Raw genomic sequence first — 49,108 nt, 5'->3', positions numbered from 1 at the left:
GACCTGGGCGAGCATCACAAGCTGCACAACGACATCACCTTGTTCAACCCGGCGCCGATTACCTGAGACCGGAGTCGCCTGCAATCGGGGGCAAGCCCCCTCCCACACTCGAGGCGCAGTTTTGATGCTGGAACATCGGTCAAAGGGTTGGAGGGGGCTTCCCCGATTGCGTTTGACCAGACGACGCGGGCTGTATGGCTTATCATTAGCCACCTAACGACGCCCACCAAGGTTCTCCCCGGCATGCTGGCTATCTTCCTCACCACCCTCACCATCACCGCGCCGGTGTTTGCCATGCTGTTTCTCGGTGTGCTGCTCAAGCGCATCAACTGGATCAACGACAACTTCATCCACACGGCTTCGTCCCTGGTGTTCAACGTCACCATGCCGGCGCTGCTGTTCCTGGGCATCCTGCATGCCGACCTGCATTCGGCGCTCAAGCCGGGGTTGCTGATTTATTTTTCAATCGCCACGCTGGTGAGCTTTGCCCTGGCCTGGGGCTGGGCGATCTTTCGTTGCAAGCGTGAAGACCGCGGCATTTACACCCAGGGCGCGTTTCGCGGCAATAACGGGGTGATCGGCCTGGCGCTGGCGGCCAGCATGTACGGCGACTATGGGATCTCGCTGGGCGCGGTCCTCGCGGCGCTGGTGATTTTGTTCTACAACACCCTGTCGACCATTGTGCTGGCGGTGTACAGCCCGGTGATCAAGTCCGACCCCTGGAGCATTTTCAAGAGCGTGGTGGCCAACCCGTTGATCATCAGCGTGATCGTGGCGGCGCCGTTCGCCTATTTTCAGATTGGCCTGCCCGGCTGGCTGGAAAAGTCCTTAGCGTACTTGGCCGATACCACCTTACCACTGGCCTTGATCTGCATCGGCGGTACCTTGTCCCTGGCGGCGCTGCGCAAAAGCGGCAACATGGCCTTGAGCGCGAGCTTGATGAAGATGGTCTGGTTGCCGGTTGCCGCCACCCTGGGCGCCTGGCTGCTGGGCTTTCGCGGGCCGGAACTGGGGATCCTGTTTTTGTACTTTGGCGCGCGACGGCTGCGGCGAGCTTCGTGATGGCCAGGGCTGCCGAGGGTAATCATGAGCTGGCGGCGGCGATAATCGTGATCACCACGCTGATGGCGGCGGTGACCACGAATATCGGTATTTTTGTGTTGCAGGCGGGTGGGTGGATCTGAATGCTGCCTGACAGTTACTGCTGATCGGCCTGATACGCCCCGATCACTTCCTGCGCCGCGCGAAACGCATCAATCGCCGCCGGCACGCCCGCATACACCGCGCAATGCAGCAGCGCTTCGCGAATCTCTTCCACGGTGCAGCCATTGTTCAGTGCGCCGCGCACGTGGCCTTTAAGCTCTTGCGGGCATTTGAGCGCGGTGAGGGCGGCGAGGGTGATCAGGCTGCGGGTCTTGAGCGGCAAACCTTCGCGACTCCACACGCTGCCCCAGGCATGTTCGTTGACGAAATCCTGCAGCGGCTGGGTGAATTCAGTGGCGTTGCCCAGGGCGCGGTCGACGAATACGTCACCCATGACCTGGCGGCGTATTTCAACTCCGGACTTTTTCTGATCGGTCATTGCGATTCCCTCTTGTGTTGGCGGCGCCAGGCGCGCAGTGAGGTGAACACCAGGAACACCACCAGCGCCGGCAGAACGTAATGCAGCATCAATTGTTCCAGCTTGTTGGCCAGGGGCATGCCGGTGGTGAATGACATCACATGCAGCCCATACGCCAGGTACAGCCCCAGCAGCACCAGGCCTTCGGCGCGGGTCACGCGGTAGCCGGTGTAGAACACCGGCAGGCACAACACCACCACGCCGAGCATCACCGGCAGGTCGAAGTCCAGGGCGTTGGGTGATACCGACAACGGCGACGGCGCCAACAGCGCGGTGAGCCCCAGCACGCCGAGCAGATTGAACAAATTGCTGCCGATCACATTGCCCACGGCAATTTCCCGCTGGCCGCGCAACGCGGCAATCAGCGAGGTGGCCAGGCAGGGCAGCGAAGTGCCGACGCCGATCAGCGTCAGGCCGACAATGCGTTCCGACAAGCCCAGGTCGCTCGCCACATCCACCGCCGCGCCCAGCAGCAGGTGCCCGGCCAGCGCCAGGATCAGAAAGCCGCCGAGCATCAGCAGCGCGCTGCTCAGCCAGGGCGCCTGGGCTACGGTGTCTAATGTGCGCGGGCGGCGCGAGTGGCGGGTCTGGTAGTGCAGCACCGCGAGGTAGGCCAGCAAGGCGATCAGCAGGAAAAGCCCGTCGACCGGGGTCAGCTCTTCGTTGGCCGCGAGGGTAAACACCAGCAGGCCGGCAAGGATCATCACCGGGATATCCAGGCGCACCAGTTGCCGTGAGACGCGCAGGGGAATGATCAGCGCCGACAGGCCCAGGGTCACCAGGACATTGAAGATACTGCTACCGATCACACTGCCCACGGCGATATCGGTGTTGCCGGCCAGGGTCGCCTGCAGGCTGACCGTCATCTGTGGCGCGCTGCTGCCGAAGGCCACGATGGTCAGGCCGATGATCAATGGCCGCACCTTGAGGCTCGCCGCCAGGCGCACGGCGGCGCGCACCAGGATCTCGGCACCGATGATCAGCAGCAGCAGGCCACTGACCAGCTCGAGCAGGCTCCAGGGCGAAAGGGCGGTTAATCCGAAAATGGCCAGGCTCCCTCGTTCAGTTGCTCATGGCTTGCACGCGAACCCTGGCGGTGCCGCTGCGCAGCATGCCCAGTTGTTCGGCGGCGCGCCGTGAAAGATCAATCAAGCGCCCACGGGTATGCGGGCCGCGATCATTGATGCGGACCACGACGGATTTGTCGTTGTCGAGATTGGTGACCTTGACCTGGGTGCCGAAGGGCAGCCGCCGGTGGGCAGCGGTCAGGGCGTTTTGGTTGAAAGGTTCACCGCTGGCGGTTTTTTTGCCATGGTGCCGGGAGCCGTAGTAGGAGGCAGTGCCGGTTTCGTCGTAGCCGTTGGGGTCGATGAGGCCGCTGGCGCAACCGGTCAGCAGGGAAAACAGGGCCAGGAGGCCGAGTAGACGCTTCATTATCAAGGTGCACCCATCACAAATGTGGGAGGGGGCAAGTCGAATCGTCGCACCGCCCCTCCCACAGGAGGTCCGAGCCGAGCATGAGAACCCACCCGGCCCCTTCATCGCAATCAGCCTTCGAGCTTGCTTTTGAGCAGTTCGTTCACCTGTTGCGGGTTGGCCTTGCCCTTGGAGGCTTTCATGGCCTGGCCGACAAAGAAGCCGAACATTTTGCCGCGCTTGGCTTCGTCTGCCGCACGGTATTGCTCGACCTGCTCGGCGTTGGCCGCCAGCATTTCATCGAGTACGGCCGAGATGGCGCCGCTGTCGGTGACTTGCTTGAGGCCGCGCTTCTCGATGATTTCGTCGGCAGTGCCTTCGCCAGCAGCCATCGCTTCAAACACGGTCTTGGCGATTTTGCCGGAGATCGTGTTGTCCTTGATGCGCAGCAGCATGCCGCCCAGTTGCTCGGCGGTCACCGGGGCGTCGTCGATTTCCAGGCCCTGTTTGTTCAACAGGCTGCCCAGTTCGACCATTACCCAGTTGGCCGCCAGTTTGGCGTCACCGGCAATGCTCACGACTTGTTCGAAGTAGTTGGCTTGTTCGCGGCTGGAAGCCAAAACGCTGGCATCGTAGACCGACAGGCCGAACTGCGCCTGGAAGCGTTCGCGTTTCTGCTGCGGCAGTTCCGGCAGGGTGGCGCGCACGTCATTGAGGAACGAGTCCTCCAACACCACCGGCAATAGGTCCGGGTCGGGGAAGTAACGGTAGTCGTTGGCTTCCTCTTTGCTGCGCATGGCGCGGGTTTCGTCTTTGTTCGGGTCGTACAGGCGCGTTTGCTGGATCACCTTGCCGCCGTCCTCGATCAGTTCGATCTGGCGACGCACTTCGGTGTTAATCGCCTTCTCGATGAAACGGAACGAGTTGACGTTCTTGATCTCGCAGCGCGTGCCGTACTCGGCCTGGCCTTTGGGTCGCACCGACACGTTGCAGTCACAACGCAGCGAGCCCTCGGCCATGTTGCCGTCGCAGATACCCAGGTAGCGCACCAGCGCGTGGATGGTCTTGACGTAGGCCACGGCTTCCTTGGCGCTGCGCATGTCCGGTTCGGACACGATCTCCAGCAGCGGCGTGCCGGCACGGTTCAGGTCGATACCGGTGGCCCCGGGGAATTCTTCGTGCAGGCTTTTGCCGGCGTCTTCTTCCAGGTGCGCGCGGGTCACGCCGACACGCTTGATGGTGCCGTCTTCCAGCGGAATATCCAGGTGGCCCTTGCCGACGATCGGCAGCTCCATCTGGCTGATCTGGTAGCCCTTGGGCAGGTCCGGGTAGAAGTAGTTCTTGCGCGCAAACACGTTGTGCTGGCCGATCTCGGCGTCAATCGCCAGGCCGAACATCACCGCCATGCGCACCGCTTCCTGGTTCAGCACCGGCAAGACGCCGGGCATGCCCAGGTCTACCAGGCTGGCCTGGGTGTTGGGCTCGGAGCCGAACGTGGTGGCGCTACCGGAGAAAATCTTCGATTGGGTGGCGAGCTGGGTATGAATCTCCAGCCCGATCACAACTTCCCATTGCATAGTGTTCTCCTCAGAAGCCGGTAGGGGTGCGAGTGTGCCAGTCGGTGTTCAACTGGTACTGGTGCGCCACATTGAGCAGGCGGCCTTCCTGGAAATACGGGGCGAGCAATTGCACGCCCACCGGCAGGCCATCGACGAAACCGGCGGGCATGGACAAGCCCGGCAGGCCCGCGAGGTTGGCGGTGATGGTGTAGAGATCTTCCAGGTACTCGGCGATCGGGTCGCCGGTCTTGGCGCCGATCTTCCAGGCCGGGTTCGGCGTGGTCGGGCCGAGGATTACGTCGACTTCTTCAAAGGCGGCCATGAAGTCGTTCTTGATCAGGCGACGGATTTTTTGCGCCTTGAGGTAGTACGCATCGTAGTAGCCGGCCGACAGGGCGTAGGCCCCGACCATGATGCGGCGCTGTACTTCGGCGCCGAAGCCTTCGCCACGGGAGCGTTTGTACAGGTCAGTGAGGTCCTTCGGGTTTTCGCAGCGGTAGCCGAAGCGCACGCCGTCGAAACGCGACAGGTTGGAAGAGGCTTCCGCCGGCGCGATCACGTAGTACGCAGGAATCGCGTGCTGGTTGTTCGGCAGACTGATTTGCTTGATCACGGCGCCGAGCTTTTCCAGCTCTTTGATGCTGTTGTGCACCAACTCGGCGATACGCGGGTCGAGGCCGGCGCTGAAGTATTCCTTCGGCACGCCGATGCGCAGGCCCTTGATCGAGGTATTGAGGCTGGCGCTGTAGTCCGGCACCGGCTCATCGATACTGGTGGAGTCCTGCGTGTCGAAGCCTGCCATGCCTTGTAACAAAATCGCGCAGTCTTCAGCGGTACGGGCCAGCGGGCCGCCCTGATCGAGGCTGGAGGCGTAGGCGATCATGCCCCAACGGGAAACGCGACCGTACGTCGGCTTCAAACCGGTGAGGTTGGTGAACGCAGCGGGTTGGCGAATGGAGCCGCCGGTGTCGGTGGCCGTGGCGGCCGGCAGGAAGCGCGCGGCAACGGCGGCGGCCGAACCGCCGGACGAACCACCAGGCACGTGCTCCAGGTTCCACGGGTTTTTTACCGCGCCGTAGTAGCTCGATTCGTTGGCCGACCCCATGGCGAATTCGTCCATGTTGGTCTTGCCCAGGGTCACTGCGCCGGCGGCGGCCAGCTTGGCGACCACGGTGGCGTCGTAGGGTGCCTTGAAGTTGTCGAGCATCTTCGAGCCGCAACTGGTGCGAATGCCCTGGGTGCAGAACAGGTCTTTGTGGGCGATCGGGGCGCCCAGCAGTGCGCCATTTTCACCGTTGGCGCGACGTGCGTCGGCGGCCTTGGCCTGGCTCAGGGCCAGTTCTTCGGTGAGGCTGATGAAGCAGTTGACCTTGGGGCCCAGCTCGGCGATACGCGCCAGCAGGGTCGTGGTCAGCTCTTCGGAAGAAAACTTTTTGTCGGCGAGACCGCGGGCGATCTCGGCCAGAGTCATGTGATGCATGAAAGGCTCTTTCCCTTTAGTCGATGACTTTCGGAACCAGGTACAGGCCGTTTTCGACCGCTGGCGCGATGGATTGGTAGGCCTCGCGATTATTGCGTTCGGTCACGACGTCCGCGCGCAGGCGCTGGCTGGCTTCCAGCGGATGAGCCAGGGGCTCGATACCGTCGGTATTCACCGCCTGCATTTGGTCAACCAGCCCGAGAATGCTGTTCAGGGCTGCGGTGGTCTGTGGAAGATCGGCTTCATTCAGGCCAAGCGAGGCCAGATGAGCGATTTTTTCCACGTCGGAGCGTTCAAGCGCCATGGGAATCTCCAGTGGAAAACAGAACGGAAGCTGTCCGTGTGTTAGATTGTCGGAACACTACCGCATTTCTACGGTCTTACGGCCGCGATTGTGGGGTTAGGTGCACAGAAAGTCGGCCAATTTAGCACATTGGCGCCTTGCCCAAAATCCCTGTCGTTGTTAGAGTTTGCCGCACTTTTTTACCCACGCGTTGCCTAGGGTCCCTTTCCCATGTTCAAGAAACTGCGTGGCATGTTTTCCAGCGATCTTTCCATTGACCTGGGCACTGCCAACACCCTTATTTACGTGCGCGAGCGCGGTATCGTTCTGAATGAGCCATCGGTTGTGGCCATTCGGACCCATGGTAATCAGAAAAGTGTCGTTGCCGTCGGCACCGAGGCCAAGCGCATGCTCGGCCGAACACCCGGCAATATCGCCGCCATTCGTCCGATGAAGGATGGCGTGATCGCCGACTTCAGTGTCTGCGAGAAGATGCTGCAGTACTTCATCAACAAGGTTCACGAAAACAGTTTCCTGCAGCCCAGCCCTCGTGTGCTGATCTGCGTTCCGTGCAAGTCCACCCAGGTGGAGCGACGTGCGATCCGTGAATCGGCCCTCGGTGCCGGTGCCCGCGAAGTGTTCCTGATCGAAGAGCCAATGGCCGCTGCGATCGGTGCCGGCCTGCCGGTTGAAGAAGCGCGCGGTTCGATGGTGGTGGATATCGGTGGTGGTACCACTGAAATCGCCCTGATTTCCCTGAATGGTGTGGTGTATGCCGAATCCGTGCGCGTTGGCGGTGACCGCTTCGACGAAGCGATCATCACGTATGTGCGTCGTAACTACGGCAGCCTGATCGGCGAATCCACTGCCGAGCGCATCAAGCAGGAAATCGGCACCGCTTACCCGGGCGGCGAAGTTCGCGAAGTTGATGTTCGCGGTCGCAACCTGGCCGAAGGCGTTCCGCGTGCCTTCACCCTGAACTCCAATGAAGTGCTGGAAGCTCTGCAAGAGTCCCTGGCCACCATCGTTCAGGCTGTGAAGAGCGCCCTGGAGCAATCGCCGCCGGAACTGGCTTCCGATATCGCCGAGCGCGGCCTGGTGTTGACCGGTGGTGGTGCCTTGCTGCGCGACCTCGACAAGTTGCTGGCCCAGGAAACCGGTCTGCCGGTGATCGTCGCCGAAGACCCGCTGACCTGCGTTGCCCGTGGCGGTGGTCGTGCACTGGAAATGATGGATAAGCACACCATGGACCTGCTCTCCAGCGAATAAGATCGTTGGTGGCGCCATGTTTCGCCCGCAGGCAGCACTTTGCAGTGCTGCTGCGGGCGTTTATCGTCTTCAATCTGCATCCAGGCCGGTTAGATGCCGTATGAATAAAGAGAATATTTGCCTGGGAGGAGCGGCTTATTAAACCGCTTTTCGCCAAAGGCCCCTCATTGGGCGTGCGCTTATTGGTGCTGGTCGTGCTTTCGGTCGCGCTGATGGTGGTCGATGCCCGCTTCGCACTGCTCAAGCCCGTGCGCAGCCAGATGTCGCTGGTGTTGATGCAGACCTACTGGATCACCGACCTGCCGCAACGTCTCTACCAGGGCGTGGCCAGCCAATTCGGCAGCCGCACCGAGCTCGTCGCCGAAAATGAAAAACTCAAGACCGAAAACCTGCTGCTGCAGGGGCGCATGCAAAAGCTTGCGGCCCTGACAGAGCAGAACGTTCGGCTGCGCGAGTTGCTCAATTCTTCCGCGCTGGTCAACGAGAAGGTCGAAGTGGCCGAGTTGATCGGCATGGACCCCAACCCCTTTACCCATCGCATCATCATCAACAAGGGTGAACGCGACGGGGTGGTCCTCGGCCAGCCGGTACTCGATGCTCGTGGCTTGATGGGCCAGGTGGTGGAGCTGATGCCCTACACCTCGCGGGTCCTTCTGCTGACGGACACGACCCACAGCATCCCGGTGCAGGTCAACCGTAACGGTTTGCGCGCAATCGCCAGCGGTACCGGCAACCCGGAGCGCCTGGAGTTGCGGCACGTGGCCGACACCGCCGACATCAAGGAAGGCGACCTGTTGGTCAGTTCCGGCCTGGGCCAGCGCTTTCCGGCGGGATACCCGGTGGCGACCGTCAAGGAAGTGATCCACGATTCCGGCCAGCCATTTGCCATTGTGCGCGCCGTGCCGACCGCAGCGCTGAACCGCAGCCGTTACCTGCTGCTGGTATTCAGTGACAACCGTACCCCGGAAGAGCGCGCCAACGATGCCGCCCAGGCCCAGGAAGCGGAAGACCGGAAGAACGGCACCGCACCGATCATTCCGGCAACGGTGCCCAAGCCTGCCTCGGCGACGCCTGCAGGGCCTGCGGCAACGGCGCCCGCAACGGCGCCGGTGGCCACGCCCGTCAAGCCTGTCAAACCTGCTGCCCACAGTACACCCGTGGTGAAACCGGCAGCGGCCAAACCGCCGACCACCACGACGCCAGCCGTCAAGCCAGCGACCGCCGCCCCGACGACCACACGGCAGAGGGAGGAATAATGGCCGGTACACATTCACGCAATGGTTGGATCGTCTGGCTGACATTCGCCATCGGCTTGCTGCTCAGCGTTTCGCCGCTGCCGCAGTTCATGGAAATCCTGCGCCCGCTCTGGTTGGCATTGCTGCTGGCTTTTTGGTCACTGAACCTGCCGCACAAAGTTGGCATGGTCACGGCCATGTTCCTGGGCTTGGCGGAAGATGTGCTGTATGGCACTTTGCTTGGCCAGAACGCGTTGATCCTCACGCTGATCACTTTTCTTGTGCTGTCGTTGCAGCAGCGTCTGCGGATGTTCCCGATGTGGCAGCAATGCCTGGTGATCCTGGTGATCTTCGGCCTGGCGCAGCTTGTTCAATTATGGCTCAGCGCCTTGACCGGCAACCGCCAGCCAACCCTGGCGCTGGTGTTGCCGGCACTGGTCAGCGCGCTGCTGTGGCCGTGGATCAGTTTTGGTCTGCGTGGGCTGCGTCGTCGCTATAAAATCAATTGAATGGATTGCGAGGCTCTGCCTGGTTATCGAACTCTACAGGGAGAGTCTGCAATGAATTCGCTTTATCTGGCCTCGGGTTCTCCGAGGCGTCGTGAGCTGCTGACCCAGATCGGTGTGCCCTTCACCGTGGTCGGCGCCGCTATCGATGAAACACCTCTTACTGATGAACCGGCTGTGGCCTACGTCGAGCGTCTTGCACGCGGCAAGGCGACGGCCGGTTTTGCTGCGCTTAGGCACACGCCTGGCGCATGCGTGATGGGTGCGGACACCGCCGTGATCGTCGACGACCAGATCCTCGGCAAACCGGTCGACCAGGCCGATGCGCTGGCGATGTTGATGGCCTTGGCGGGGCGCGAGCATGAAGTCCTCACCGCTATCGCCGTCACTGACGGTCAACGTTGCGAAACCGTATGTGTAAGCAGTCGTGTACTTTTTCGTGGGATTTCTATCGAAGAGGCAACCACCTACTGGCACAGTGGCGAACCCCGGGACAAGGCGGGGGGCTATGCTATCCAGGGGCTTGGGTCGGTGTTTGTCGCCGGGCTCAATGGCAGTTATTCCGCCGTGGTAGGCCTGCCGGTGTGCGAAACCGCACAACTGCTCGACCGATTCGGCATACCCTGTTGGCAACACCTTACCGCGCGCTGAACGCGTTACTCCAGCGCCCAGCCTAAGCGACCGGTCACTATTGTGAAAACGCCTGAACGAGACCCAGCCATGAGTGAAGAGATTCTGATCAATATCACGCCGATGGAATCGCGCGTGGCGGTGGTAGAGAACGGTGTTCTGCAAGAAGTGCATGTCGAGCGCACCCAGAAGCGCGGGATCGTTGGCAATATCTACAAAGGCAAGGTGGTGCGCGTGTTACCGGGGATGCAGGCGGCCTTCGTCGACATCGGCCTGGACCGCGCCGCCTTCATCCATGCTTCGGAAATTTCCCTGCGTGAGGGCCCTGCGGTGGAAAGCATCAGTGCCCTGGTGCACGAGGGGCAGAGCCTGGTGGTGCAAGTCACCAAGGACCCCATCGGTTCCAAGGGCGCACGCCTGACCACGCAACTGTCGATCCCTTCGCGCTACCTGGTGTACATGCCGCGTACGGCACATGTCGGCATTTCCCTGAAAATCGAAGATGAAGGCGAGCGTGAGCGCCTGAAAAAGGTGGTCAGCGATTGCGTGGCCGCCGAAGGTATCAAGGAGGCGGGCGGTTTTATCCTGCGCACCGCCGCTGAAGGTGCCGGTGCCGATGAGATCCTGATGGACATCCGCTATCTGCGGCGTCTGTGGGACCAGATCGGCGCCCAGATCAAGACCATTGGTGCGCCAAGTGTCATCTATGAAGACCTGGGCCTGGCCCTGCGCACATTGCGTGATCTGGTCAGCCCCAAAATCGAGAAAATTCGCATCGACTCGCGGGAAACCTTCCAGCGCACCACGCAATTTGTTGCCGAGCTGATGCCGGAAATTGCCGACCGCCTGGAACACTACCCTGGCGAGCGGCCGATCTTCGACCTGTACGGCGTCGAAGACGAAATCCAGAAGGCCCTGGAGCGCAAGGTGCCGCTCAAGTCCGGTGGCTATCTGGTGGTGGACCCGGCGGAAGCCATGACCACCATCGATGTCAACACCGGCGCGTTTGTAGGCCATCGCAACCTCGAAGAGACCATCTTCAAGACCAACCTCGAAGCGGCTACCGCGATTGCGCGCCAACTGCGCCTGCGTAACCTGGGCGGGATCATCATCATCGACTTCATCGACATGGAAGACGAAGAGCACCAGCGCCAGGTGCTGCGCACGCTCGAGAAGCAACTGGAACGCGATCACGCCAAGACCAACATCATCGGCATTACCGAGCTGGGATTGGTGCAGATGACCCGCAAACGCACACGCGAGAGCCTTGAACAGGTGTTGTGCGAGCCGTGCAGCAGTTGCCAGGGGCGCGGTAAGTTGAAGACGCCGGAAACGGTTTGCTACGAGATTTTCCGGGAAATCCTACGAGAGGCACGTGCCTACCAGGCCGAAGGTTATAGAGTGCTTGCCAACCAGAAAGTGGTCGACCGCCTGCTGGATGAAGAGTCCGGTAATGTTGCCGAGCTGGAGGGATTTATCGGGCGCACCATTCGCTTTCAGGTAGAAACCATGTATTCCCAGGAACAATACGACGTGGTGCTGCTCTGATCCGCATTCGCTTGCCTTTTTTGATGCCGGCAGACCTTGTTCTGTCGCCTGCCTACTGCCTTGAGGGTCGCCTGACATGGAGCGTCTGACACGCTTTTTTGCCGCTTTGACCCGTTGGGGCCTGGGCTTGTGCGCGTTGCTGCTGGTATTGGCGGCGGTGTACGTGAGCCTGGGACGTGAGTTGACACCGCTCGTTGCCGAATACCGTGCTCAAGTCGAAGCCAGGGCCCAGGGCGCGGTCGGCATGCCGATGCACATTGGCAGTCTTGAGGGGCGCTGGAGCGGTTTCGCGCCGGTGCTGCTGGCCCGTGATGTGATGGTGGGCGAGGGCAACAATGCCTTGCGCCTGGATCAGGTGGAAGTGGTGCCGGATATCTGGGCCAGCCTGATGGCGCGCGAAGTGCGCCTGGCTCACCTGCAACTCAGTGGGCTGCAACTGAGCGCCAAGGAAGACAACGACGGCCATTGGGCACTGCAAGGCCTGCCGATGCAGGACGACCAGCCGCTGGACCCGGAGCAACTGCTCACGCGCATGCAGATGGTCAAGCGTGTGTCGCTGCTCGACAGCCAGGTCACCCTGCAACCGCTTGACCAGGCTCCGCTGACCCTGACCTATGTAGGCCTCAGTCTGCATACCGGCGTCTCCCGCCAACGCCTCGACGCGCGCCTGACCCTTCCCGACGGCCAGCCCCTGGCGGTGAGCCTGCGCAGCCGCATCCGTGCCAGCCAATGGAAAGACGCGCAAGTCCAGGCCTACCTCAGCCTGCCGCAGAGCGACTGGGCCAAGTGGATTCCAGCCAAACTGACCCAGCAGTGGAAACTCACGCAGTTCAAGGCCGGTGGGGAGTTCTGGCTGAATTGGGGCAATGGCACGGTGCAAAGTGCGGTGGTGCGCCTCAACTCGCCGCAGGTCAAGGGCAGTTACGCCGAGCGTAAACCGGTGCACATCGAAAACCTCGCCCTTACCGCCTACCTGCAACGCAGTGATAATGGCCTGAAGGTGCTGTTTGATTCGTTGGCGATGAACCTGGGCGACACCCGCTGGGAATCGCGCCTGCAATTGCAGCAAAGCCTGGCGACCGACAAGGACCAGGAGGTATGGAAACTGCAGGCCGACCGCCTCGACCTGACGCCGATCACGCCGCTGCTCAACGCCCTGGCGCCGTTGCCTGAAGGCGTCGCCAAAACCGTTGAACACCTCAAGGCCACGGGCGTGCTGCGTAATGTGCTGGTGGACTTCCGGCCCCAGGACACTACCGATCAAAAAGTCAGTTTTGCCGCCAACCTGGAGCGGGTGGGCTTTGATGCCTACTTTGGCGCGCCTGCCGCGCGCAACGTGTCCGGGAGCATCAGCGGTGATCTGGGCCATGGCGAATTGCGCATGGACAGCAAGGACTTCTCCCTGCACCTCGACCCGATCTTCGCCAAGCCCTGGCAATACCTCCAGGCCAACGCACGGCTGACCTGGAAGCTCGATGCACAAGGCTTCACCCTGATCGCGCCGTATATCAAGGTGCTGGGGGAAGAGGGCAAGATCGCCGCCGACTTCCTCATTCGCCTGAATTTCGACAGCAACCAGGAAGACTACATGGACCTGCGGGTCGGCATGGTCGATGGCGATGGGCGCTTTACCCCCAAATACCTGCCCGCCGTGCTGAGCCCGGCGCTGGATGAGTGGCTGCGCACGGCGGTTCTCAAGGGCGCGGTGGATCAGGGTTTCTTCCAGTACCAAGGTTCGCTGAGCCACGGTGCGTTGCCAGCCTCGCGCAATATCAGCCTGTTCTTCAAGGTGCATGACGCCGAGCTGGCGTTCCAGCCGGGCTGGCCTCATGTGAGCAAGGTCGATGGCGAAGTGTTTGTCGAGGAGAGCGGTGTGCGCATCCTGGCGAGCAAAGGCCAACTGCTCGACACACAAGTCAACGACATCTACGTCAATATTCCCCATGCGCTGCCCGGCAAGGACAGTCATTTGCTGCTGACCGGCGCCTTTGCCGGTGGCCTGGGCGATGGCCTGAAAATCCTGCAGGAGGCGCCGATCGGCACCGCTTCGACCTTCGCCGGCTGGAAGGGCGAAGGCGATCTGCAAGGCAAGCTGGACCTGGATATTCCCCTGGTCAAAGGCACCGAGCCCAAGATCGTGGTGGACTTCCAGACCGACAAGGCGCGCTTGCAACTGGCCGACCCGACCCTGGACGTGACGCAGCTCAAGGGCGATTTTCGCTTCGACAGCACCAAGGGCTTGAGTGGCGAGAAAATCACGGCCCAAGCGTTCGACCGGCCGATCACTGCGCAGATCTTCGCCAATGGCAAGCCGGGCGATCTCAGCACGCGGGTTGCGGTGAAGGGGCAGGTGACGGTCAAGCGGCTCACCGACTGGCTGAAGATCACTCAGCCCCTGCCGGTGTCCGGCGATATTCCCTATCAGTTACAGCTCGACCTGGACGGTGCCGACAGCCAACTGATGGTCAGCTCCAACCTCAAGGGCGTTGCGGTGGATTTGCCGGCACCGTTCGGCATGCCGGCCAGCCAGGGGCGTGACAGTGCGTTCCGTATGACCTTGCAGGGCGCCGAGCGCCGGTATTGGTTCGATTACGGTGAGCTGGCGAACTTCACCTTTGCTGCGCCCGCGAACTCATTCAATGAGGGCCGTGGCGAGTTGTTCCTCGGTGACGGCGACGCGGTGCTACCGGGCGCAAAGGGCTTGCGTATCCGCGGTGTGCTTTCGGAGCTGGATATCGATCCGTGGCGCAAGCTGGTCAACCAATACGCCGGTAATGACCCCGGTGGCAGCGCCAAGCAATTGCTCAGTGGTGCCGACTTCAAGATCGGCAAACTCACTGGTCTGGGTACTCAGTTCGATCAGGTCAACCTGCAGTTGAACCGCAAATCCGTCGCCTGGGGCTTGCAGCTCGACAGCCGGCAGGCCAAGGGCAGCGTCAGCCTGCCGGACGCCAAGGGCGCGCCGATTGCGGTCAACCTGCAGTACGTGAAACTGCCGGCCGTGGACCCGACGATACAGGCTGATGAAAATGCACCGGACCCGCTGGCCAGCATAGACCCCAAGGATATTCCGGCGCTGGATATCGCCATCGATCAGCTGTTCCAGGGGCCGGACCTGGTGGGGGCGTGGTCATTGAAGATTCGTCCAACCGCCAAGGGACTGGCCTTCAATGATCTGGACCTGGGCCTCAAGGGCATGTTGCTCAAAGGAGCAGGGGGGTGGGAAGGTTCGCCGGGCGACAGCAGCAGTTGGTACAAGGGGCGTCTGGACGGCAAGAATATTGGCGATGTACTCAAGGGCTGGGGCTTTGCGCCCACGGTGACCAGTGAGGATTTCCACCTGGATGTGGATGGGCGTTGGCCAGGTTCGCCGGCCTGGGTTGGGCCAAAGCGCTTCTCCGGCAGCCTGGATGCAACCTTTCGCAAGGGCCAGTTCGTTGAAGTGGAAGGCGGCGCGCAGGCGTTGCGGGTATTCGGCCTGCTCAACTTCAACTCCATCGGGCGCAGACTGCGCCTGGACTTTTCGGACTTGCTTGGCAAAGGCTTGAGCTATGACCGGGTCAAAGGCTTGTTGGCCGCGAGCAATGGCGTGTTCGTGACCCGTGAGCCGATCACGCTGACCGGTCCGTCGAGCAATCTGGAACTCAACGGCACCCTGGATCTGGTGGCTGACCGCGTCGATGCCAAGCTGCTGGTGACGTTGCCGGTGACCAACAACCTGCCAATCGCGGCGTTGATCGTCGGCGCGCCGGCCATTGGCGGCGCGTTGTTCCTGATCGACAAGCTGATCGGTGATCGGGTGTCGCGCTTTGCCAGCGTGCAATACAAAGTGGAGGGGCCGTGGAAGGACCCGAAAATCACCTTCGACAAGCCATTTGAAAAACCAAACTGAGAGCCTGTGGAGTAGCATGGCCGCATGCCCATTACGGAGTGTCGGCCCATGTCCTTTGCGGTAATTCAAATGGTCAGCCAGAGCGATGTGCTGGCCAACCTGGCCCAGGCCCGGCGCTTGCTGGAACAAGCGGCGGCGGGCGGTGCGAAGCTTGCGGTGCTGCCGGAAAACTTCGCCGCCATGGGCCGCCGCGACATCGCGGATATCGGCCGTGCCGAAGCGCTGGGCGAAGGTCCGATTCTGCCGTGGTTGAAACAGACCGCCCGCGACCTCACCTTATGGATAGTGGCTGGCACTTTGCCGTTGCCGCCCAGGGATCAACCGAACGCCAAGGCCAATGCCTGCTCGCTGCTGATTGATGATCGCGGTGAAATCGTCGCCCGTTACGACAAACTGCATTTGTTCGATGTGGATGTGGCGGACGCTCGAGGTCGCTATCGCGAGTCTGATGACTATGCTTTCGGAAGCAATGTGGTGGTGGCCGATACGCCGGTCGGCCGTTTGGGCCTGACGGTGTGTTATGACCTGCGCTTCCCCGAGTTGTACAGCGAGTTGCGTGCGGCAGGCGCTGAACTGATTAGCGCACCTTCAGCGTTTACCGCCGTGACCGGGGCCGCACATTGGGATGTACTGATTCGCGCGCGGGCCATCGAAACCCAGTGCTATCTGCTGGCGGCGGCCCAAGGCGGTGTGCATCCGGGGCCACGGGAAACCCATGGGCACGCGGCAATTATCGACCCGTGGGGACGTGTGCTGGCCCAACGGGATCAAGGCGAGGCGGTGTTGCTGGCCGACCGCGATAGTACTGAACAGGCGTCGATACGGGCGCGCATGCCGGTGGTCAACCATCGGCGCTTTTTCTCGCAGGGCGCACAGCGGCCTGCTTCGGAACGATGAATTTAAGGCCAAACCTATGAGCGAGTTGTTGTCCTCAGTCAGTGAACATCTCCTGGCACCCGGTGGCGTGACCATCGAAAGCTTGCAAACCGTGCTGGGCGATATCGCCGGGCCAGGCATCGACGCCGCCGACCTGTATTTCCAAGGGCAGATATCCGAGTCCTGGGCGCTGGAAGATGGCATCGTCAAGGAAGGCAGTTTCAATCTTGACCAGGGCGTCGGCGTGCGTGCGCAATCCGGGGAAAAAACCGGTTTTGCCTACAGCAACGCTATCACCCTGGAAGCCTTGGGATTGGCCGCCCGCGCGGCGCGGTCGATCTCCCGTGCCGGCCAAAATGGCACGGTGCAGGCGTTCAGTACCCAGGACGTGGCCCAGTTGTACGCACCGGATAACCCCCTGGAAGTGATCAGTCGTGCGGAAAAGGTTGAGCTGCTCAAGCGCGTCGATGCGGCCACCCGCGCCCTCGACCCGCGTATCCAGCAGGTCACCGTGAGCATGGCGGGGGTGTGGGAGCGCATCCTGGTGGCGTCCACTGATGGTGGGTTGGCTGCGGATGTGCGGCCGTTGGTGCGCTTCAATGTCAGTGTGATCGTCGAGCAGAACGGCCGCCGCGAGCGTGGCGGCCATGGCGGCGGCGGGCGTACCGACTACCGTTATTTCCTCGCCGAGGACCGTGCCATGGGCTATGCCCGTGAGGCGCTGCGCCAGGCGCTGGTGAACCTGGAGGCCATTCCGGCGCCGGCGGGTACCTTGCCGGTGGTGTTGGGGTCGGGCTGGTCCGGTGTGTTGCTGCACGAAGCGGTGGGCCATGGCTTGGAAGGCGACTTCAACCGCAAGGGCAGCTCCGCCTACAGCGGGCGTATGGGTGAGATGGTTGCTTCCAAGCTGTGCACCATCGTCGATGATGGCACGCTGGCCGGGCGTCGCGGCTCGTTAAGCGTCGATGACGAAGGCACGCCGACCGAGTGCACCACGTTGATCGAAAACGGTGTGCTCAAGGGCTACATGCAAGACAAGCTCAACGCCCGCTTGATGGGCGTGGCGCGCACCGGCAATGGCCGTCGCGAGTCCTATGCGCACTTGCCGATGCCGCGCATGACCAATACCTACATGCTCGGCGGCGAAAGCGACCCGGCGGAAATCATCGCCTCGGTGAAGCGCGGGATCTACTGCGCCAACCTCGGCGGTGGCCAGGTGGATATCACCAGCGGCAAGTTCGTGTTCTCCACCAGCGAGGCGTACCTGATCGAAGACGGCAAGATTACCGCGCCGGTCAAAGGGGCGACGTTGATTGGCAACGGCCCGGAAGCCATGAGCAAGGTGTCGATGGTCGGTAATGACCTGTCGCTGGACAGTGGTGTGGGCACTTGCGGGAAGGATGGGCAGTCGGTGCCGGTGGGTGTCGGCCAGCCAACGCTGAAGATTGATGCGATCACCGTGGGTGGCACGGGGTCGTAAGGGGTGGAGCTTCGGGTGGCAAGGATCGCCACCCGGGGAAGGGCATCAACGCAGGCCGCGTTGAGTCTCGTCCAGCTCACGGATGTACTTGAAGATTTTACGGCTGGTGGCCGGCGCCTTGTTATGCGCCTGCTCGTGCTGGGCTTGACGGATCAGGGAGCGCAATTGCTGGCGGTCCGCGTCCGGGTAGTCCAAGACGAATTTCTCCAGCACCGCGTCATCGCCCTCGATCAGGCGGTCACGCCAACGCTCCAGGTTGTGGAAGCGTTCGTTGTACTGGCGAGTGGAGGCATCGGTTTGGTCGAGCAGGGTCAGAATGGCGTCAATGTCCTGATCGCGCATCAGCTTGCCGATAAACATGATGTGCCGTTTGCGCGCGATATTCGCGGTGTGCTTCGGTGCATCCGCAAGCGCCCGGCGCATTTCGTCGGTCAGTGGCAATTTTGCAATCAAGTCTTTCTTGAGCGTTGTAAGACGCTCGCCGAGGTCAACCAGAGCATGCAGCTCGCGTTTGACCTGGGTTTTGCTTTTCTCCCCATCGAGGGAGTCGTCGTAAGAATCAACCATGGTGGCAGTCCGCAAAGAAACGCCGCCATGATAACCAGTCGGGGGCCGCTTGTCCGGCCCGGTCGCTCGATGGCCTTAACCGAAAGCAGAATTTGAGTGGAGAAAACCATGAGTGCAGCCCAAAGCGTCGGTCCGCAAGCGTTACCGGCCCTGCAGGAACAAGTCGAGCAGATCCTGGCCGAGGCCAAGCGCCAGGGGGCCAGTGCCTGTGAAGTTGCGGTGTCGCTGGAGCAGGGCCTGTCGACATCGGTGCGCCAGCGCGAAGTGGAAACCGTTGAGTTCAACCGTGACCAGGGATTTGGCATCACCTTGTACGTGGGTCAGCGCAAAGGCTCGGCCAGTACCTCGGCCAGCGGTCCGGAAGCGATTCGTGAAACTGTGGCCGCTGCATTGGCAATCGCCAAGCACACCTCCGAGGATGAAAGCTCGGGCCTGGCTGACAAGGCATTGATGGCCAAGGACTTGAAGGATTTTGATCTGTTTCATGCCTGGGACATCACGCCGGAGCAAGCTATCGAACAGGCCCTGACCTGTGAGGCGGCGGCATTCGATGCCGACAGCCGCATCAAGAATGCCGATGGCACCACACTGAGTACGCATCAGGGCTGTCGCGTGTACGGAAACAGCCATGGTTTTATTGGCGGTTATGCGTCCACTCGCCATAGTTTGAGCTGCGTGATGATTGCTGAGGCCAATGGCCAGATGCAGCGCGATTACTGGTACGACGTGAATCGTCAGGGTGAGTTGCTGGCAGACCCGGTGAGCATTGGCCAACGCGCCGCACAACGCGCCGCGAGCCGTCTGGGTGCGCGCCCGGTGCCGACCTGTGAAGTACCTGTGCTGTTTTCGGCTGAACTGGCCGGAGGCTTGTTCGGCAGTTTCCTGGGCGCGATTTCCGGCGGCAACCTGTATCGCAAGTCATCGTTCCTTGAGGGGGCTATCGGCCAGAAGCTGTTTCCTGAATGGCTGACCATCGATGAGCGTCCACACTTGATGCGTGCCATGGGCAGTTCGGCGTTCGACGGTGACGGCTTGGCAACCTATGCCAAACCATTCGTCGAGAACGGTGAGCTGGTCTCCTACGTACTGGGCACCTACGCTGGCCGTAAACTCGGACTGCCCAGCACAGCCAACTCGGGCGGCGTGCATAACCTGTTTGTGACCCACGGGGGTGAGGACCAGGCAGCATTATTGCGGCGCATGGGGCGCGGTCTGCTGGTGACCGAATTGATGGGCCATGGCCTGAACATGGTCACCGGTGACTATTCCCGAGGCGCGGCAGGTTTTTGGGTGGAAAACGGCGAGATTCAGTTCGCCGTCCAGGAAGTGACCATCGCCGGCAACATGCGCGATATGTTCAAGCAGATCGTTGCCGTGGGTAATGATCTGGAACTGCGCAGCAATATCCGCACCGGTTCGGTGTTGATCGAGCGAATGACCGTCGCCGGTAGCTAACACCTCCCCTCGCTTCATAAAAGGCACGCCATCCCACGATGGCGTGCTTTTTTTATGCGCGCGCCGCAGGACGATTAGTCGGCCGCTATTGTTTTGATTCTCAATATCATTTAATAATAAATATCATTACCGAGCGAGTGTGGAGCATGAGTTCTGTCCTGCATGAGGATCCGTACCTGGAAAGCTGGCGCTGGATGAGCCGTCAGATTCGCTGTGGCCTCGATCCCAATGAGCCTCGCCTGATCGAACATTACCTCAGCGAGGGGCGATACCTGGCGTGTTGCACCGCGACCCATCCGTGGACCATTGCTGAAACAGCGTTCCGCCTGTTGATCGACACCGCCAGCGATATCGCGCTGCCGTGGCATTGGCGTTCCATGTGCCTGGACCAGGCCTGGCGCCCGCTGCGAGACCTGGAAAAACTTTCCCACTGTGCCTGCCGCCTCAAGCGCTGGCAGACCTTTGCCTGGCAATTGGCGACGTGCCAATTGCTGCCTTCGATTTCTCACTCCGACTTGGTGCAAGGATCTTCCGATGAGTAACACCCGTATCGAACGCGACAGCATGGGCGAGCTGCAAGTACCTGCCGAGGCCCTGTACGGCGCCCAAACCCAGCGTGCGGTGAATAACTTTCCGATCAGTCACCTACCCATGCCGGCGCAATTCATTCGTGCACTGATCCTGGCCAAGGCGGCAGCAGCCAAGGTCAACGTCGATCTCAAGCAGATCAGCGCAGGCCAGGGCAAGGCCATTGTCGACGCAGCCCAGGGCTTGCTGGAAGGCGATTTCATGCCGCATTTCCCGGTGGATATCTTCCAGACCGGCTCCGGCACCAGTTCCAACATGAACGCCAACGAAGTGATCGCGACCCTGGCCAGCCGTTTGCTGGGCGAGGCGGTCAACCCCAATGACCATGTGAACTGCGGGCAAAGCAGCAACGACATCATCCCGACAACCCTCCATGTCAGCGCCGCGCTGGTGTTGCATGAGCAAACATTGCCGGCCTTGCTGCACCTGGTGCAGGTGATCGAGCAGAAAGCCGAGGAGGTTCATCCCTTCATCAAGACCGGCCGCACACACCTGATGGACGCGATGCCGGTACGCATGAGTCAGGTGCTCAATGGCTGGGCGCAGCAACTCAGGGCCAATATCGGCCACCTGCAAGGCTTGCTGCCGAGCCTGCAAGCCCTGGCGCAGGGCGGCACGGCGGTGGGTACGGGAATTAATGCGCCCCCGGAGTTTGCCGCACGTTTCAGTCAGCAACTGAGCAGCCTGACCGGTGTGAAGTTCACGCCGGGCAAGAACCTGTTCGCGCTGATTGGCTCCCAGGACACTGCGGTCGCCGTCTCTGGCCAATTGAAAGCCACCGCGGTGTCGCTGATGAAAATCGCCAATGACCTGCGCTGGATGAACTCCGGCCCACTCGCTGGCCTGGGTGAAATCGAGCTGGAAGGCTTGCAGCCTGGCTCGTCGATCATGCCGGGCAAGGTCAATCCGGTGATCCCGGAGGCGACCGCCATGGTGGCTGCGCAAGTCATCGGCAATGACACGGTGATCACGGTTGCCGGCCAATCCGGCAACTTCGAACTGAACGTGATGCTGCCGATCATTGCCCAAAACCTGCTCAGCAGCCTGGAGCTGCTGGCCAATGCCAGCCGTTTGCTGGCGGACAAAGCCATTGCCAGCTTCAAGGTCAACGAGGCCAAGCTCAAGGAGGCGTTGTCACGCAATCCGATCCTGGTCACCGCGCTCAATCCGATCATTGGTTACCAAAAGGCCGCTGAAATCGCCAAGAAGGCCTATCAACAGGGTCGTCCAGTGATCGATGTCGCTCTTGAACACACTGACTTGCCTCGCAGCCAACTGGAAATCCTGCTGGATCCGGAAAAGCTCACGGCCGGCGGCGTGTAACCACCGACCCCGCTTTGGAGGCTCACCATGGAGCACTGGAAACGCACGATCGAACGCGCCAATCGCTGCTTTATGCAGGGTGATCTGGTCGATGCTCGTGAGGCCTATCTGCAGGCCCTGGCCCTGGCCCAGGTATTGTTTGAACGCTGGTCGGATGCTGACGAAGCAGTGGCGGCTTGCGTGATTTCCCATCACAACCTGGCGGACCTGCACCTGCGCCTGAACCAGCCAGAGGAAAGCGCCGAGTACCTGTGCGCCATTCACCAGCGCCTGCTTCAAACCATGCAGGACGCACGCTTGAGCCCACAACTGCGCGAAGCGGCGTTGCATCAGAGCAGTAAGACCTACGTCGAATTATTGAATTTCATCAGCGATCACGGTGAGTACCCGCGTACCCATCGCCTGCTGGGCGGTACTGCGGCGCATCCGACCTCTCCTCAATACGGAGCACATTGATATGACTTACACCTTGCCTGCCTTGCCTTACGCCTATGACGCCCTGGAACCGCATATCGATGCGCAAACCATGGAGATTCACTACACCAAGCATCACCAGACCTACATCAACAACTTGAACGCGGCGGTCGAGGGCACCGAATTCGCCGGTTGGCCGATAGAGAAACTGGTGTCCAGTGTTCAGCAATTGCCGGAGAAACTACGCGCGGCGGTGATCAACCAGGGCGGTGGCCACGCCAATCACTCGCTATTCTGGGCCGTGATGTCGCCCGAAGGCGGGGGCAAGCCTGAAGGGGCCCTCGGCAAGGCAATCGATGAGCAACTGGGTGGTTTCGACCGTTTCAAAGACGCTTTTACCAAGGCGGCGTTGACCCGTTTCGGCAGTGGCTGGGCCTGGCTGAGCGTTACCCCGCAAAAGACCCTGGTGGTGGAAAGCAGCGGTAACCAGGATAGCCCGTTGATGAACGGCAATACGCCGATCCTTGGCCTGGATGTCTGGGAACACGCCTACTACTTGCAGTACCAGAACCGTCGCCCGGAATACATCAATGCCTTCTACAGTGTTATCAACTGGCCGGAAGTCGCCGCACGCTATCAAGCCGCCCTGGCCTGACATTCACCCTCATAACAAGATCTAAGGCCGACTATGGGCACTGAAACATTGGCGATCAGCAGCGTGCGAATGTTCCGTTATGCGTTTGGCTCGCTGCTGTTATTGGCAGGGACGGCATTGCTGGTGGCCCACGGGCTGGCCTGGCTGGACCTGGCACCGCGAATCCTGCGCGCGTTGCAGGGCGGGGCGATCTGCGCGCTCGGCACGGCGCTGGGTGCGGTGCCGGTGCTGGTGATTCGGCGGATGCCGGTGGCCTTGGGCGATACCTTGTTGGGCTTTGGTGCCGGTGTGATGTTGGCGGCGACTGCCTTTTCATTGGTTGTACCGGGCATAACGGCGGCCCAAAGCCTGGGGCTCTCGCCCTGGGGCGCGGGCGGCTTGATCAGCTTCGGCATCATGCTGGGGGCCTTCGGGTTGTATCTGGTGGATCGCAAAGTTTCTGGTGCCAGCCCGGAAATGTTGGTGGGCACTCCGGAAAAACCGGTAATCCCGCCGCGCATCTGGCTGTTTGTATTCGCCATCATCGCTCACAACATTCCGGAAGGCATGGCGGTTGGCGTTTCTGCCGGTGGCGGCATGCCGGATGCCGACAGCCTGGCCATGGGCATTGCCTTGCAGGATGTACCAGAAGGGCTGGTAATTGCCTTGGTATTGGCCGGGGCGGGGATGTCGCGGGTCAAGGCGTTCCTGATCGGTGCCGCTTCAGGTTTGGTAGAACCGGTATTCGCCGTGCTCTGCGCCTGGTTGGTGAGCCTGGCGCAGGTGTTGTTGCCTCTGGGGCTGGCGCTGGCGGCTGGGGCGATGTTGCTGGTGGTGACCCACGAAGTCATCCCCGAATCGCGCCGCAATGGCCACGAAAAGCTGGCCAGCCTTGGCTTGTGCATCGGGTTCTGCTTGATGATGGTGATGGATACTGCATTGGGCTGAGGCCATTGCGGCCTCGTGCCTGAGTCAAAAGCGGGTTTATTCGCCTTCGTCAAAGTAATTGTTGATCAGCGCCACCAGGGCATCCATCGCTTCCTGTTCTTGCTCGCCTTCGGTCTTCAAATGAATCTTTGTGCCCTTGCCGGCAGCCAGCATCATCATGGCCATGATGCTTTTGCCATCGACCATGGTTTCCGGGGTGCGCCCGGCGCGGATCTGGCAGGGAAACTGCCCGGCAACACCGACGAACTTGGCCGAGGCTCGGGCGTGCAAACCTAGCTTGTTGATGATTTCAATTTCCAGAGCGGGCATCGCGGGGGTGTTCCTTTCAGCTAAGGTCGCGGTGGCGAACCTGGACGTTCTTGAGGGTTTGTTGCAGCACCTGGCCCAGGCGCTCGGTCAGGTAGACGGAGCGGTGGTGGCCGCCGGTGCAGCCGATGGCAATGGTGACATACGCGCGATTGCTCGCGGCAAAGCGCGGCAACCATTTGAGCAAGTAGCTGGAAATGTCCTGGAACATCTCCTCTACATCAGGCTGCGCGGCCAGATACTCGGCCACAGGTTGGTCAAGCCCGGACTGCTCACGCAGTTCAGGCTTCCAGTAGGGGTTGGGCAGGCAGCGCACATCGAACACCAGGTCGGCATCCACCGGCATCCCACGCTTGAAGCCGAATGACTCGACGAGAAACGCCGTGCCGGGCTCCGGCTGGCTCAGCAGGCGCAGCTTGATAGCGTCGCGCAGTTGATACAGGTTGAGACTGGTAGTGTTGATCTTGAGGTCGGCCAGATCAATGATCGGGCCCAGCAGCTTGGTTTCGTCCTCGATGGCTTCGGCCAGGGAGCGGTGCGGGCTGCTGAGCGGGTGGCGTCGACGGGTTTCGGAGAAACGCTTGAGCAGTGTCTCCTCGTCGGCGTCCAGGTACAGCACATCACAGTGGATGTGCTTGGCGCGCACTTCTTCAAGCAGTTCAGGGAAGCGCGACAGGTGGCTGGGCAAGTTGCGCGCGTCAATCGAAACGGCTACCAGCGGTTGCGCCAATTCGGTGTGAATAAGTGCACGTTCCGCCAGTTCCGGCAGCAGGCCGGCGGGCAGGTTGTCGATGCAATAGAAGCCGCTGTCCTCAAGCACATTGAGCGCGGTGCTTTTACCCGAGCCTGAGCGGCCGCTGACGATGATCAAACGCATGATTAATGCCCGTTTTGTTCATCCAGGACAACTTGATACAGCGCCTCATTGCTGCTGGCACTGCGCAGTTTGTCGCGGACGTCCTTGCGGTCGAGCATGCTGGCGATCTGCCGGAGCAGTTCCAGGTGCGCATCGGTGGCGGCTTCCGGGACCAGCAGCACAAACAGCAGGTCGACCGGGGCACCGTCGATGGCGTCGAAATCGATAGGAGCTTCCAGGTGCAGCAGGGCGCTCACGGGACTATTGCAACCTTTGAGGCGGCAGTGAGGAATGGCGATACCGTTGCCAAAACCGGTGGAGCCGAGTTTTTCACGGGCAACCAGCGCTTCGAAGACATCTTGCATCTCCAGATCCGGCACTTCGCGGGCGATCAGGTTGGCAATTTGTTCGAGGGCTTTTTTCTTGCTGCCGCCCGGCACGTTCACGAGGGAACGGCCGGGGGTCAGGATGGATTCAAGTCGGATCATGGGGGGAGGGTTAACGACCTGTACCTTGCATCAGGTGCAGATTCTTTTCCTTATGCTTTATGAGTTGGCGGTCCAGCTTGTCGTAGAGCGAGTCAATCGCCGCGTACATGTCCTCATGTTCAGCATTGGCGACGAGCTTGGCATTCGGTACGTGCAGGGTGGCCTCGATTTTCTGCTTGAGCTTATCGACCTCCATGATGACCTGCACGTTGGTGATCTTGTCAAAATGCCCCGCAAGCTTGTTCAGCTTGCTCTCGGTGTACTCACGCAGGGGCTTGGTGACTTCCAGCTGGTGTCCACTGATGTTGACTTGCATACAGCTTCTCCTTCGTTGCCAGTGCATAAAGCGGCGGGTGGAAATACCCGCCACTGGAACGCTGTGGCTCGCCCGTTACATCAAACGCTTACGCTCGCTGGAAGGCGCGATCCCAAGGGATTCGCGGTACTTGGCGACGGTTCGACGGGCGACCTGAATGCCTTGTGCCTCCAGTAAACCAGCGATCTTGCTGTCACTCAACGGCTTTTTCTGATTTTCCGCGGCAACCAGTTTTTTGATGATCGCGCGGATCGCCGTGGACGAGCATTCGCCGCCCTCTGAGGTGCTGACGTGGCTGGAAAAAAAGTATTTCAGCTCATAGATACCCCGTGGGGTATGCATGAATTTCTGCGTGGTCACCCGTGAAATCGTCGACTCGTGCATGCCCACCGCCTCGGCGATGTCATGCAGGACCAGCGGCTTCATCGCCTCGTCGCCGTACTCCAGGAAGCCGCGCTGGTGCTCGACGATCTGGGTGGCCACTTTCATCAGGGTTTCGTTGCGGCTTTGAAGGCTCTTGATGAACCAGCGCGCTTCCTGCAACTGGTTGCGCATGAAGGTATTGTCGGCACTGGTGTCGGCGCGTTTTACAAAACCGGCGTATTGCGGGTTGACGCGCAGGCGCGGCACCGACTCCTGGTTAAGCTCCACCAGCCAGCGTTCGTTGTCCTTGCGCACGATCACATCGGGGATCACGTATTCGGCTTCGCTGGATTCGATCTGCGAGCCCGGGCGCGGGTTGAGGCTTTGCACCAGTTCGATGACCTGGCGCAGGTCATCTTCCTTGAGCTTCATGCGGCGCATCAACTGGCTGTAGTCGCGGCTGCCCAGCAGGTCGATGTAATCGGTGACCAGGCGTTGGGCTTCCGCGAGCCACGCAGTCTTGGCGGGCAGCTGGCGCAGTTGCAGCAGCAGGCATTCGCTCAGGGTGCGCGCGCCGATACCGGCGGGTTCGAACTGCTGGATGCGGTGCAGGACGGCTTCGATTTCGTCCAGCTCGATGTCCAGTTCCGGGTCGAAGGCATCGAGAATTTCTTCGAGCGTCTCGTCCAGATAGCCCTGGTTGTTGATGCAGTCGATCAGGGTCACGGCGATCAGGCGATCGGTGTCCGACATCGGCGCCAGGTTAAGTTGCCACAGCAGATGGCTCTGCAGGCTTTCGCCGGCGGAGGTGCGGGTGGTGAAGTCCCACTCGTCATCGTCGTTGCTGGGCAGGCTACTGGCGCTGGTCTGGTAGACGTCTTCCCAGGCGGTGTCCACCGGGAGTTCGTTGGGAATGCGTTCGTTCCAGTCGCCTTCCTCAAGGTTATCCACCGTCGGGGCAGTTTCCTGGTAGGACGGTTCCTGCACGTCGGAATTGGGTTTTTGCTCGATGTTGTCGGCCAGCGGGTCTGCATTATCGAAGTCGTCGCCCTCTTCCTGGCGTTCGAGCATCGGATTGGACTCCAAGGCCTCCTGGATTTCCTGTTGCAGGTCCAGGGTCGACAATTGGAGCAGGCGGATGGCCTGTTGCAGCTGCGGTGTCATCGTCAGCTGCTGGCCCATTCTCAGGACTAGCGATGGTTTCATGGCAGGGGCTTAACACCTTATTCGCCGGCGCATTGCGCCATCCACGACAGGGCGCGTGAGCGCCAAACATAAGCAAATTATATGCCTGATATCGGGGGCTTTGCCTAGAGCGCGGTAACAATAAAAAACTCGAGGTTTTTATTGACTCCCGCGCTCCAGGCGACCGACTTGCCGCCGCCTTGTCGGTACGGACAGGTTTACAGGCGGAACTCGTGACCCAGGTACACTTCCTTGACCAGTTCGTTGGCGAGGATAGTCGCGGAGTCACCCTCGGCGATCAACTGGCCATCGTTGACGATATACGCGGTTTCGCAGATATCGAGGGTTTCACGCACGTTGTGGTCGGTGATCAATACACCGATACCCTTAGCCTTGAGGTGATGGATGATCTGCTTGATGTCACCGACCGAGATCGGGTCGACGCCGGCAAACGGTTCGTCCAGCAAGATGAACTTGGGGGCGGTCGCCAGGGCGCGGGCGATTTCCACGCGGCGGCGCTCACCACCGGACAGGCTCATGCCCAGGTTGTCGCGAATATGGTTGATGTGGAATTCCTGCAACAGGCTTTCCAGCTCCTTGCGGCGCCCATCGCGGTCGAGTTCCTTGCGGGTCTCAAGGATCGCCATGATGTTGTCCGCGACCGACAGTTTGCGGAAGATCGACGCTTCCTGGGGAAGATAGCCGATACCGGCCCGCGCACGGCCGTGCATCGGCTGGTGGCTGACATCCAGGTCGTCGATCAGGACGCGACCCTGGTCCGCTTGGACCAGGCCGACGATCATATAGAAGCAGGTGGTCTTGCCGGCGCCGTTGGGGCCGAGCAAGCCGACGATCTGGCCGCTGTCGATCGACAGGCTGACGTCGCGCACGACCTGACGGCTTTTATAGGCCTTGGCCAGATGCTGGGCTTTCAGGGTTGCCATTACTCGGCCTTCTTCTTCGGCTGGATAACCATGTCGATGCGTGGGCGCGGCGCGGTGACCTTGTTGCCATTGGCGCGACCGGCGTTAGCGATCTGCTTCACGGTGTCATAGGTGATTTTTTCACCTTCCGTGGAGTTGCCGTCCGGGCTCAGCACTTTGGCCTGGTCAATCAGGACGATGCGATTCTGCTGGGCGTGATACTGGATAGTCTTGCCGTAACCTTTCATCGGACCCGTGTCGGTAGCCGACTGCTTCTGTTCGAAGTAAGCCAGGTTGCCTACCGAGGTCACGACGTCGATGTCACCGCTTTGGGTGCGCGTCAGCGTTACGGTATTACCGGTGATTTTCATCGAGCCCTGGGTGATGATCACGCCGCCGGTGTAGGTCGCTACACCTTGCTTGTCATCCAGTTGCGCATCATCAGCCGAAATGTGGATCGGCTGCTGGCTATCGTTCGGCAGAGCCCAGGCGCTCACGCTTCCCAGTACAGCGCCCAGGCCGAGCAAAATAGGGAGAGTTTTAACGAGCCTCATACTGTCCTCTTACGTTCGATAGCAGGTGTATCCTGCTTTCTTTCAAATACGCTTTCATTCCCTTGCCAGTCGATACACCGCCAGCGCCGTCGATTCTAACGTCTTGCTCGGTCTGCGCATATTGCTTCTGTGGGAATACGGTCATGCGACTGCTGGTAATCACGGTGTCACGGTTCTTGGCATCGGTGCGCGCGACGCGCACCGAGTCAATCAGCTCCACCTGGGTGCCGTCCGGGTTCACTTCGCCACGCTTGCTGGTGACGTGCCAGGGAAACTCGGTGCCGCGATAAAGGTTCAAGTCCGGGTTGGTCAGCAAGGTGACTTCGCTGGCCTTCAAATGCTCGACCTTGTCCGAGGTCATTTCATACTGCACCTTGCCGTCGGGCAGGAACTGCACGCTGTAGGCGTTGGTGGCGTAATAGTCGATAGCGCCGTTGTCGACCTGCGCAGCAGGCTGGTCGAGGAAGCGCTCCGGGCTGATATTCCAGTAGCCCACCGCCAGGAACAGCGCGGCGATGACTCCGAATAGCAGGAAGTTGCGAATCTTTTTGCTCAGCATATAACGCTCTATAAGTAGGCGGCGTGGGCCGCTTCAAGGCTGCCCTGGGCTCGCAGAATCAGCTCGCAGAACTCACGGGCCGCACCTTCGCCACCACGGGCGGTGGTGATGCCGTGGGCGTGCTCGCGAACGAACGCCGCCGCGTTGGCGACGGCCATGCCCAGGCCCACCCGGCGAATGACCGGCAAGTCCGGCAGGTCATCGCCCAGGTAGGCGACCTGCTCATAGCTTAGGTTGAGTTGGCCAAGAAGCTCGTCCAGCACCACCAGTTTATCCTCACGGCCCTGATACAGGTGAGCAATCCCCAGGTTTTGTGCGCGGCGTTCCACAACGGGGGTTTTTCGACCGCTGATAATCGCCGTTTGCACACCTGCCGCCATCAGCATCTTGATGCCCTGGCCGTCCAGTGTGTTGAATGTCTTGAATTCGCTGCCGTCTTCGAGAAAGTACAGGCGGCCATCGGTCAGCACGCCATCAACGTCGAAAATCGCCAACTTGATGTGCTTGCCGCGTTGCAACAAATCGCTGGTCATTTACATCACTCCCGCACGCAACAAGTCGTGCATGTTCAGGGCGCCTACCGGGTGGTCGTGATTATCGACCACCACCAGCGCGCCGATCTTGTGGTCTTCCATGATCTTCAATGCCTCGGCCGCGAGCATCTCGGGGCGTGCGGTCTTGCCGTGTGGGGTCATGACCGCGTCGATGGTTGCGGTGTGGATGTCGATGGTGCGGTCCAGGGTGCGACGCAAGTCACCGTCGGTGAACACGCCGGCCAGGCGCCCGTCGGGTTCCAGGATCACGGTCATGCCCAGGCCCTTGCGGGTCATTTCCATCAACGCGTCCTTCAGCAGGGTGCCGCGCTGTACGTGAGGCAATTCATCGCCCGAATGCATGACATTCTCGACTTTCAGCAGCAGGCGACGGCCCAGGGCGCCGCCAGGATGTGAAAACGCGAAATCTTCAGCGGTGAACCCGCGGGCCTCCAGCAACGCTACGGCGAGGGCGTCGCCCATGACCAGCGCGGCGGTGGTGGAGGAGGTCGGCGCCAGATTCAGCGGGCAGGCTTCGTGGGCCACGTGAACATTCAGGTTCACTTCGGCGGCCTTGGCCAGCGTCGAGTCCGGGTTGCCGGTGATGCTGATCATCTGGATCCCCAGGCGCTTGATCAGCGGCAGCAGGGTCACGATTTCGTTGGTGGTGCCGGAGTTGGACAGCGCCAGGATGATGTCATCCTTGGTGATCATGCCCATGTCGCCGTGGCTGGCCTCGGCGGGATGCACGAAAAACGCGGTGGTTCCGGTGCTGGCCAGTGTGGCGGCGATCTTGTTGCCGACGTGGCCCGACTTGCCCATGCCGACCACGACAACGCGGCCCTTGCTGGCCAGAATCATCTCGCAGGCGCGTACGAAATCTGCGTCGATATGTGCCAGCAAGCCTTCTACGGCTTCAAGCTCGAGGCGGATGGTGCGTTGTGCGGATTGAATAAGGTCGCTGGATTGGCTCATGTCTGAAATCGTATAGCCTGACGAAAAGTCGGCGATTATAGCGGTAATGATCGATTCCCTCACGCAAGTTCGTCATGCTTTATTCAGCGAGTGCCTGAGATTCCAGCCTTGGTAACATAGCCGGCAACGTTTTTTCCCTGTCCTGTATCTGAACAAGCACAGTTCCGGCCTTGGGCGCGTTGTACCAGCAGTGATATAGTGCGCCGCCAGTTCGGTCCGCCCAGCCCATGTGGCTATCTATTGCGTCACCGTTGCAAACGTTTGTCGCAAGCGTGGTGTCTGAGTGAGAGGCTGCATCCCAAGGAGTTTAGATGAGTGCCGATAACGCCTACGCGGTCGAGCTGAAGGGACTGACCTTCAAGCGCGGGACGCGCAGCATCTTCAATAATGTCGATATTCGCATTCCCCGCGGCAAGGTAACGGGCATCATGGGGCCGTCCGGCTGCGGCAAGACTACGCTGTTGCGCCTGATGGGCATGCAACTGCGCCCCAGTGCCGGCGAAGTGTGGGTCAACGGTCAGAACCTGCCGACGCTGTCGCGCAGCGATCTGTTCGATGCGCGCAAGCATATGGGTGTCCTGTTCCAGAGCGGTGCGTTGTTCACCGACCTCGATGTCTTCGAGAACGTGGCGTTTCCGCTGCGGGTGCACACCCAGCTGTCCGATGAAATGATTCGTGACATTGTGTTGCTGAAACTCCAGGCCGTGGGCCTTCGCGGTGCCATCGACCTGATGCCTGACGAGCTGTCCGGCGGCATGAAGCGCCGTGTGGCCCTGGCGCGGGCCATTGCCCTCGACCCGCAGATCCTCATGTACGACGAACCCTTCGTCGGCCAGGACCCGATCGCCATGGGCGTGCTGGTGCGCTTGATCCGGCTGCTCAACGATGCGTTGGGCATTACCAGCATCGTGGTGTCCCATGACCTGGCGGAAACCGCGAGCATTGCCGACTACCTCTATGTAGTGGGCGATGGCCAGGTGCTGGGGCAGGGCACGCCTGAAGAACTGATGAACGCCGACAACCCGCGTATTCGCCAATTCATGACCGGCGATCCTGATGGCCCTGTGCCTTTTCACTTTCCGGCAGCGGATTACCGCTCAGATCTTCTGGGGAAGCGCTGATGCGCAAGACATCTCTCATCGAAAAGGTTCGCCTTTTCGGTCGCTCCGGCATCGACATGGTCGAAGTACTGGGCCGTTCGACGATTTTCCTGTTTCACGCCTTGCTCGGCCGCGGAGGCATTGGGGGCGGGTTTGGCTTGTTGATCAAGCAGCTGCATTCGGTCGGTGTAATGTCCCTGGTGATCATCGTGGTTTCCGGGATTTTCATCGGCATGGTGCTGGCATTGCAGGGCTTCAATATCCTTTCCGGCTACGGTTCGGAACAGGCCGTTGGGCAGATGGTCGCCCTGACGCTGTTGCGTGAGCTGGGGCCGGTGGTCACCGCATTGTTGTTTGCGGGCCGCGCCGGTTCGGCGTTGACCGCCGAAATCGGCAACATGAAGTCCACCGAGCAGTTGTCCAGCCTCGAAATGATTGGCGTGGACCCGCTCAAGTACATTGTTGCCCCGCGCCTGTGGGCCGGCTTCATTTCCCTGCCACTGCTGGCGATGATCTTCAGCGTGGTGGGAATCTGGGGCGGCTCGTGGGTGGCGGTAGACTGGCTGGGCGTCTATGACGGCTCTTACTGGGGCAACATGCAGAACAGCGTGACCTTCAGCGGCGACGTGCTCAACGGCATCATAAAGAGCATCGTCTTCGCCTTTGTAGTGACCTGGATCGCCGTATTCCAAGGCTACGACTGTGAGCCCACCTCAGAAGGGATCAGTCGTGCCACCACCAAGACCGTTGTGTACGCCTCGCTGGCTGTACTGGGCCTTGACTTCATTTTGACCGCCTTGATGTTTGGAGATTTCTGATGCAAAACCGCACTGTGGAAATCGGTGTCGGCCTTTTCTTGCTGGCTGGCATCCTGGCTTTACTGTTGCTGGCCCTGCGGGTCAGCGGCCTTTCGGCCAGCCCCACCGCCGATACTTATAAACTTTACGCGTACTTCGACAATATCGCCGGTTTGACTGTCAGAGCTAAAGTGACCATGGCTGGTGTGACCATCGGCAAGGTCACGGCAATCGATCTGGACCGCGACAGCTTTACCGGGCGAGTGACGATGCAACTGGACAAGAAGGTCGATAATCTGCCGACTGACTCCACTGCATCTATCCTCACAGCGGGTTTGCTGGGCGAGAAATACATCGGTGTCAGCGTGGGCGGGGAAACAGCCCTGCTCAAGGATGGCTCGACCATCCACGACACGCAGTCGTCGCTGGTGCTTGAAGACCTGATCGGTAAATTCCTGCTCAATACGGTCAATAAAGACGCCAAATGAGGAATCTGTACATGATCTCTACCTTGCGACGTGGCCTTCTGGTACTGCTTGCAGCGTTGCCGCTGATGGCGAACGCGGCCGGCTCAGCGCACGAGCTGGTGCAGGACACGACCAACAAGATGCTGGCTGACCTGACTGCCAATAAAGAGCAGTACAAACAAGACCCAAGCAAGTTCTACGATGCGCTCAACACCATTGTTGGCCCTGTCGTCGATGCTGAAGGCATTTCCCGTAGCATCATGACGGTCAAGTATTCGCGCAAGGCAACACCTGCCCAGATGCAGACCTTCCAGGAAAACTTCAAGAAAGGCCTGTTCCAGTTCTACGGCAACGCGCTGCTTGAGTACAACAACCAGGGCATCACCGTCGCTCCAGCCGGGGATGAGTCAGGCGATCGCACCAGTGTGAACATGAGCGTCAAAGGCAATAACGGCGCCGTCTACCCTGTGCAGTACACGCTGGAAAAGGTCAACGGCGAGTGGAAGCTGCGTAACGTGATCATCAACGGCATCAACATCGGCAAGCTGTTCCGTGACCAGTTCGCCGACGCCATGCAGCGCAATGGCAATGACCTGGACAAGACTATCAATGGTTGGGCCGGTGAAGTCGCCAAGGCCAAGGAAACTTCCGATAAAGAAGCTGGGAAGACCGTGCAATGACCGAGTCGGCTGTTCGTCTTGGCGAAGCCGGTGAGCTGTTCCTCAGCGGCGTGCTGGATTACCGCACCGGGCCGGACCTGCGCAAGCAGGGCCAGGCGCTGATCAAGGCCAGCAGCGCTCCGGCGCTGGTGGTCGATTGCTCGGCGGTGACCAAGTCCAGCAGTGTCGGTTTGTCGTTGCTGTTGTGCTTCATGCGCGATGCCGATGCGGCCAAAAAAACGGTCAGCATCCGTGCGTTGCCCGAAGACATGCGCGAAATCGCCGAGGTTTCCGGTCTGACCGAGCTGTTGGCACATCCTTAATACACACTTTCAAGCTAGCCCCCCGTCAGAGTCCTGTTATGCGGGGTTCGCAGGCGCGGGGCTTTTTTGTATGATGTGCGACCCGCGCGCACTGGGCGCCGATAGAGGTTGAGCATGCAGGCCAACGAAGTTAAAAGCTTTCTCGAAGGAAAGCTGCCGGAAACGACTGTTGAAGTTGAAGGCGAAGGCTGCAATTTCCAGCTGAATGTGATTAGCGATGAACTGGCGGCACTCAGCCCGGTCAAGCGTCAGCAGCAGATCTATGCCCATTTGAACCCGTGGATCACCGATGGCAGCATCCATGCGGTCACTATGAAATTTTTCAGCCGCGCGGCCTGGGCCGAGCGCACCTGAGCCCCCAAGGCGTCGAGATTCTTATGGATAAATTGATTATTACCGGTGGTGCCCGCCTTGATGGCGAGATCCGCATTTCCGGTGCGAAAAACTCTGCCTTGCCGATTCTGGCGGCGACCCTGCTGTGCGATGGCCCGGTGACCGTGGCCAACCTGCCGCACCTGCACGACATCACCACCATGATCGAGCTGTTCGGTCGCATGGGCATTGAGCCGGTGATCGACGAGAAACTCTCGGTCGAAATCGACCCGCGCACCATCAAGACCCTGATCGCTCCGTACGAGCTGGTGAAAACCATGCGGGCGTCGATCCTGGTACTGGGCCCGATGGTTGCCCGTTTCGGCGAAGCCGAAGTCGCATTGCCTGGCGGTTGCGCCATCGGCTCGCGTCCAGTGGACCTGCACATCCGTGGCCTCGAAGCCATGGGCGCGGTCATCGACGTCGAAGGTGGCTACATCAAGGCCAAGGCGCCGGAAGGCGGCCTGCGTGGCGCAAGCTTCTTCTTTGATACCGTCAGCGTGACCGGTACCGAGAACATCATGATGGCCGCTGCCCTGGCCAAAGGCCGCAGCGTGCTGCAGAACGCCGCTCGCGAGCCGGAAGTGGTCGACCTGGCCAACTTCCTGAACGCCATGGGCGCGAAGGTTTCCGGTGCCGGCACGACACCATCACCATCGATGGCGTAGAGCGTCTGCACACCGCCACCTACAAGGTCATGCCTGACCGCATCGAGACCGGTACCTACCTGGTCGCCGCCGCCGTTACCGGTGGTCGCGTCAAGGTCAAGGACACCGATCCGACCATCCTGGAAGCGGTCCTGGAAAAACTGCGCGAAGCCGGTGCGGAAATCACCACGGGTGAAGACTGGATCGAGCTGAACATGCACGGCAAGCGGCCAAAAGCCGTCAACGTGCGTACCGCTCCGTACCCGGCATTCCCGACCGACATGCAAGCGCAGTTTATTTCTCTGAACGCCATTGCCGAAGGCACCGGTGCGGTCATCGAGACGATCTTCGAAAACCGCTTCATGCACGTGTACGAACTGCACCGCATGGGCGCGAAGATCCAGGTCGAAGGCAACACGGCCATCGTCACCGGCACCGAGAAGCTCAAAGGCGCGCCAGTGATGGCGACCGACCTGCGTGCTTCGGCCAGCCTGGTTATTTCGGCGTTGATCGCCGAAGGCGATACCCTGATCGACCGCATCTACCACATCGACCGTGGTTACGAATGCATTGAAGAAAAACTGCAGATGCTCGGCGCCAAAATCCGCCGCGTACCGGGTTAGTCTCGGGATTGTGGCAAGGGAGCAAGCTCCCTCGCCACAGTTTGTTGTTTACGAGTTCGTTTCAAATCGAGGCTGTCATGGCCTCGATCTGTGTCTGGCGCCGTTTGTGACCGGACCGCAATAGCCTGATGAAGGATTGACGTTTCCCATGTTGACCATCGCACTGTCCAAGGGCCGCATCCTTGACGACACTTTGCCGCTTCTGGCTGAAGCGGGCATCGTGCCGACCGAGAATCCGGACAAGAGCCGCAAGCTGATCATCCCCACGACCCAGGACGACGTTCGTCTGCTGATCGTGCGGGCTACCGACGTGCCGACCTACGTTGAACATGGCGCGGCCGACCTGGGCGTCGCCGGTAAAGACGTGCTGATGGAATATGGTGGCCAGGGCCTGTACGAGCCTCTGGACCTGCGTATCGCATTGTGCAAGCTGATGACTGCCGGCCGTGTCGGTGATGTCGAGCCCAAGGGCCGCCTGCGCGTAGCCACCAAGTTCGTCAATGTCGCCAAGCGCTACTACGCCGAACAAGGTCGTCAGGTCGACATCATCAAGCTGTATGGCTCGATGGAGCTGGCGCCGCTGATCGGCCTGGCCGACAAGATCATCGACGTGGTCGACACCGGCAACACCTTGCGTGCCAATGGCCTCGAACCCCAGGACTTCATCGCAGACATCAGCTCCCGCCTGATCGTCAACAAGGCGTCGATGAAGATGCAGCACGCCCGTATCCAGGCGTTGATCGACACCCTGCGCACCGCAGTGGAGTCTCGACACCGCGGTTGACCTACCTGCGTAGCTGAAAAGCTGCGCCCGTCTATCCGCCTCATAGCCAGAATTCTCAGGTGCCCAAGCGGAAACGACTGCTAGTTTAGGGCGCCTGAGTTTTTGCCAATTCTATTGAGGCCCTCGCTATGACCACGTCCACTGCAATTGCCCGACTCAACGCTGCGACCCGGATTTCGCCCATCATCTGGATCATCTGCTGAGCTGGGAAAGCGTGTCCGACGACTCGGTCAATCAGCGCGTACTCGACATCATCAAGGCCGTGCGCGAGCGCGGTGACGCGGCGCTGGTGGATTTCACCCGCCAGTTCGATGGTCTGGACGTCAAGTCCATGGCCGACCTGATCCTGCCTCGCGAACGCCTGGAACTGGCCCTCACGCGCATTACCGCGCCGCAGCGCGAAGCCCTGGAAGTCGCGGCGGCGCGCGTGCGAAGCTACCACGAAAAACAGAAACAGGATTCCTGGAGTTACACCGAGGCCGACGGCACCGTGCTGGGCCAGAAGGTTACGCCGCTGGACCGCGCCGGCCTCTACGTACCGGGCGGCAAGGCGTCGTATCCGTCGTCCGTGCTGATGAATGCGATCCCGGCCAAAGTGGCGGGCGTGATCGAAGTGGTCATGGTGGTGCCGACCCCGCGCGGTGAAATCAACGAACTGGTGCTGGCGGCGGCCTGCATCGCCGGTGTCGATCGCGTGTTCACCATCGGCGGTGCTCAAGCCGTCGCAGCGCTGGCCTATGGCACCGAGAGCGTGCCGAAGGTCGACAAGGTGGTGGGTCCCGGAAACATCTATGTGGCCACCGCCAAACGCCACGTGTTCGGCCAGGTCGGCATCGACATGATCGCCGGCCCCTCGGAAATCCTCGTGGTCTGCGACGGCCAGACCGACCCGGACTGGATCGCCATGGACCTGTTCTCCCAGGCCGAGCACGACGAAGACGCCCAGGCGATCCTGGTCAGCCCGGATGCCGAATTCCTCGACAAGGTCGCCGCCAGCATCGAGAAGCTGCTGCCGACCATGGATCGCGCCGAGATCATCGAGAAATCGATCAATGGCCGTGGTGCATTGATCCTGGTGAGCGACATGGAGCAGGCCATCGAAGTGGCCAACCGCATCGCGCCGGAGCACCTGGAATTGTCCGTGGCCGACCCACAAGCCTGGCTGCCGTCGATTCGTCACGCCGGTGCGATCTTCATGGGGCGCCACACCAGCGAAGCCCTGGGCGACTACTGCGCAGGCCCCAACCACGTGTTGCCCACCTCCGGCACTGCGCGCTTCTCGTCGCCGCTGGGGGTGTATGACTTCCAGAAGCGTTCATCGATCATCTTCTGCTCGCCACAAGGCGCTTCCGAGCTGGGCAAGACCGCCTCGGTGCTGGCCCGCGGCGAATCCCTGAGCGCCCACGCCCGCAGCGCGGAATACCGCATCCTTGACGACAAGAAAGGTAATTGAGATGAGCAAATTCTGGAGCCCCTTCGTCAAGGACCTGGTGCCTTACGTGCCCGGCGAACAGCCGAAGCTGACCAAGCTGGTCAAGCTCAACACCAATGAAAACCCCTACGGCCCTTCACCGAAGGCGCTGGCCGCGATGCAGGCCGAGTTGAACGACAACCTGCGCCTGTACCCGGACCCCAACAGCGACCTGCTCAAGCAGGCCGTGGCCAGGTATTACGGCATCGACGCCGCCAAGGTGTTCCTTGGCAACGGTTCCGACGAGGTACTGGCGCATATCTTCCACGGTCTGTTCCAGCACGACCGGCCGCTGCTGTTCCCGGACATCAGCTACAGCTTCTATCCGGTGTACTGCGGCCTCTACGGCATTGAGTCCGAGCCGGTGCCGCTGGACGAACAGTTCCAGATCCGTGTGGCTGACTACGCCAGGCCCAATGGCGGGGTCATCTTCCCCAACCCGAACGCGCCGACCGGCTGCGTGCTGGCGCTGGACGCGGTGGAGCAGATCGTCAAGGCCAGCCCGGACTCCGTGGTGGTGGTGGATGAGGCCTACATCGACTTCGGCGGTGAAACCGCCATCAGCCTGGTGGACCGTTACCCGAACCTGCTGGTCACCCAGACCCTGTCCAAGTCGCGCTCACTGGCCGGTTTGCGTGTGGGCCTGGCCGTGGGCCATCCGGACCTGATCGAGGCGCTGGAACGAGTCAAGAACAGCTTCAACTCCTACCCCCTGGATCGCCTGGCGATTGCCGGCGCGTCGGCCGCGTTCGACGATCGAGAGTATTTCGAGAAGACCTGCCAGAAGGTGATCGACAGTCGCAACACGCTGGTCGCGCAGTTGGAAGCCAAAGGTTTTGAGGTGCTGCCTTCGGCGGCCAACTTCATCTTTGCCCGCCACCCACAACATGATGCTGCCGGGTTGGCCGCCAAGCTGCGTGAGCAGGGTGTGATCGTGCGTCACTTCAAGCAGGAGCGGATTGCCCAGTTCCTGCGGATCAGCATCGGTACGCCGGAGCAGAACCAGGCGCTGATCGATGGTCTCGGTGAGCTCTAACAGGCGCTGAAATCAAATGTGGGAGGGAGCAAGCCCCCCCACATTGGTTTTGTGTTGCTAATTAAAGCAGCGGCTCATCCGGCTTCTTGTTCTTCCAACCATCATTACCCGGCAGCAACAGGTTCAAACCAATCGCTACCACCGCACACAGGGCAATGCCCTTGAGGCCGAAATCATCCGGGCCGTGCCGGTGCCGACCAGCACACCGCCAATGCCGAACACCAGGGTCACCGACACAATCACCAAATTGCGCGCCTCGCCCAGGTCGATCTTGTGGCGGATCAGCGTGTTCATGCCCACTGCCGCAATCGAACCGAACAACAAGCACAGAATCCCGCCCATCACCGGTACCGGAATGCTCTGCAGCAATGCGCCGAACTTGCCGATAAACGCCAGGCTGATGGCAAACACCGCGGCCCAGGTCATGATCTTCGGGTTGTAGTTCTTGGTCAGCATGACCGCGCCCGTCACTTCGGCGTAGGTGGTGTTCGGGGGGCCGCCGAACAGGCCGGCTGCCGTGGTGGCAATACCGTCACCCAGCAGGGTGCGATGCAGGCCAGGCTTCTTCAGGTAGTCGCGACCGGTCACGCTGCCCACCGCAATCACACCGCCGATGTGTTCGATCGCCGGAGCCAGTGCCACCGGGACGATAAACAGGATGGCCTGCCAGTTGAATTCCGGCGCGGTGAAGTGGGGCAGGGCGAACCACGGCGCGGCGGCGATCTTCGCCGTGTCGACCACGCCAAAGTAGAACGCCATGGCAAAACCCACCAGTACGCCGGAGATGATCGGCACCAGGCGGAAAATGCCTTTGCCGAACACCGCCACGATCAGCGTGGTGAGCAGCGCAGGCATCGAGATCATCATCGCCGTCTGGTAATGGATCAGCTCGGCACCGTCGCCGGACTTGCCCATCGCCATGTTCGCGGCAATCGGCGCCATGGCCAGGCCGATGGAAATGATCACCGGCCCGATCACAACCGGCGGAAGCAGCCGGTCGATAAAACCGGTGCCCTTGATCTTCACCGCCAGGCCCAGGAACGTATAAACGAAACCGGCCGCCATCACGCCGCCCATGGTTGCCGCGAGCCCGAACTGGCCCTTGGCGAGGATGATGGGGGTGATAAAGGCGAAGCTCGATGCCAGGAATACCGGCACTTGCCGACCTGTCACCACCTGGAATAACAGCGTGCCCAGGCCGGCGGTGAACAGGGCGACGTTTGGATCAAGACCTGTGATCAGTGGCATCAACACCAACGCGCCAAATGCTACGAAGAGCATCTGTGCACCAGACAGGATCTGGCGCCAAAGCGGGTCGTTGAACTCATCCTGCATGCTCACGCGTCCTTCTGCTTGGTGCCGAAGATCTTGTCACCGGCATCGCCCAGGCCTGGGATGATGTAGCCGTGTTCATTCAGGCGCTCGTCGATGGAGGCGGTATAGATCTGCACGTCCGGGTGCGCTTTCTCGACGGCGGCAATGCCTTCGGGCGCAGCCACCAGCACCATGGCGCGGATGTCCTTGCAGCCGGCTTTTTTCAGCAGGTCGATGGTGGCGACCATGGAGCTGCCGGTGGCGAGCATCGGGTCGATGATCATCGCCAGGCGCTCGTCGATTTCCGGAACCAGTTTTTCCAGGTAGGTGTGGGCTTGCAACGTTTGTTCATTGCGGGCCACGCCCACGGCGCTGACCTTGGCGCCCGGGATCAGGCTGAGCACACCTTCGAGCATGCCGATACCGGCGCGCAGGATCGGCACCACGGTGATCTTCTTGCCGGCGATTTTCTCGACCTGAACGGTGCCCGCCCAGCCTTGAATATCGTAGGTTTCCAAGGGCAGATCCTTGGTGGCTTCGTAAGTGAGCAACGCTCCGACTTCCTGAGCAAGCTCACGGAAGTTCTTCGTGCTGATATCGGCGCGGCGCATAAGGCCGAGCTTGTGTCGGATCAGCGGGTGGCGGATCTCGCGAGTGGGCATGGGAAAGGCTCCGGCAGCGGGCAAAAAAACCGGCCTAGATTAATCTATCCGAGAGTGTTGTCCTATAGACATCTAGTACGTTAGTCCATTAAGGCTTGCTCGGAGCGCACGAGAAGCGTACCTTCGCCCGCTTTTCTTGCCACAGCACCCCCTTGGAGAGCGCCATGTCCGCTGATCTCGAGCATATCCGTCAAATCATGCGCGAGGCTGACTGCCTGTACACCGAAGCGCAAGTCGAAGAGGCGATCGCCAAGGTTGGCGCGCACATCAGCCGTGAACTGGCTGACACCAACCCTGTGGTGTTCTGCGTGATGAACGGCGGCCTGATCTTCGCCGGCAAATTGCTCACCCATCTGCAATTCCCGCTGGAAGCGTCCTACCTGCACGCCACGCGTTATCGCAACGAAACCACCGGCGGCGACCTGTTCTGGAAAGCCAAGCCGGAAGTCTCGTTCATCGACCGCGACGTGCTGATCATCGACGACATTCTCGACGAAGGTCACACCCTGGGCGCGATCATCGACTTCTGCAAACACGCCGGTGCGCGCAAAGTGCACACCGCCGTGCTGATCGACAAAGACCACGACCGCAAGGCCCGTCCCGACCTGAAAGCCGATTACGTCGGTCTGCCGTGCATTGACCGCTACATCTTCGGTTACGGCATGGACTACAAAGGTTACTGGCGCAACGCCAATGGGATCTACGCCGTCAAAGGGATGTAAGTCATGGCTCGCTTTCTTGATCAGACACTGTTTGCCGAACTGGCCGAGAAAGCGGACGCCAGCCCTCGCGGGCGTTACCACCATAACTTCCACCAGATGGAAGAGCCGTGTCATCGCCTGGCCGTGGGCCTGCAACCAGGCACCTATGTACCGCCCCATCGGCACTTGAGCGCGGACAAGGCGGAAACCTTGCTGGTGCTCAAGGGTAGCCTGGGTTTGCTGGTGTTCAACGACGCCGGTGAAGTCATCGCCAAGCGCGTTATGCAGGCGGGCGGCGAGTGCGCGGGCGTTGATTTGCCGCCTGGCGTGTTCCACGGCCTTGTGGTGCTTGCGCCTGATACGGTGATGTTCGAGTGCAAGGCCGGGCCTTATCGTCCGGTGGGCGAGGGTGAGCTGGCCGATTGGGCGCCGCGTGAAGGCGATGCCGATGTGGTCGAGTATCAACGCTGGATGCTTGCCCAGTTCGATTGAGCTACAGTGCTGGGCCATCTCGCACGGAGCGGCCCATGAGCCTGTTGATACGCACTTGCGCCGCCCTGGCGCTGACCCTCAGTCTGCCCTTGGCTGCGGCGCCCGCGCCGATGCATGCGCAGTTCCTGCCGCCGGACGATCTGACCCTGCGCGCCGAAAGCCCTGACCAGCAGCAACTGTTGCAGGTCACTGAGTATGCGGTGGTGGTGGGCAACCAGCGTCAATCCAACCAACAGCCGATTCCGGTGACCTCGCCGCTGATGATCCGCCTCAAGGGCAAGTCCCTGAACAAAGGCGCGACCATCAGCCAGGTCGTGCTCAACTTCGACGCCGAAAGCAAAAGCCTGAAAAAGCCGGTGTTTGACGACAAGACCAAGACCCTGACGCTGTCTTATCCCGTTGCCCAATACCGTGTGATCGTCGACCTGCTGCGCAATGACACGCTGTATGTGCAGTTTCTCAGTTATGCCAATGGGCATATCTGGGCGGATTTGCACACCGGGGCGGTCCGTACCCAGTAGTAAAAACACCGCCCCTTTCCACAGGGTTTCTTCAGCGCTTTCGGAGCTTGCGTCTCGCAGGTAGACTTCAAGCCCCGTGTAAATGTCTGCAGGCTGGAGTCGGTAATGCGTAAAGATAAGAAACAGGTGATTGGTGACGAGATCGGCGACGATCAGATCAAGTTGTTCCTGGACTTCGAGCCGGTCGACGCGACTTCACCGTCCCTGCACAAGCTGATCAAGGCCTACCGTGGCCTGCGCATCGACGATTTCGAGCGGTTCCTGGGGTTTTTCAAGGACGCCGGCCTGGACCTGAATGGCAAGGATGAGCATGGCCAGACGTTTGTTGATCTGATCAAGGACCAGCGTAACGCCGCTGAGTACGTTGAGCTGATCGAAAAAGCTCGCGGTTGATTATTCGAGCCATAAAAAAACGCCCCCGAGGGGCGTTTTTTATTGCAGCAATGCCTCAAGCGTAGCTTTCGGCCTCGTTGCTTTGCTCAACCAGTTCCAGGCTGATGTTGTTCTGCGTATTGATCGTGCGATACAGCTCGGCGTCCGTCTCCAGTACCTTTTCCCGAGCCGGGAAGATCTCGTGCAGCTTGGTCGCCCACTCACCGGCAGCTTTGTGCGGGAAGCAACGTTCGATTAGTTCCAGCATGATCGATACCGTCACCGACGCGCCCGGAGAGGCGCCCAGCAGCGCCGCCAGCGAACCGTCCTTGGCCGCGACCAGCTCGGTGCCGAATTGCAGTACGCCGCCTTTTTTCGGGTCTTTCTTGATGATCTGCACCCGTTGGCCGGCCACTTCCAGGCGCCAGTCTTCGGCTTTCGCCTCCGGGTAGAAGCGACGCAGGGATTCCAGGCGCTGCTCCATGGATTGGCGCACTTCGCTGACCAGGTACTTGGTCAGGTCCATGTTGTCGCGTGCCACGGCCAGCATCGGGCCGATGTTGCCGGCGCGAATCGACATCGGCAGGTCAAGGAACGAGCCGTGTTTGAGGAACTTGGTGGTGAAACCGGCGTAGGGTCCAAACAGCAGGGACTTTTTGCCATCCACCACGCGGGTATCCAGGTGCGGCACGGACATCGGCGGCGAGCCCACGGCGGCCTGGCTGTAGACCTTGGCCTGGTGGTGCTTGACCACCTCCGGGTTGTCGCAACGCAGCCACTGGCCACTGACCGGGAAACCGCCGAAGCCTTTGCTCTCTTCGATACCCGAGGCTTGCAACAGCGGCAGGGCCGCGCCGCCGGCGCCAAGGAACACGAATTTGGCGTCGACCTCACGGCTGTTACCGCTGTTGACGTCCTTGATGCTCACCGTCCAGCCGGCGCCGTTGCGCTTGAGACCGGTGACGCGCTTGCAGTATTTGACCTGGGCGTCCGGCGAGCTGGTCAGGTGGCCGAGCAATTGGTTGGTCAGGGCGCCGAAGTTGACGTCGGTGCCGTTCATGACGCGAGTGGCGGCGATTTTTTCGTCGAGCGGGCGGCCCGGCATCATCAGCGGCATCCACTCAGCCATTTCGCCGCGGTCTTCGGTGTAGTGCATATCCGAAAACGCGTGGTGCCGGCTGAGGGTTTCAAAGCGCTTCTTGAGGAACGAAACGCCTTTTTCACCCTGCACGAAGCTCAGGTGCGGCACTGGGCTGATAAAGGATTTGGACGAGCCAAAGGTGCCCTTTTTGGTCAGGTACGCCCAGAACTGCTTCGACACCTCGAACTGGGTGTTGATGTGGATGGCTTTCTTGATGTCGATGGAGCCATCGGCGGCCTGGGGCGTGTAGTTCAGCTCACACAGCCCGGCGTGGCCGGTACCGGCGTTGTTCCACGGGTTGGAACTCTCCGCGGCACCCGAATCCATCAGCTCAACGACTTCCAGCGTGAGGCCGGGGTCGAGCTCTTTGAGCAGTACGGCCAGGGTGGCACTCATGATGCCGGCCCCTACCAGAACTACGTCGACTGCTTCGTTATGCGCCATTTAACGCGTCTCCAAAATCTGCAGCACCAAATTGACGGCATGGCTGCCAGGAGTGACGGGGCGGTTCACGTGTTGCCCCAGGTTACCCATGGCCAGGATCGCCATGTCCGTTTCGCAATTCTTTGCAACGTCAGCGCACGCTTCCTGCCTGCCTCATTCGCCTATGAACGCATTCATGGGCGTCTGTGGCAATTCGACTTATGGTCAAAGCGTGCAATTCGTGCAATCAATCCGTAGCGGACAGGCTCAAGCTCCGGTGATTGAGGAATACTCGGTCCTGTGTGATTGGGCTGTTCCAGACGCTGATGGTGCTTGTACAAACGCCAAACTATTCATTTGCTCGCCACACTCTTGTGAAGTTGTGAAAACCCGTTTTTTCACGCTCTTTTGAAGACGTGAACCTCAAAAAAGGGCTGCCCCGGCCTGGCACGGTGGCCGAGCGCAATGGCAGCTCTGGCAGATTCGGTAGAGGCGGGTGGTTTGCAAAGGAAACAGCAAGCGCGCCAGCTTCACTCGATCTGTGTGGGCGGCTCTCTGTGGGCGATTCTTGGGGGTTAATACCGAGGCATTAACGTGCTGCGAGGCCCGATCAGGAGACGTCCTTATAATCGGGGGGAGATTGTAGCGAAGAACGTCAGGGAAATGGGCGTGTTTTATGACTTTTATTAGGTATTCGGTCAGGCGGCCAACGGCTGGTGCCGCGACGACTGCACGGGGCGTGCGCTGACACGGGCGCGGGCGGGCAGCGGCTGGTGCATCCAGCTCAGGCGAATTTCATCGATTTCCACCCAGCCTTCGCCTACGGGCGGCTGGCTGCATTCCTTGAACGCCTGGCAGCGGCCTTGCGCATCAAGTCGGGCAAACCGGCGAGGGGCGGGCTTGCGGCTAAACAGCGAGAAGAGAAATTGCATGGCAATGGACCTCCTGAGATTGAGGCCAAGCGTGCCTTGCCGGGATGACGAGCCGATGTAACGGCGATGACATATCGGTGACAGCGAACCGCGGTCGGATCAGTGGGTCATAGGTTGTAACTGATGCTGGTTCCCTGCGGCGGCGCCCCGTTATACTGCCGGCCTGTCGGTACCTGATTTTCTGGAGAGAAGCGCATGTTGCAACGCCTGTTGTTCGGTTTGATCACTGTGACCAGCTTGACCCTGGTTGGCTGCGCCAACAGCCCGCAACAACTCAGCCCGCAACCGAAGCTCACCACGCAGTTGGCCCCGGTGGGTCACGGCCAGCCGGTGTCGGTGCGGGTGGTGGATGGTCGTCCGTCGCCGACCTTGGGTTCCCGTGGTGGCTTGTACCCCGAGACCGCGCTCATTTCCGTGACCGGCCAGGACGTGCTGCCCAAGCTGCAGGCCCAGGCTGAAGCCGCCGTACGCCTGCTGGGCTTCACGCCGAGCCCTAACGCGCCGGGCGCTCCCCAGTTGACCATTACCCTGGCCGAACTGAAGTATCAGTCGCCCAAGGAAGGCCTCTATGTGACTGAAGCCGCCATCGGCGCAACCTTCAAGTCCGACGTCACCGCCGGCACCCGTCGCTACAGCGGCCGTTACGGTGCGTCGCTGAACCAGCGCTTTGGCATGTCGCCGAACCAGGAGACCAACACAAAGCTGGTCAGCGATGTCCTGAGTGACGCGTTGACGCGTCTATTCAAGGACCCCAGCATCGGTTCGCTGCTCAGTTCGCAATAACCCTCCAACAAAAAAACCGACTCAGTGATGAGTCCGGTTTTTTTGTGCCTGATCGTTCAAGCGGCGGTGTCGATACAGAAGTCCAGCAGGCTCACGCCCGTCAACAGGTCGGCCTCCGGCAAGTCCGCATGCTGGTGCCCGCCAAGGGCGCAATACACCAGCCAGTGGCGATCCTGAACGTTGAACGCCAGACCTCCGATCAGCGCTTCCTGCTCATCGCTTTGGGCAATCAGATACAGCCGATCCTGGTTGTGCGCGTGCAACATGACAAGCTCCCGTATGTTCGAAGGGCAACAGAGTGGCTTGTTAAGGTGACGTTCAGGTGACGCTGTAAATTACTGGATACATTAGCCGTTCATGGGGGATGGAGCATTTTTGGTGCTGGACGCCACTATCGTTCAGGTTTGTAGCTGAGCCGATACCCGGATACTGCGTCACTGAGGTTTGCGATGGCACTGCCCGCACTTTTGACCAACGTTGTAGCGTTAGCCGTGGCCCTGCCGGGTGCCGCGCTGTTGTGCATGACCCGCCTGCGCGAGCAACGCGCGATGGCCGACCTGGCCACGCAAAGTGAAGACCGCGCGATCGACCAACCCATGCTGTTTCTGGATGTGCGCACCGAGCGGGCGAACCGTGTGGCGTACCGAATCGGCTTCGCCTGCCTTGGGCTGGCGCTGAGCATCTCCTGGCTCAGCACTCATATCTAAGGACACCGCCACACACATTGTTTGCTCTGTGTTTACAGGGCAATGCCTGCTTTAACACGGTACTGGTTACGCACCGGCGTCGCATACTGCACCACCAGGTAGGGCCGGTGTTCTGCCGGGCACTCGTTCAAGCGCCGCTCCCATTCCGCTTTCGCCTTGGCCAGTTCCTCCGCTGGGAACAGCTCGGCCGCTTCGGGCACCTGCAGTTGCGGGTCGGCGTCGCTCCACTGGGCGTAGGCCAGGTAGTGCACCGGGAACAACCGATAACCGCTCAGAATCTGCCGGTCCATTTCCACGGCCAGTACCTTGGTGTCTTCGAAACGCTCGGTAATCGGCGGCGCGAAGTTGATATGCACGCGGCCTTTGTAGCCGGTAATGCCCAAGGCAATGCTCACGTCATCCTCGCCCGGCGCCTTGACGTAGGTGCCGGTGGTGGCGCGTATATACAGCTCGCGTGCCTTGGCCGAGTCACACGGGTCGTACTCGTAGCTGATGGACACCGGCGTCAGGTTCAGCGACTGGATCACTTCGGCGAACGGCTCGTCCTTGCGGCTGACGTGGAACATCTTGAGGATCGCCGATTCGGTGCGGTCATCCCCATCCTTGGCACGGCCTTCGGCTTGGGCGATCCAGATCGACTGGCAATCGTGGCGGATCGAATGGTTGATGTAGGCCGACAGCAGGTTGAATGCCGCCATCTTCTCCTTTCGCCCGGTGATCGAACGGTGCACGATAAAGCTCTTGTTCAGGCGCATCAGGTCGCTGACAAACGGCTTTTGCAGCAGGTTGTCGCCGATGGCGATACGCGGCGTCGGCAGGCCGGCGTGGTACACGGCGTAGTTGACGAAGGCCGGGTCCATCACGATATCGCGGTGGTTGGCCAGGAACAGGTAGGCGGTGCCCGATTTGAGCTGTTCGACGCCGGTATAGGTCACGCCGTCGGTCGCCCGGTCGATGGTGTGGTCGACGTAGTACTCGACTTTATCCTGCAGCGTCGCCACGGTGGTGACACCAGCGAATTCACGGCGCAGCTTGCGGGCGATCATCGGCTTGAGCAGCCAGCCCAGGGGGCCGGCGAAGCGTGGGAAGCGGAAGTGGGTCAGGATGTCCAGAAAGGCCTTGTCACTGAACAGCCGGTCCAGCACTGCCGGGACTTCGCTGTCGTTGTAAGGTCGGATGGTATCGAATTCGCCCATCATGCTCTCTTGTTAGAAACGGCTAGGGTAAGTAAAGGAAATACCAGGGTGCGGACCAGGTAATGGGCCTGGCCGAAAATAACCCTGTAAATAGACCGGCGATTATACGCACAAGTCACTTGGGAGACTGCGATGCTGGAAACTGCGACGTACGATTGTCCTTATTGTGGTGAAGAGGTCGAGACGGCGGTGGATTTGTCCGGCGGAGATCAGGCTTACATAGAAGACTGTCAGGTGTGTTGCAGACCGGTCATTTTCGACCTGCAGGTACATGGTGACGAGTGGATGCTCGAGGTCCGTAGCGAAAATGAATAGCGGGTAAGGCGATGCAGCGAATCTACGAACCGGAAAACCTCATGGAAGGCGAGTTGCTGCAACAGATGCTCGCCAGCGAGGGCATTGAGGCGCATCTGGTGGGGCGCCATTTGCTCGGCGGCACCGGCGAGCTGCCGATCTTCGGCTTGTTGGGGTTGGAAGTGGATAACGACCGAGCCGTCGATGCCCGCGAGCTGATTACTGCCTATATCGGCGCGCAACCCTTGCCCGGCGATGAACCCGACAGCTTTCCCGACGTGCTGGTCTGTTAGGCTGTCGGTCGGTTTACCCAAGAGTCGTGTTGCCCCATGTGTGGACGTTATGCCCTGTTTCGCTGGAATCCCGCCTTTGCTGCCTTGCCGGGCTTTCCGGCCGACCAGCAGGCCCAGTGGAACATCTCCCCAAATGATTCGGTGCTGATCCAGCGCGCCGGCGCGGGCCAGCGCACCCTGGCCGCGCCCGCTGGGGCCTCACGCCGCCCTGGCTCA

52 protein-coding genes and 5 pseudogenes are annotated in these 49,108 nt (G+C 60.5%); 34 read left to right on the top strand and 23 right to left on the bottom strand.

Features of this window, described 5'->3' with window-relative positions:
• Window positions 1–243 precede the first annotated feature (243 nt).
• Window positions 244–1,184, top strand: a pseudogene (locus tag JWR98_RS01130) (AEC family transporter).
• A gap of 14 nt (window positions 1,185–1,198) precedes the next feature.
• On the opposite strand, the gene JWR98_RS01125 reads toward JWR98_RS01130, so the two are convergent.
• From JWR98_RS01125 to gatC, 6 genes are all read right to left on the bottom strand, one after another.
• On the bottom strand, window positions 1,199–1,582 hold the full coding sequence (locus JWR98_RS01125) for a carboxymuconolactone decarboxylase family protein (RefSeq protein ID WP_205489147.1): 384 nt from the start codon (window positions 1,580–1,582) through the stop codon (window positions 1,199–1,201).
• On the bottom strand, window positions 1,579–2,625 hold the full coding sequence (locus JWR98_RS01120; RefSeq protein WP_205489149.1) for a calcium/sodium antiporter: 1,047 nt from the start codon (window positions 2,623–2,625) through the stop codon (window positions 1,579–1,581). The genes JWR98_RS01125 and JWR98_RS01120 overlap by 4 nt, the downstream gene beginning before the upstream one ends.
• A 58-nt stretch (window positions 2,626–2,683) precedes the next feature.
• Entirely contained in the window at window positions 2,684–3,055 is a 372-nt protein-coding gene (locus JWR98_RS01115; protein WP_205489146.1) for a septal ring lytic transglycosylase RlpA family protein, read from the bottom strand.
• 113 nt (window positions 3,056–3,168) lie between these two features.
• Window positions 3,169–4,614, bottom strand: coding sequence for an Asp-tRNA(Asn)/Glu-tRNA(Gln) amidotransferase subunit GatB (gatB, locus tag JWR98_RS01110; protein ID WP_078731567.1), 1,446 nt, complete (start codon window positions 4,612–4,614; stop codon window positions 3,169–3,171).
• A 10-nt stretch (window positions 4,615–4,624) separates the two neighbouring features.
• On the bottom strand, window positions 4,625–6,076 hold the full coding sequence (gene gatA, locus JWR98_RS01105) for an Asp-tRNA(Asn)/Glu-tRNA(Gln) amidotransferase subunit GatA (protein ID WP_078731568.1): 1,452 nt from the start codon (window positions 6,074–6,076) through the stop codon (window positions 4,625–4,627).
• Window positions 6,077–6,092: 16 nt separating this feature from the next.
• Entirely contained in the window at window positions 6,093–6,380 is a 288-nt protein-coding gene (gene gatC, locus JWR98_RS01100) for an Asp-tRNA(Asn)/Glu-tRNA(Gln) amidotransferase subunit GatC (RefSeq protein ID WP_003171764.1), read from the bottom strand.
• 210 nt (window positions 6,381–6,590) lie between these two features.
• Between gatC and mreB the strand changes: the two genes are divergently transcribed.
• The 8 genes from mreB to tldD all read left to right on the top strand — a co-directional run bounded on the left by mreB (window position 6,591) and on the right by tldD (window position 17,795).
• Window positions 6,591–7,628 (top strand): rod shape-determining protein MreB, encoded by a 1,038-nt coding sequence (gene mreB, locus JWR98_RS01095; protein ID WP_002555108.1) that lies wholly within the window; start codon window positions 6,591–6,593, stop codon window positions 7,626–7,628.
• A gap of 137 nt (window positions 7,629–7,765) precedes the next feature.
• Window positions 7,766–8,884 carry a rod shape-determining protein MreC gene (mreC, locus tag JWR98_RS01090; protein ID WP_205489148.1) on the top strand — a complete coding sequence of 373 codons (1,119 nt, stop codon included), beginning with the start codon at window positions 7,766–7,768 and terminating at the stop codon, window positions 8,882–8,884.
• On the top strand, window positions 8,884–9,372 hold the full coding sequence (mreD, locus tag JWR98_RS01085) for a rod shape-determining protein MreD (protein WP_003171788.1): 489 nt from the start codon (window positions 8,884–8,886) through the stop codon (window positions 9,370–9,372). The genes mreC and mreD overlap by 1 nt, the downstream gene beginning before the upstream one ends.
• A 51-nt stretch (window positions 9,373–9,423) precedes the next feature.
• The gene (locus JWR98_RS01080) at window positions 9,424–10,020 is read left to right on the top strand and encodes a Maf family protein (RefSeq protein WP_205489145.1); all 597 of its coding nucleotides are present in this window, start codon (window positions 9,424–9,426) and stop codon (window positions 10,018–10,020) included.
• A 69-nt stretch (window positions 10,021–10,089) separates the two neighbouring features.
• Window positions 10,090–11,547, top strand: coding sequence for a ribonuclease G (gene rng, locus JWR98_RS01075; protein ID WP_003171790.1), 1,458 nt, complete (start codon window positions 10,090–10,092; stop codon window positions 11,545–11,547).
• A gap of 76 nt (window positions 11,548–11,623) precedes the next feature.
• Window positions 11,624–15,439, top strand: a complete 3,816-nt coding sequence (locus tag JWR98_RS01070) for a YhdP family protein (RefSeq protein ID WP_205489144.1) — start codon at window positions 11,624–11,626, stop codon at window positions 15,437–15,439.
• 48 nt (window positions 15,440–15,487) lie between these two features.
• Window positions 15,488–16,336: a carbon-nitrogen hydrolase family protein gene (locus JWR98_RS01065; protein WP_078731572.1), complete on the top strand. Its 849-nt coding sequence runs from the start codon at window positions 15,488–15,490 to the stop codon at window positions 16,334–16,336.
• Between the two features lie 16 nt (window positions 16,337–16,352).
• Window positions 16,353–17,795, top strand: coding sequence for a metalloprotease TldD (gene tldD, locus JWR98_RS01060; RefSeq protein ID WP_078731573.1), 1,443 nt, complete (start codon window positions 16,353–16,355; stop codon window positions 17,793–17,795).
• A 45-nt stretch (window positions 17,796–17,840) separates the two neighbouring features.
• Here the strand turns inward: tldD and yjgA are convergent, their stop codons facing one another.
• Entirely contained in the window at window positions 17,841–18,362 is a 522-nt protein-coding gene (yjgA, locus tag JWR98_RS01055) for a ribosome biogenesis factor YjgA (protein ID WP_042944182.1), read from the bottom strand.
• A gap of 108 nt (window positions 18,363–18,470) precedes the next feature.
• On the opposite strand from yjgA, the gene pmbA reads away from it, so the two are divergent.
• From pmbA to JWR98_RS01025, 6 genes are all read left to right on the top strand, one after another.
• The gene (pmbA, locus tag JWR98_RS01050; RefSeq protein WP_205489143.1) at window positions 18,471–19,817 is read left to right on the top strand and encodes a metalloprotease PmbA; all 1,347 of its coding nucleotides are present in this window, start codon (window positions 18,471–18,473) and stop codon (window positions 19,815–19,817) included.
• 146 nt (window positions 19,818–19,963) lie between these two features.
• Window positions 19,964–20,359: a hypothetical protein gene (locus JWR98_RS01045; protein ID WP_003171796.1), complete on the top strand. Its 396-nt coding sequence runs from the start codon at window positions 19,964–19,966 to the stop codon at window positions 20,357–20,359.
• Entirely contained in the window at window positions 20,352–21,728 is a 1,377-nt protein-coding gene (locus JWR98_RS01040; RefSeq protein WP_205489142.1) for a class II fumarate hydratase, read from the top strand. Before JWR98_RS01045 ends, JWR98_RS01040 begins: the two co-directional genes overlap by 8 nt.
• A gap of 27 nt (window positions 21,729–21,755) precedes the next feature.
• A complete protein-coding gene (locus JWR98_RS01035) occupies window positions 21,756–22,184 on the top strand; it encodes a hypothetical protein (protein ID WP_078731577.1) in 429 nt (142 codons plus the stop codon).
• A gap of 1 nt (window position 22,185) precedes the next feature.
• Window positions 22,186–22,797 carry a superoxide dismutase gene (locus tag JWR98_RS01030; RefSeq protein WP_078731578.1) on the top strand — a complete coding sequence of 204 codons (612 nt, stop codon included), beginning with the start codon at window positions 22,186–22,188 and terminating at the stop codon, window positions 22,795–22,797.
• 33 nt (window positions 22,798–22,830) lie between these two features.
• Window positions 22,831–23,724 (top strand): ZIP family metal transporter, encoded by an 894-nt coding sequence (locus tag JWR98_RS01025; protein WP_205489141.1) that lies wholly within the window; start codon window positions 22,831–22,833, stop codon window positions 23,722–23,724.
• Window positions 23,725–23,760: 36 nt separating this feature from the next.
• Here the strand turns inward: JWR98_RS01025 and JWR98_RS01020 are convergent, their stop codons facing one another.
• The 10 genes from JWR98_RS01020 to JWR98_RS00975 all read right to left on the bottom strand — a co-directional run bounded on the left by JWR98_RS01020 (window position 23,761) and on the right by JWR98_RS00975 (window position 30,782).
• Window positions 23,761–24,033 (bottom strand): HPr family phosphocarrier protein, encoded by a 273-nt coding sequence (locus tag JWR98_RS01020; protein ID WP_078731580.1) that lies wholly within the window; start codon window positions 24,031–24,033, stop codon window positions 23,761–23,763.
• A 16-nt stretch (window positions 24,034–24,049) separates the two neighbouring features.
• Window positions 24,050–24,907 carry an RNase adapter RapZ gene (gene rapZ / locus JWR98_RS01015; RefSeq protein WP_078731581.1) on the bottom strand — a complete coding sequence of 286 codons (858 nt, stop codon included), beginning with the start codon at window positions 24,905–24,907 and terminating at the stop codon, window positions 24,050–24,052.
• A 2-nt stretch (window positions 24,908–24,909) separates the two neighbouring features.
• Complete coding sequence (gene ptsN, locus JWR98_RS01010; protein WP_078731582.1) at window positions 24,910–25,374, bottom strand: PTS IIA-like nitrogen regulatory protein PtsN; 465 nt, start codon at window positions 25,372–25,374, stop codon at window positions 24,910–24,912.
• Between the two features lie 10 nt (window positions 25,375–25,384).
• Complete coding sequence (hpf, locus tag JWR98_RS01005; protein WP_003171804.1) at window positions 25,385–25,690, bottom strand: ribosome hibernation-promoting factor, HPF/YfiA family; 306 nt, start codon at window positions 25,688–25,690, stop codon at window positions 25,385–25,387.
• 75 nt (window positions 25,691–25,765) lie between these two features.
• Window positions 25,766–27,259 carry an RNA polymerase factor sigma-54 gene (locus JWR98_RS01000; RefSeq protein WP_078731583.1) on the bottom strand — a complete coding sequence of 498 codons (1,494 nt, stop codon included), beginning with the start codon at window positions 27,257–27,259 and terminating at the stop codon, window positions 25,766–25,768.
• Between the two features lie 197 nt (window positions 27,260–27,456).
• Complete coding sequence (gene lptB / locus JWR98_RS00995; RefSeq protein WP_003171806.1) at window positions 27,457–28,182, bottom strand: LPS export ABC transporter ATP-binding protein; 726 nt, start codon at window positions 28,180–28,182, stop codon at window positions 27,457–27,459.
• Entirely contained in the window at window positions 28,182–28,715 is a 534-nt protein-coding gene (gene lptA / locus JWR98_RS00990; protein WP_078731584.1) for a lipopolysaccharide transport periplasmic protein LptA, read from the bottom strand. The genes lptB and lptA overlap by 1 nt, the downstream gene beginning before the upstream one ends.
• Window positions 28,702–29,274 (bottom strand): LPS export ABC transporter periplasmic protein LptC, encoded by a 573-nt coding sequence (lptC, locus tag JWR98_RS00985; RefSeq protein ID WP_078731585.1) that lies wholly within the window; start codon window positions 29,272–29,274, stop codon window positions 28,702–28,704. The genes lptA and lptC overlap by 14 nt, the downstream gene beginning before the upstream one ends.
• An 8-nt stretch (window positions 29,275–29,282) precedes the next feature.
• Window positions 29,283–29,807: a KdsC family phosphatase gene (locus JWR98_RS00980; RefSeq protein WP_003171809.1), complete on the bottom strand. Its 525-nt coding sequence runs from the start codon at window positions 29,805–29,807 to the stop codon at window positions 29,283–29,285.
• Window positions 29,808–30,782 carry a KpsF/GutQ family sugar-phosphate isomerase gene (locus JWR98_RS00975; RefSeq protein WP_078731587.1) on the bottom strand — a complete coding sequence of 325 codons (975 nt, stop codon included), beginning with the start codon at window positions 30,780–30,782 and terminating at the stop codon, window positions 29,808–29,810.
• Window positions 30,783–31,093: 311 nt separating this feature from the next.
• Here JWR98_RS00975 and JWR98_RS00970 point away from each other — a divergent pair, with 311 nt between their 5' ends.
• The 10 genes and pseudogenes from JWR98_RS00970 (at window position 31,094) to hisC (ending at window position 39,061) form a co-directional block, all read left to right on the top strand.
• Entirely contained in the window at window positions 31,094–31,903 is an 810-nt protein-coding gene (locus JWR98_RS00970; RefSeq protein WP_003171811.1) for an ATP-binding cassette domain-containing protein, read from the top strand.
• On the top strand, window positions 31,903–32,700 hold the full coding sequence (mlaE, locus tag JWR98_RS00965; protein WP_078731588.1) for a lipid asymmetry maintenance ABC transporter permease subunit MlaE: 798 nt from the start codon (window positions 31,903–31,905) through the stop codon (window positions 32,698–32,700). Before JWR98_RS00970 ends, mlaE begins: the two co-directional genes overlap by 1 nt.
• Window positions 32,700–33,167, top strand: a complete 468-nt coding sequence (mlaD, locus tag JWR98_RS00960) for an outer membrane lipid asymmetry maintenance protein MlaD (protein WP_003171814.1) — start codon at window positions 32,700–32,702, stop codon at window positions 33,165–33,167. The genes mlaE and mlaD overlap by 1 nt, the downstream gene beginning before the upstream one ends.
• A gap of 11 nt (window positions 33,168–33,178) precedes the next feature.
• A complete protein-coding gene (locus tag JWR98_RS00955) occupies window positions 33,179–33,826 on the top strand; it encodes an MlaC/ttg2D family ABC transporter substrate-binding protein (protein WP_078731589.1) in 648 nt (215 codons plus the stop codon).
• Complete coding sequence (locus JWR98_RS00950) at window positions 33,823–34,128, top strand: STAS domain-containing protein (RefSeq protein WP_078731590.1); 306 nt, start codon at window positions 33,823–33,825, stop codon at window positions 34,126–34,128. The genes JWR98_RS00955 and JWR98_RS00950 overlap by 4 nt, the downstream gene beginning before the upstream one ends.
• Window positions 34,129–34,242: 114 nt before the next feature.
• Window positions 34,243–34,482: a BolA family protein gene (locus JWR98_RS00945; protein WP_003171818.1), complete on the top strand. Its 240-nt coding sequence runs from the start codon at window positions 34,243–34,245 to the stop codon at window positions 34,480–34,482.
• A 23-nt stretch (window positions 34,483–34,505) separates the two neighbouring features.
• Window positions 34,506–35,770: pseudogene (murA, locus tag JWR98_RS00940) on the top strand (UDP-N-acetylglucosamine 1-carboxyvinyltransferase).
• A gap of 148 nt (window positions 35,771–35,918) precedes the next feature.
• Window positions 35,919–36,554 (top strand): ATP phosphoribosyltransferase, encoded by a 636-nt coding sequence (hisG, locus tag JWR98_RS00935; protein ID WP_003171824.1) that lies wholly within the window; start codon window positions 35,919–35,921, stop codon window positions 36,552–36,554.
• Between the two features lie 128 nt (window positions 36,555–36,682).
• Window positions 36,683–38,007: pseudogene (gene hisD, locus JWR98_RS00930) on the top strand (histidinol dehydrogenase).
• A 1-nt stretch (window position 38,008) separates the two neighbouring features.
• Complete coding sequence (hisC, locus tag JWR98_RS00925) at window positions 38,009–39,061, top strand: histidinol-phosphate transaminase (protein WP_078823276.1); 1,053 nt, start codon at window positions 38,009–38,011, stop codon at window positions 39,059–39,061.
• Between the two features lie 61 nt (window positions 39,062–39,122).
• Here the strand turns inward: hisC and JWR98_RS00920 are convergent.
• Together JWR98_RS00920 and upp are read right to left on the bottom strand one after the other, a co-directional pair.
• A pseudogene (locus JWR98_RS00920) lies at window positions 39,123–40,396 on the bottom strand (uracil-xanthine permease family protein).
• Between the two features lie 2 nt (window positions 40,397–40,398).
• Window positions 40,399–41,037, bottom strand: coding sequence for a uracil phosphoribosyltransferase (gene upp / locus JWR98_RS00915; protein WP_003171828.1), 639 nt, complete (start codon window positions 41,035–41,037; stop codon window positions 40,399–40,401).
• Between the two features lie 164 nt (window positions 41,038–41,201).
• Here upp and JWR98_RS00910 point away from each other — a divergent pair, with 164 nt between their 5' ends.
• The 4 genes from JWR98_RS00910 (at window position 41,202) to JWR98_RS00895 (ending at window position 43,144) form a co-directional block, all read left to right on the top strand.
• Window positions 41,202–41,759 carry a hypoxanthine-guanine phosphoribosyltransferase gene (locus JWR98_RS00910; protein WP_003171830.1) on the top strand — a complete coding sequence of 186 codons (558 nt, stop codon included), beginning with the start codon at window positions 41,202–41,204 and terminating at the stop codon, window positions 41,757–41,759.
• A gap of 3 nt (window positions 41,760–41,762) precedes the next feature.
• Window positions 41,763–42,230, top strand: coding sequence for a WbuC family cupin fold metalloprotein (locus JWR98_RS00905; protein WP_078731593.1), 468 nt, complete (start codon window positions 41,763–41,765; stop codon window positions 42,228–42,230).
• Window positions 42,231–42,265: 35 nt separating this feature from the next.
• Window positions 42,266–42,751: a hypothetical protein gene (locus tag JWR98_RS00900; protein ID WP_003171832.1), complete on the top strand. Its 486-nt coding sequence runs from the start codon at window positions 42,266–42,268 to the stop codon at window positions 42,749–42,751.
• Window positions 42,752–42,856: 105 nt separating this feature from the next.
• On the top strand, window positions 42,857–43,144 hold the full coding sequence (locus JWR98_RS00895; RefSeq protein ID WP_078731594.1) for a PA4642 family protein: 288 nt from the start codon (window positions 42,857–42,859) through the stop codon (window positions 43,142–43,144).
• 55 nt (window positions 43,145–43,199) lie between these two features.
• On the opposite strand, the gene mqo is transcribed toward JWR98_RS00895, so the two are convergent.
• Both mqo and JWR98_RS00885 read right to left on the bottom strand, forming a co-directional pair.
• A complete protein-coding gene (gene mqo, locus JWR98_RS00890; RefSeq protein WP_078731595.1) occupies window positions 43,200–44,708 on the bottom strand; it encodes a malate dehydrogenase (quinone) in 1,509 nt (502 codons plus the stop codon).
• A gap of 677 nt (window positions 44,709–45,385) precedes the next feature.
• The gene (locus tag JWR98_RS00885; protein ID WP_078731596.1) at window positions 45,386–45,619 is read right to left on the bottom strand and encodes a hypothetical protein; all 234 of its coding nucleotides are present in this window, start codon (window positions 45,617–45,619) and stop codon (window positions 45,386–45,388) included.
• A 195-nt stretch (window positions 45,620–45,814) separates the two neighbouring features.
• On the opposite strand from JWR98_RS00885, the gene JWR98_RS00880 reads away from it, so the two are divergent.
• Window positions 45,815–46,402 (top strand): YajG family lipoprotein, encoded by a 588-nt coding sequence (locus JWR98_RS00880; RefSeq protein WP_053131509.1) that lies wholly within the window; start codon window positions 45,815–45,817, stop codon window positions 46,400–46,402.
• A 56-nt stretch (window positions 46,403–46,458) separates the two neighbouring features.
• Here the strand turns inward: JWR98_RS00880 and JWR98_RS00875 are convergent, their stop codons facing one another.
• Window positions 46,459–46,668 carry a hypothetical protein gene (locus JWR98_RS00875; protein WP_078731597.1) on the bottom strand — a complete coding sequence of 70 codons (210 nt, stop codon included), beginning with the start codon at window positions 46,666–46,668 and terminating at the stop codon, window positions 46,459–46,461.
• 183 nt (window positions 46,669–46,851) lie between these two features.
• Here JWR98_RS00875 and JWR98_RS00870 point away from each other — a divergent pair, with 183 nt between their 5' ends.
• A complete protein-coding gene (locus JWR98_RS00870) occupies window positions 46,852–47,109 on the top strand; it encodes a hypothetical protein (RefSeq protein WP_205489140.1) in 258 nt (85 codons plus the stop codon).
• Between the two features lie 32 nt (window positions 47,110–47,141).
• Here the strand turns inward: JWR98_RS00870 and JWR98_RS00865 are convergent, their stop codons facing one another.
• The gene (locus JWR98_RS00865; RefSeq protein ID WP_179119879.1) at window positions 47,142–48,305 is read right to left on the bottom strand and encodes a 1-acyl-sn-glycerol-3-phosphate acyltransferase; all 1,164 of its coding nucleotides are present in this window, start codon (window positions 48,303–48,305) and stop codon (window positions 47,142–47,144) included.
• A gap of 132 nt (window positions 48,306–48,437) precedes the next feature.
• Between JWR98_RS00865 and JWR98_RS00860 the strand changes: the two genes are divergently transcribed.
• The 3 genes and pseudogenes from JWR98_RS00860 to JWR98_RS00850 all read left to right on the top strand — a co-directional run.
• Window positions 48,438–48,620, top strand: a complete 183-nt coding sequence (locus JWR98_RS00860) for a CPXCG motif-containing cysteine-rich protein (protein WP_205489139.1) — start codon at window positions 48,438–48,440, stop codon at window positions 48,618–48,620.
• Window positions 48,621–48,631: 11 nt separating this feature from the next.
• Window positions 48,632–48,892 (top strand): putative signal transducing protein, encoded by a 261-nt coding sequence (locus JWR98_RS00855; protein ID WP_003171843.1) that lies wholly within the window; start codon window positions 48,632–48,634, stop codon window positions 48,890–48,892.
• Window positions 48,893–48,928: 36 nt separating this feature from the next.
• Window positions 48,929–49,108, top strand: a pseudogene (locus JWR98_RS00850) (SOS response-associated peptidase family protein); the annotation flags it as partial.

This window comes from Pseudomonas lactucae (assembly GCF_016937615.1).
Lineage (GTDB): Bacteria > Pseudomonadota > Gammaproteobacteria > Pseudomonadales > Pseudomonadaceae > Aquipseudomonas > Aquipseudomonas lactucae.
Note: the sequence above shows the minus strand (reverse complement) of the source record. Positions and strands in the feature narration are given on the sequence as shown.

Coding starts and splice junctions, on each gene's coding strand:
- JWR98_RS00945 (WP_003171818.1), top strand. CDS start 34,243: ATGCAGGCCAACGAAGTTAAAAGCTTTCTCGAAGGAAAGCTGCCGGAA.
- lptB (WP_003171806.1), bottom strand. CDS start 28,182: ATGGCAACCCTGAAAGCCCAGCATCTGGCCAAGGCCTATAAAAGCCGT.
- JWR98_RS01025 (WP_205489141.1), top strand. CDS start 22,831: ATGGGCACTGAAACATTGGCGATCAGCAGCGTGCGAATGTTCCGTTAT.
- hpf (WP_003171804.1), bottom strand. CDS start 25,690: ATGCAAGTCAACATCAGTGGACACCAGCTGGAAGTCACCAAGCCCCTG.
- mqo (WP_078731595.1), bottom strand. CDS start 44,708: ATGGCGCATAACGAAGCAGTCGACGTAGTTCTGGTAGGGGCCGGCATC.
- JWR98_RS00955 (WP_078731589.1), top strand. CDS start 33,179: ATGATCTCTACCTTGCGACGTGGCCTTCTGGTACTGCTTGCAGCGTTG.
- JWR98_RS01000 (WP_078731583.1), bottom strand. CDS start 27,259: ATGAAACCATCGCTAGTCCTGAGAATGGGCCAGCAGCTGACGATGACA.
- mreB (WP_002555108.1), top strand. CDS start 6,591: ATGTTCAAGAAACTGCGTGGCATGTTTTCCAGCGATCTTTCCATTGAC.
- JWR98_RS01040 (WP_205489142.1), top strand. CDS start 20,352: ATGAGTAACACCCGTATCGAACGCGACAGCATGGGCGAGCTGCAAGTA.
- JWR98_RS00895 (WP_078731594.1), top strand. CDS start 42,857: ATGCGTAAAGATAAGAAACAGGTGATTGGTGACGAGATCGGCGACGAT.
- JWR98_RS01045 (WP_003171796.1), top strand. CDS start 19,964: ATGAGTTCTGTCCTGCATGAGGATCCGTACCTGGAAAGCTGGCGCTGG.
- JWR98_RS00905 (WP_078731593.1), top strand. CDS start 41,763: ATGGCTCGCTTTCTTGATCAGACACTGTTTGCCGAACTGGCCGAGAAA.
- gatB (WP_078731567.1), bottom strand. CDS start 4,614: ATGCAATGGGAAGTTGTGATCGGGCTGGAGATTCATACCCAGCTCGCC.
- JWR98_RS00980 (WP_003171809.1), bottom strand. CDS start 29,807: ATGACCAGCGATTTGTTGCAACGCGGCAAGCACATCAAGTTGGCGATT.
- JWR98_RS01080 (WP_205489145.1), top strand. CDS start 9,424: ATGAATTCGCTTTATCTGGCCTCGGGTTCTCCGAGGCGTCGTGAGCTG.
- hisG (WP_003171824.1), top strand. CDS start 35,919: ATGTTGACCATCGCACTGTCCAAGGGCCGCATCCTTGACGACACTTTG.
- JWR98_RS01115 (WP_205489146.1), bottom strand. CDS start 3,055: ATGAAGCGTCTACTCGGCCTCCTGGCCCTGTTTTCCCTGCTGACCGGT.
- ptsN (WP_078731582.1), bottom strand. CDS start 25,374: ATGATCCGACTTGAATCCATCCTGACCCCCGGCCGTTCCCTCGTGAAC.
- JWR98_RS00875 (WP_078731597.1), bottom strand. CDS start 46,668: ATGTTGCACGCGCACAACCAGGATCGGCTGTATCTGATTGCCCAAAGC.
- gatC (WP_003171764.1), bottom strand. CDS start 6,380: ATGGCGCTTGAACGCTCCGACGTGGAAAAAATCGCTCATCTGGCCTCG.
- JWR98_RS00870 (WP_205489140.1), top strand. CDS start 46,852: ATGGCACTGCCCGCACTTTTGACCAACGTTGTAGCGTTAGCCGTGGCC.
- JWR98_RS01020 (WP_078731580.1), bottom strand. CDS start 24,033: ATGCCCGCTCTGGAAATTGAAATCATCAACAAGCTAGGTTTGCACGCC.
- mlaE (WP_078731588.1), top strand. CDS start 31,903: ATGCGCAAGACATCTCTCATCGAAAAGGTTCGCCTTTTCGGTCGCTCC.
- rapZ (WP_078731581.1), bottom strand. CDS start 24,907: ATGCGTTTGATCATCGTCAGCGGCCGCTCAGGCTCGGGTAAAAGCACC.
- JWR98_RS00860 (WP_205489139.1), top strand. CDS start 48,438: ATGCTGGAAACTGCGACGTACGATTGTCCTTATTGTGGTGAAGAGGTC.
- hisC (WP_078823276.1), top strand. CDS start 38,009: ATGAGCAAATTCTGGAGCCCCTTCGTCAAGGACCTGGTGCCTTACGTG.
- mreD (WP_003171788.1), top strand. CDS start 8,884: ATGGCCGGTACACATTCACGCAATGGTTGGATCGTCTGGCTGACATTC.
- JWR98_RS01065 (WP_078731572.1), top strand. CDS start 15,488: ATGTCCTTTGCGGTAATTCAAATGGTCAGCCAGAGCGATGTGCTGGCC.
- tldD (WP_078731573.1), top strand. CDS start 16,353: ATGAGCGAGTTGTTGTCCTCAGTCAGTGAACATCTCCTGGCACCCGGT.
- mlaD (WP_003171814.1), top strand. CDS start 32,700: ATGCAAAACCGCACTGTGGAAATCGGTGTCGGCCTTTTCTTGCTGGCT.
- JWR98_RS00880 (WP_053131509.1), top strand. CDS start 45,815: ATGTTGCAACGCCTGTTGTTCGGTTTGATCACTGTGACCAGCTTGACC.
- JWR98_RS00900 (WP_003171832.1), top strand. CDS start 42,266: ATGAGCCTGTTGATACGCACTTGCGCCGCCCTGGCGCTGACCCTCAGT.
- lptA (WP_078731584.1), bottom strand. CDS start 28,715: ATGAGGCTCGTTAAAACTCTCCCTATTTTGCTCGGCCTGGGCGCTGTA.
- JWR98_RS00885 (WP_078731596.1), bottom strand. CDS start 45,619: ATGCAATTTCTCTTCTCGCTGTTTAGCCGCAAGCCCGCCCCTCGCCGG.
- pmbA (WP_205489143.1), top strand. CDS start 18,471: ATGAGTGCAGCCCAAAGCGTCGGTCCGCAAGCGTTACCGGCCCTGCAG.
- upp (WP_003171828.1), bottom strand. CDS start 41,037: ATGCCCACTCGCGAGATCCGCCACCCGCTGATCCGACACAAGCTCGGC.
- JWR98_RS00950 (WP_078731590.1), top strand. CDS start 33,823: ATGACCGAGTCGGCTGTTCGTCTTGGCGAAGCCGGTGAGCTGTTCCTC.
- JWR98_RS01125 (WP_205489147.1), bottom strand. CDS start 1,582: ATGACCGATCAGAAAAAGTCCGGAGTTGAAATACGCCGCCAGGTCATG.
- JWR98_RS00970 (WP_003171811.1), top strand. CDS start 31,094: ATGAGTGCCGATAACGCCTACGCGGTCGAGCTGAAGGGACTGACCTTC.
- gatA (WP_078731568.1), bottom strand. CDS start 6,076: ATGCATCACATGACTCTGGCCGAGATCGCCCGCGGTCTCGCCGACAAA.
- lptC (WP_078731585.1), bottom strand. CDS start 29,274: ATGCTGAGCAAAAAGATTCGCAACTTCCTGCTATTCGGAGTCATCGCC.
- JWR98_RS01030 (WP_078731578.1), top strand. CDS start 22,186: ATGACTTACACCTTGCCTGCCTTGCCTTACGCCTATGACGCCCTGGAA.
- JWR98_RS00975 (WP_078731587.1), bottom strand. CDS start 30,782: ATGAGCCAATCCAGCGACCTTATTCAATCCGCACAACGCACCATCCGC.
- rng (WP_003171790.1), top strand. CDS start 10,090: ATGAGTGAAGAGATTCTGATCAATATCACGCCGATGGAATCGCGCGTG.
- JWR98_RS01035 (WP_078731577.1), top strand. CDS start 21,756: ATGGAGCACTGGAAACGCACGATCGAACGCGCCAATCGCTGCTTTATG.
- JWR98_RS01070 (WP_205489144.1), top strand. CDS start 11,624: ATGGAGCGTCTGACACGCTTTTTTGCCGCTTTGACCCGTTGGGGCCTG.
- JWR98_RS00855 (WP_003171843.1), top strand. CDS start 48,632: ATGCAGCGAATCTACGAACCGGAAAACCTCATGGAAGGCGAGTTGCTG.
- JWR98_RS00865 (WP_179119879.1), bottom strand. CDS start 48,305: ATGGGCGAATTCGATACCATCCGACCTTACAACGACAGCGAAGTCCCG.
- JWR98_RS00910 (WP_003171830.1), top strand. CDS start 41,202: ATGTCCGCTGATCTCGAGCATATCCGTCAAATCATGCGCGAGGCTGAC.
- yjgA (WP_042944182.1), bottom strand. CDS start 18,362: ATGGTTGATTCTTACGACGACTCCCTCGATGGGGAGAAAAGCAAAACC.